The following is a 57,671-nucleotide window of genomic DNA, read 5'->3' on the forward strand; positions in this document are numbered from 1 at the left end:
TACCACCTTCTGTTGGACTCGGCCCTACATGAGCCGGGTGCTCTCCAGGTTTCTGACGATCCAATCGTTGAAGCGGATGACGGGCTTGCGCAGGACCAGCCCCAGCAGCAGAGAAGGCACCAGGAAGAGAGCCAGCGTGGCCATTTCCCGCCAGAACTCCAAGCCATAGGCTCCAGCAACGGCCGACTGCATGGCTCCGATGGCGTGGACGAAGGGCAGGAAGGGATAGACCCCCTGGAAGAAGCCGGGCAGGGTTTCCATGGGGAAGGTGCCGCCCGAGCCGGCCACCTGCATGACCAGGAGGATGACGGCGACGGCCTTGCCGATGTCACCGAAGGAGACGACCAGGGTGTAGATCAGATTCATGAAGACGAAGGAGGCGAAGACCGCCACCAGCACGAACATCAGCGGATGGACGCACTGGACCTTCAGGTAGAAGAGGTCTCCCAGGGCTATCAGGCAACCCTGGAGGATGGCCATCAGGGCGAAGACCGCGAATCTGCCGAAGTACTCCTGGTAGAGCTGAAGGCCGAAGCGGCGGGCGTTGCCTGGTGACTCCGGGCGGAAGGCTCCCCAGGAGCGGCGGCCCTCGGGATCCTCATCCAGGTCGTCGGCCCTCTTCCAGGCATCCTGCAGGGAGTCCAGGTGCAGGACGAAGGCCTTCTTCTTGTCGGACAGGGCCACCTTCATCATGGCCGCCAGAATGGTGGCACCCACCCAGATGGAGAGAATGGTGTAGAAGGGGGTCATGGCCGACCCGTAATTCATGACAGGGAAGACCGCATGTCGATGGATGCCGACCGGCGAGGACAGAAGTGCGGCCAGGGTTTCGGAATCCCCGCTCAGCAGGGATTTGACCTCCTGCGTATCCTTGCCCTGAGAAGCCTGGGTCAGGTGTCCCCCCAGGTCGGTCAGCCGCTTGGAGGCCTGGTCCAAGCGCTGAGAGATCTCCCCTAGTTGGTCCTTGGCCTGGCCGATGTCATTGGTCATGGGGCCTGTCAGCCCGGAGGCGCCCTTGACGGTTCCATCCAGACCCGTCAGCAGCCGGTCGGTCGAGGTGACCACGGTGTCCATGGAGGAGGCCAGGTCGTCCAGGCGGGGCTTCAGATCCTTGCGGTACTGGGTGCGGACCTGGTCCACCGAGGCGCGGGCCTGGGCAATCCTGTTCTTCAGATCCTGGCGCTGACCGCCCAGCTTGTCCTTGCCCTCCTTGGCTGTCTGGGAGGCCTGGCTAATCCGGTCGGCCAGGTCGCGCTGAGAGGCTTGGGCCGCGCGCATTCCAGCCTGGGCCTGATCGATGGCGGTCAGAAGAGCCTGGCGCTGGTCAGCTGTCAGATTGGCATCGGATTCCACAGTGCTGCGCAGATTTTCCAGGCTGGCGATTATCCCGTCGTAGTCGGCTGCCGAGTCTCTGATCCGTTGGCTCAGATCGTTCAACTGGCTACTGACTGCATCGCTCTGCTGGCCCACCTTGTCGAAAGCGTCGTCGATCTTGGAGCCGATGGTGTCATAGGCGCCCGAAGCCTGGTCAAGGGCGGCGTCGACCGCCTGGGCCGACCCGGAGAGGGACTTGCCCAGATCCTTGGACCCCTTGGTTCCCTGATTCAGGGCCTTCCTGGCATCGGCCATGGCGGAATCGGAGCGGCCCAGGATCCTGCCGGTGGAGTCGATCATCTTCCCGGAGGAGTCCAGAAGGCCCGCATAGGCATTCACCTGACTGGAGGCAGTGGTCAATCGCTGTGACATCTGATCGATGTGGCTGGTCGTCCTGGTCAGATAATCCTGGACCTGGGGGCTCTGGGAGTAGGTGAAAACCTGGCTGGCCAGGTCGATCCCCACCTGCCCCACGGTCTTGACGAAGGTCTTGTCGATGGTCGTGGCCACGGTGTCGGCCCCCTGCTCGGTGACATGGGGGGCGATGGCGTTCTTCTTCTCGTTCAGGTAGTACTCGAGGTTGGCGTGCTTCACATCCTGCGAGAAGAGGGTCATCATGTCCGCGCTGAAATCCTTGGGGATGACGATGGCGGCATAGTACTCGCCCGAGCGCACCCCCTCCAGGGCCTGGTCACGGTTGACGAACCTCCAGTCCAGCTGGTCGTTGGCCCGCAGCGTGCTGGTGACCGTCTCCCCCACGTTGATCCTGACCGGAATCAGGTCGGACTTGTACCCCTTGTCGGTGTTGGCCACGGCCACCTTGATGGCCTTGGTGTTCTTGTAGGGGTCCCAGCTGGCGGCGATGTTGAACCAGGCATAGAGGGCCGGGACGATGATCAGGCCCATCAGGACGATGATGGCGATGACGTTGCTGGTGGCATCGGCCAGGTCCTTGCGCAGGATCCTCCAAATGTTCCTCATCAGCGGTCACCGTCCTCGTGAGCGTCTTCCTCATCGTGGTTCATGACTGATTCGCGCACGGCCGTGGTCAGCCTGGTCATGGCCGAGGGACCCTGCCGACGCGGGCGGATCAGGGTGTGAAAGTCCATGCCGGGACGCTCGGCCAGACCCAGCTGCTGAACATAGCTGTCACAGATGTACTCGACGATGATCAGGTAGGCGTCTATCAGGACAATGGAGGCGATGCAGGCGATCAGCATGACGATCTTGGCCTCGGTGCTGAACAGCAGGATAAGGAAGAGCACCGGCAGCAGGACCAGGACCAGACCAGCCCGGATCAGCGTTGGATAGAGGGCCAGGAAGCGATGCGCCCGCCGCCTTATGACGGCACGGTAGTCGCCCTCGCCCAGAATGGAGCGGGCCAGGCTGCCCAGGCTCAGACGACGGTCGGCAGAATGGTTCTGCTCGGTCAGCATCAGGTCGGTGGCGCCCAGCCGACGATCGAAGAGGGCATTCAGGTTGAGCAGGTACCGCCGCACCACCAGTCCGATCAGCAGGGCCACCGGAAGGTACCAGAAGACGTGGAGCATATCCTGCCAGTAGTGGTTGCCATACATACCGCCGATGGTCTCGCGCATGGCATTGATCCCGTAGGTGAAGGGCAGCCAGGGGTTCAGATTGCGGAAGAAGTCAGGCATCATCTCGATGGGATACATGCCCGATGAGCCGGGTATCTGCAGGATGACCAGAACCACGGCCAGGGCCTTGCCGATATGCCTGAAGGAGGCGGCCAGGGCATAGATGATGTTGATGTAGACGAAGGAGGCGAAGACCCCGGCCAGGACGAACAGGGCCGGCTGTTGGCATTGGATGCCCAGCATCAGGTCGCCCACTGTAGCGATCAGCGCCTGGAAGAAGCCGACGAAGACCAGCAGAAGCCAGCGGCCCAGGTAGGCCTGGGTGGCGGTGCACCTGCGGATGCCCTCCTTGTCGACCTCCAGCTTATAGATGGCTATCAGGATGAACCCACCCACCCAGAGGGCCAGATTGGTATAGAAGGGCGCCACGGATGATCCGTAGTTGCTTACCGGGTAGACCGTGTGCGAGGCCAGCTCAACCGGCGAGGCCATGGCCTTCCCGAAGGAGTCCGGGCTCAACCCCAGGGTCTGGGACATCCGGTTCCAGGCGGCCGAGGACCCCAGCGCCGCCACATCGGTGCGAACCCCCTCCAGGTCGGACCTGACCGAAGCCAGGGAGGTCCTGGTGGTGGACAGGGTCGACTGGGCCTGACCGATGGTGGAGTCCAGCTGGTCCAGCAGGGCGTCGGTCTGGGCGGCCGTGGTGGCCAGGCTGCTCAGGGCGCCCTGAAGCGAGCCGTTGGAGGCATTGAGGTTGTCCAGGCCGGTAAGGAGGTTGGGCATGGTGGTCCCCGTCAGGCTCTGGCTGGCCGCAGTCAGGGCCTTGATGCCGGAGTCGCCGGTGTCGGTCATGGCCGAGCTCAGATCCGATGCGGCCCGCTTACCCGAGTCCAGAGCCGTGGAGGAGTTCTTCTTGAAGGCATCCAGGGATGCCTTCTGCTGCTGGTTGGTCTTTTTCAGATTATCGATCTGCCGTTGGATGCTCTCGTAGGCCGGATCCCCGGGATGCAGCCCGGACTGGTCCAGACCCGACTGGAGCCGGTCCACGGCCTTCCCGTTGGCGTCGACCAACTGACCCAGGCCGGAATTGACCCGGTCCACCTTGTCTTGGGTGGCATTCAGATCGGCAGTGATCCCGCCCGCAACTGTATTCACATCAGTGACCGCGCTGGACAGCCGCACCGACCCGTCCGCCAGGGCCTGGTTCAGGGCGGAGGAGAAGCGAAGACTGTCGTCACGGGTCCTGGTCATGTGGTCCTGGGCCTTGCTCAGGGTGGCCTGGGTGGCCGATATCTGACTCTGCAGGTTCTTGATGTCGTTTCTGGAGCCGGCCACGGTCTGCCGGGCCTGGCCCATGGTGGAACCGATTCGTTCAAGCTGGCCGTCCGTCCGATCCAGCTGGCCGATGATGTCCCCCAGGTCGCCCACCACCTGGCTGCGGCTCTGCTCGGCCGCGCCCTGGGCATCGCCGGCGGTCTGCAGGACCTTCCCGGCCAGAGCATCGCTGACGGCCGAGACGAAGACCGTGTTGATCTCCTGGTCGATGGTGGATGCGCCGGTGTCGGTCACCTTGGGGGCGATGGCGTTCTTCTTCTCATTGACGTAATATTTCAGAGCAGGCCTGTTCCCGGTCCCCTCGACGATGCCGACCAGGTCGGCGCTGAACCGTTCAGGGATGATGATGGCCGCATAGCACTGGCCCGAGTGGACCTCGTCGATGGCCCTCTGGTCATCATCCATGAACTTCCAACCCAGGCTTTTGTTGCCGCGCAGCTCCTGGATGACCGATCTGCCGGCGTTGATCCTGCCGGTTTCCGCGGATTGCGCCCCTCGGTCCATGCTGACGACGGCCACAGGAAGGTTCTTGGCGTTGCTGTAGGGGTCCCAGAGGGCCATGATGTTGAACCAGGCATAGAGGGAGGGCAGCACGGCCACGCCGATGGTCACAACCAGGGCCACGGGATTGCGCAGTATCCGCCAGAGATCTCGCCTGAAGATGGCCAACACGGTCTTCACCGCCAGGCACCTCCTTCTTGTCTGTCCGGGGGATCACGGCACTGGCCTGTTCCACGCGGATTGGCTGCATCCTCCCCGGACTTACGTCCGGCCTGAGTATAGCCACCCTTCCTTACTGGCCCGGACCGGTCAGCTGATTGTGAATGCTCATGCAAGGCCGGATGCGGCAGGGCAGACACGCGACCAGTCTTGGTTTCATCGTATATGAGTAAGGACGGAATCTATCGGCATCGCGCAAGGCCGGAGCATCAGGGCAACACGGACTCAGACGACGGTTTATGACTTGGCCACGAACAGACGTGAGACCGCCATCGACAGGGCCACAGCCAGACCCATGGGCATAAAGGCCATGACCGGCAGGTGGCATACCTCCATGAGCATGGCCATGGCCATGAGCGGAGCCTGCTGGGAGGCGGCCAGCAGAGAGGCGGCGCCGATCACGGCACACTGCCAGACCGGCAGTCCGGGCACAAGACAAGCCAACAACAGGCCCAGAACAGCGCCCATGGCGGATCCCAGGGCTATGGAAGGCGTCAGGGTGCCGCCGAAAGCCCCGGCACGGATGGTGGCTGTGGTCAGCAGGGCCTTGGCCAGCGCAAAGAGGGCCAGGAGGGCAAGCGACTGAGCCAACTGGAGCCCGGAGAACCCGGCAGACAGCCGCTGATCCATACCCATCTGTGCTAGAGCCCGGCCGTTGCCCATGACCTGGGGAACGGCCAGGGCCACCAGACCGGTCAACAGAGCAACCCCTGTCAGCTGCCAGATAGCCGCGGGACCGTTGGTCCTATGGGCCTCTGCCCAGGAGGTCATCCGCCGGAATCCGGCCCCCAACAGTCCCATGACCGGTCCGATCAGGAGGACCACTGCCATGAGCCAGGGATGGAAGGGCTCGGAGCCGACCTTGTAGTAAGGGGCGAACCCCTTGATGGATCCGCCGACCAGGGTGGCCAGGGCCGACATGACCAGATTGACCGTCACCACTTCGGCATCCACCCGCCGCAGCAGCACCTCGATGCCGAAAAAAGCCCCGGTCAGAGGCGCAATGTAAATGCCGGCGAATCCCGCTCCTGCCGCCGAAGCCACAAGCAGCGGACCATCCTGATCACGCAGCCCCAGCCGTCGGCCCATCCTGGTCCAGAGACCACCCAGAAGGGCCCCGGCCTCGCGAGGGGCCACCTCCCTGCCTATGGAGCCGCCGGCAGCAACAAAGAAAATCTGGGTGAGCACATGAACCACGGTCCGCCCCGGAGGCATGGGTGCACCCTTGACGGCCTGACCGACCGAGGGAACCAGCCTGGTCCTCGTCCGAAGCCAGGCCCAGACCAGACCGGCCACCAGTCCGGCCAGGGTCACCGAGGCCAGCCTCCTGATCGGGGGCACCGCCTCAGCCGTGGGAGTCCCTGGAGTCTCAGCGAAACCCAACAGGCCGACCTGGGTCAGCTCGAAGAACCTTGCCAGCAGGCCCGAGGAAAGTCCGACCAACAGGCCCAGGCAGAGCACCGAGACCGCCAGGCCCCAGCTGCGGGGAAGCCGGAATCCGCGATTGGACCCTGGAGTCCGGTCAGGCTTTCGTTGGATATGCACAACCCCAATCTAGCGGAAGCAACCGCCAGCAGGGCGTCAGCCCAAGCAGCCCTTCCGTCAGTCCGTCTTGTTCTTGAGGGCCTCCCGCAGGAAGTCCCGCTGCAGAATAAGCAGGTTCTCGGCCACGGTCTCGTCGTTGGTCATGTGGGTTATGCCGGTCAGTGGCAGGACCGTATGGGGACGGCCGGCCGCCATCAGAGCACCGGAGAGCCTCAGGGTGTTGGCCACGGAGACGTTGTCATCCGCAAACCCGTGGATCAGCATCAGCGGACGGCGCAGCGAGGGGGCATCATCGATGATCCCATTGCGGCGGTAGACGGCCGGGTCCAGACCCAGATAGCGCTCGGTGTAGTGAGTGTCGTAAAGAGTCCAGTCCGTGGGCGGGGCGCCAGCGCAGGCCGCATGGATCCGGTCGGGAGCCCGCAAAACCGACAGGGCCGACAGGAAGCCGCCATAGGACCAGCCGATCATGGCCACATGCCCCAGGTCGGCCTCGGGAGCGAAGTCCGGCAGGGCCTCCAGAGCCTCAAGCTGGTCATCCAGAGTCACCTGGGCCATGTCCTCGAAGATGGCCCGATCCCAGGCAGGACCACGACCAGGCGTGCCCCGGCCGTCGGCGGTCAGGACCAGGAAGCCCTGATCAGCCCACCACTGGGACTCCCAGTAGTAGGACTGGTTGAAGACCACCTGCTGGGCACCTGGCCCGCCATAGGGTTTGAGCAGGACGGGCAGGCTGTCGGCGCTGGCGTAGGGGCTGGATTCAGAGGGCCTGACGATGGCTGCGAACAGCTCGTGCTGGCCCATGCGCACGAAGTCCACGTTGGGGGTGAACCCGGGATCGCTGCTGGTGTCGGCCAGGACGGCGCTCATGGCTCCCTGGCTATTGATATGACCGGCGTCCACGGCCCGGCGATCAGGGCGATCCTGATGCTCCGGCCGCACAGGTTCGCCTGTCTGCCTAGCACTGCTGTCGGGGCGGGCTTCGCCCACCAGCCCCAGCCCTTCGGCACCCAGGCGGTCCAGATCCCCGTCAGCCCCCAGGTAGCAGTGGCGCACCTGTCCCTGCGCCGAAGCCATGGTCCGGCCGCTGACCACGATGCCATGGCCGGCTCGCGAGGCGGACCACACTCCAGGCAGACGGTTGAGCACATGGATGGAGCCGTCATAGCTCAGACGCATCAGGTCGAAGCTGCGGGGGTCGGTGGAGACTACCGCCAGCACATCGCGGTCCTCCACGGACAGCACCTGTCGAATCTGGCAGCCGGCTGGGGAGAAGACCTTTGCGTCCAGGCGCAGCCGAGTAGTGTCGGCTTCTGTGTCGATGAAGGCGTCCACCAGCCCGCCCTGGGGCCGGTAGGCCGGCAATCCGGGCACCAGGTCAATCCACTGGTCGTTGCCATGCTCCTGCAACACCCTGGTGGCCACCTTGGGCGCCGCCTCGGGATCAAGCAGGGTCATATTCTGTCCCGACTCCAAGCCCTGACGGGTATCCGGCACCTGCACATCCAGGATCCTGTCCTCGGTCTGTCGACGGTTCTGTACCAGCAGCAGGGGCCGATGCCCGTCCTGCCAGCGGACCGCGGCCAGGTACTCGAAGGCCTGATGGTCCCAATCCACCTCGCCCACCCAGGGATCGTCGTCATCCTGGCCCAGGAGGACCAGACTCAGCCCGACGCGGGCGTTGGCGGTCAGAGCCTGGGGATACCGCCGGGCGCGCGGCCCGACCTGGGGATTGGCCGGATCGCTGATGTACCAGATCGGCTCATCGGAGGAATCAGTGTGCTCGACCAGCAGTGCCTTGGAATCCGGCGACCACCAGAACCCCTGGTAGCGGTCCATCTCCTCGCCGGCCACGAACTCGGCCAGCCCCAGCCGCATCCGATCATCGGTGCCTGGGCGCAGGGCCAGGACAGCCCTTTCTCGATCCTGCCCGGCATCCTGCCCAATGGTGACCACCATCAGGCGGTCGCCAGTCGTATAGGCCACCATGGTGCCGTCCGGACTGATGGCAGGATTGAGCACAGGCGAATCGCTGTCTTCCAAACTCAGGACCCGCGTGGAGGCGGTGAGACCATCAGGGGCAATCAGCGAGAGCCAGAGCCGACCGCCCAAGGCAAAGACCACCCGATCCCCGGCACCATCCACGCTGTAATCGACAATGCCCTCACCGCCCTCTCGCGAGCGCTCCCTGCGGGCCAGCTCGGCGGCCGGCACCTGCTCCTGGTCCGCATCTTCCAGCAGGAACCTGGGGTCGGCCAGGAGCACCTCATGGTGGCGGCCTTCCTGGTCAAAGACGGACAACCAGAGCCCGGTCACCAGATCTTCAGGTCCGTCGGAGCGCAGGAAGACGGCCCGTGAACCGTCCCCCACCGCCAGGGCCGACCGTGGCGCACCCAACGTAAACCGCAGGGTCCGGGCCTTGGCCCGCGGATATGCCTCCATCGCCCGATCCACCTCTTCGGCCATGCTCGCTCCTCGAATATCTCTGACATGATCCCCATGACCATGCGTCTGCCACGATGATAAGCGCCCAGATGCCAAAGGGGAATTCGAATAGCTCAACTGCGATGCGCCGCCCAGCCCGCAGCAGACGTTAATCGTTCTACATGAGAAACTTTTATCTTCAAATAAGACATATTTTCGAACCACGACCAGCCGATGACCATTCCGTGCGCTAGAATTGTAGCGTGTTGTCGCCAAAGATTGGTCGATGATGCCTGTTTCCCAGGGGTAGGAGTGTCAAGGCAGGACACCCCATGAATGTATCTGGGGAGCAACCGACAATAGAGAAAATAGAGGTAACCAATGAATATCATGGTTCGTTTCAAACGCGCATGCGCAGTACTCGCTGCCGGCGCCACCCTGGCTGGCGGCTTAGCACTGCTGCCCACCGTGGCCCAGGCTGTGGAGAGCAAGAATGTCCAGACCAAGGCCGCTAGCTACAAAATCACATTCCACGACCCCTATGGTCCTCGGGGGGATAAGGGGCAGGAGAAGACAACCACTCTGAACACCGACGACAGCGGCAAGCTGGATCCCAGCACGATTCCAGAGCCTATAGTGCCCGATCAGAATACGAAAGCTGATGGCTGGTCTATCAATGGATCTGGTGGCCCAGCTGATGACCCAAATTCACAAAAAATCGACTTCAACACCCATGTTTTCACCCAAGACGAGGATCTCTATCCTAACTTCGCCCAGATAAACCCCATCACTTACAACATCACTTTCGTCACTATGAATCCGGAAGATATCGAAGAATCCACCGCGGACGTGATGCAAACCAATAGTGAGGGAAAGCTATCTGAGGAACCCACGGTTCACAACTTCGATGGTTACACCTTCGACGGTTGGTTTAACGAAAATGGCGGGTCCCGTTACGTCCCCGGTGGCACCTACAACGCAGACACTACTTTCATGGCCAAGTACACCAAGGTGACCACTCCCAACGAGCCTAACAAGCCTGGTCAGACCGCTCCGGTTGACAACAACACCAAGCAGCCTGCCAAGGACAACAACAAGGCTCCAGCCAAGGATCCGGCTAAGAAGGACGCCAAGAACAACAAGAACAACAACAATCTGGCCAAGACCGGCGCCGACGCCACGGCTCCTCTGGCCATCGCCGCTGGCCTCTGCCTGGCTGCCGGCATCACCCTGGGTCTGCGTCGCAAGCTGGCTCTGTGAGTCCGCAGGCTTCGGCCTGACCTATGATGATTGAAGTTCAAAGGCCCCTGGTCCATTGTGGCCATGGGGCCTTATCCATACCCGGCAGTCGCGGTCGTTCGAACCTGTTCATTGAAGAAATTGCAAGCATCCGACCGCCCATTACCCCCTTCCGGCAGGGTCACGTACTATGAAAGGGTTATATGGAAAGGGATGACTATGAGCGTTCTCGATCGTTTCGAGAAGAGCGTGGAAGGCGCCGTTAACGGTGTCTTCTCGAAGTTCGGCTCCAAGGACCTACAGCCCGTCGACCTGTCGAGCGCCCTCGAGCGTGAGATAGACTCACAGGCCATGCCCGTCGGTCGCGACCGTACCGTGGCGCCCAACGAGTATCGATTCAGACTATCCACCCCAGACTTCGACCGCATTGAGCAGTGGGGTTCGGAGGCTCTGGCCAACGAGCTGGCAGACAACCTGACCAAGTACGCCGAAAGCCAGCACTATGCCTTCGTCGGCCCGGTCGTGGTCATCTTCGAGGAGGACCTCAACCTGAACAAGGGCGACTTCCACCTGTCTGCCGAGTCGGTCCAGGGCAACGCGGCACCCGTGACCACACCCGAAGAGTCCAAGGACTGCCCGGTGTTGGAAATCAACGGCCGCCAGTACCTGCTGACCGCCCCCATCACCACCATCGGCCGTGGATCCTCCTGTGACATCGTCATCGACGACGCAGGCATCTCCCGCCGACACCTGCAGATCGAGATCACCGACAAGGGCGTGGTAGCCCGCGATCTGGGGTCCACCAACGGCACCTATGTAGAGGGGCATCAGGTACCCGCAGCCACCCTGCTGGACGGCAATACCATCACCATCGGCCGTACCCGCATCCTCTACTGGGCATCGTCGCAGGAACAGGATTCGTAAGTCGCCCAGACCTTGAAGTAAGGTCGAATCATTATGCTGACTGAACTGACATTCGCCATCCTCAAATACGGATTCCTGGCTCTGTTATGGGTATTCGTATGGCTGGCCATCCGTTCACTCCGCAAAGACATCGAAACCTTCAGCCCCAAGACTTCTCATACCCGCCGACGCAGTGAACGCGCAGCCCAGCGCAAGCTGCCGGCGGCCGCCAGATCCGTGCCTATCGCCCCGGTCAGCAAGACAGAGCCTGCAAGCGATGAACCCTCCCTGCTGGTGGTTATCGACGGACCTCTGGCCGGCTCCTCCACGCCGCTGTCCGGACGACCCATCACCCTGGGCCGCTCCTCCTCGAACACCCTGGTGCTGGACGACGAGTTCGTCTCCGGCCATCATGCGCGGGTCTACCAGGATCCTGCATCGGGCCGATGGGCCATCGAGGATCTGGGGTCCACCAACGGCACCGTCGTCTCGGGACAGAAAATCACGGCGCCGACAATCCTACCGGCGGAGGTTCCCGTGCGCATCGGAGCCACCACCTTCGAGTTGAGGTAGCCGCCCATGACCAGGAACGATGCGAGCCAAAAGCTGTTCCTCTATTCCACGGCGGTTTCAGACGTGGGGTACGTGCGCAGCAACAACCAGGATTCCGCCTTCGCCGGTGAGCGCCTTGTGGCCATGTGCGACGGCATGGGCGGCCACGCAGGCGGGGATACGGCCTCGACCATAGCCATCCGATCCCTGGCCCACATCGAACGCGACGACCGGGAGCAGGACGTGCAGTCCCTGGCCCGGATGATGGAGACCTCGGTCATCGCGGCCCATGACGCCATCGTGGGCAAGGCCAAGCGCGAACATCGCCTGTCAGGCATGGGCACCACGGTCACGGCCCTGGCTCTGGCCGACGACTCCTGGGTATTGGCCCATATCGGCGACTCCCGGGCCTACCTGCTGCGGGAGGGCAAGCTGATCCGGATGACCCAGGACCACTCCTACGTGCAGCATCTGATCGACACCGGCCGCATCTCCCCGGCCGAAGCCCGCAACCACCCTCAGCGCAACGTGGTCATGCGGGTCCTGGGGGACTTCGACATCGACCCCCGCCCGGACATCTCCATCTCCAAGGCCCTGCCCGCAGACCGTTGGATGATCTGCTCGGACGGCCTCTGCGGCGTTCTGGAGGACTCGACCATCGCCGAGGTGCTGTCCTCGGTCTCGGACCAGGCGGAGTGCGCCCAGCAACTGGTCACCTTCGCCCTGAAGGCCGGCAGCACCGACAACGTGACCGTGGTCATCGCCGATGCCACACTGGCCCTGGACGCCGATGCATTCGACCTGCCCCATCAGACCCCTCTGGTCGGCGGGGCAGCCAGCTCCAACCTGGAGGCCCTGGCCGACATCCTGGATGAGCCCGTAGCGGCCGCACCGCGCCTGCGCGACGAGTCCCGGGAGTCCCCCGCCAAACGGGCCGCCGACCTGACCCAGGACCGGGATGCCGACAAGCAGGAGGACGAGGACGACGAAGGCCGCACCGCCCAACCCTCGGCTGCCCGCGAGGAGAGCGGCGAACGGCATGTGCCCGACACCAGCGAGATCCCCATCGTTCACAAGAAGGACGGCTCGGACTCAGCCGACCCCTACGACCCGGACGTGGCCGACGCCATCCACAAGGAGCACCTGGAGCAGCGCAAGCGCCAGCGCTCACGGCACCGGCGGATTCGGCTGATTCTGGCCGGCATCATCACCCTGGTGATCCTTGCCCTGGCCGGAGGCACGGCGGCTGCCTACCACTGGAGCCAGGAACAGTACTACCTGGGCACGGACCAGGGCCGAGTGGCCATCTACCAGGGCGTGCCCACCAAGGCCTTCGCCCTCTCGCTGTCCCACCCGGTGCAGACCACGGACATCGCCGTCAAGGGACTGCCCCAGTCCTGGCGTGACCAGTTGGAAGAGGGCATCACCGTCTCCAGCATGGACGACGCCAAGGAGCATGCCCGTCTGATCCGCAAGGAGGCCGGCGACCTCAAACGCGAGCAAGCCAAGGAGGCCAAGGACGAGTCCGACCAGGCATCGACTTCTCCCTCAGCCTCGCCCTCACCGTCGGAAACCGACCAGAGCGGGCGGCAATAGTCATGATCATCACCCGTCTGCGCCGCATAGGCCTTCTGCTCTTCTCCCTGCTGGTGGGATTCATCGGCTTCTTCCAGATGTTCGCCCGTGCGGCGGGCCGCTTCCCCGGGGATTACGCCGCCCTGCTGGTAGTCACCGCCGCCCTCTTCATCGCCCTCTGGGTCCTGTTGGAGATTTTCCAGCCCTATGGCAGCCAGGCCATCCTGCCCAGCATCGTCATCCTGAGCTCCCTGGGCATCACCCTTATCACCCGCATAGATCTGCGCAACGCCCGGATCGGCCAGCCCACTCGGGTGGGCTTCACCCAGCTGATCTGGCTGTGTCTGGCCCTGGTCCTGTGCGGGCTGCTGGTGGTGCTGCTCCGGGACTACAGGCTGCTGCGTCGCTTCTCCTATGTCAGCATGGTGGTGGGTCTGGTCCTGCTCCTCTCGCCCATGCTGCCCGGCATCGGCCGCGAAATCGGCGGCGCCCGCATCTGGATAGGCGTGGGGTCGCACACCCTGCAGCCCGGCGAATTCGCCAAGCTCTTCCTGGCCTTCTTCTTCGCCGCCTATCTGTTCGACCACCGGGACCAGCTGGCCGTGGGCGGCAAGAAGTTCCTGGGCATGCGGATGCCCCGGATCAAGGACTTTGGCCCCATTATCATCGTCTGGCTTATTTCGCTGGCCGTCCTGGTCATCCAGCACGATCTGGGCACCTCGCTGATGTACTTCGCCATGTTCGTCTCCATGCTCTATGTGGCCACCGGCCGCACCAGCTGGATCGCCATAGGTTCGGTCTTCTTCGTCATCGGAGCCGTGGCCGCATCCATGATCTTCGCCCATGTAGGCGCCCGTGTGGACGCCTGGCTGCACCCCTTCAGCGACGCTGAGTTCGGCAAGGCCTTCGGCGGGTCCGGCCAGCTGGTGCGCGGCATCTTCGGCCTGGCCGCCGGCGGGCTGACAGGCACTGGCCTGGGCCAGGGACGCCCCTGGATCACCCCCCTGGCCAACTCCGACTTCATCTACACGTCGGTGGGTGAAGAGCTGGGGCTGAGCGGTCTGCTGGTGGTTCTGGCCCTCTACCTGGTCATCGTGGCCTCGGGCATGATCACGGCCATGAAGATCAAGGACGGTTTCGGCAAGCTCCTGGCCTCCGGTCTGGTCTTCACCATGGCCTTCCAGGTCTTCACCGTGGTGGGCGGCATCACCCTGGTCATCCCCCTGACCGGCCTGACCATGCCCTACATGGCGGCGGGCGGCTCCAGTCTGGTGGCCAACTGCATCCTGGCCGTCCTGCTGATCATCATCTCCAACGCGGCCAACAAGCCAGCACCGGAGGTCAGCTCGGACACCTTCAAGTACGAGGCCCTGGCCGTGTTGCGTCAGCAAGAGACCAGCAAGCGCAGCGGACAGGACGATTCGGACTCCGGCTCAGGCTCTGACGACCAAGAATCCCACGGTCGTCATGCCGGGCCGACCGAGCCGACCGACCAGGATGAGGAGACCGACCTGCCAGCAACCGGCCGCATTCCCGTCCGCCAGGTACGAGGAGGTGGACAGTGAACAAGGCCCTGCGTCAACTCTTTAACGCCGTCATCGTCCTCTTCGTCATCCTGGGGCTTTCCAGCTCAATCATCATGGTGATCCGGGCGGGCAGCCTTAACTCTGACCCCCGCAATCTGCGCGCCCTCTACCACGAGTATGCGGCGCCCAGAGGGGCCATCCTGACATCGGATGGAGCCGTCATGGCCCAGTCCGACCCCATCAACGACTCCTTCCAGTACCAGCGGCACTACCACAAGGGAGCCGTCTACTCGCCTATCACCGGTTACTACTCCATCACCAGCCCGGCAGACCGGGGAATCGAGGCCTCGCGCGACCGCCTGCTGAGCGGCCAATCGGACAGCCTGTGGATGGACCGGCTCAAGTCCCTCTTCACCGGTACCCAGAACAAGGGCGCCTCCATCGAGACCTCCATCAATCCCAAGATGCAGGAAGCCGCCTACGCCATGCTGGGCAACTTGTCCGGTTCGGTGGTGGCCATCGAGCCCTCCACAGGCCGCATCCTGACCATGGTCAGCACACCGAGCTACAACCCCGAAGACCTGACCGCCCACGACAGCGGCGATGCCTCCCAGGCCTACCAGAAGCTGGCCTCCCGTTCCGACAACCCCATGCTCAACCGGGCCACTTCGCAGCTGTATCCGCCCGGGTCCACCTTCAAGGTGATTGTGGCTGCCGCCGCCCTGGAGTCCGGCCAGTATCACCCTGACAGCCAACTGCCGGCCGGAGCCTCATACACCCTGCCCGGCACCAACTACAAACTGACCAACTCCACTTCTGCGGCCAACGGGTCCAACGGCAAGATCAGCCTGGAGAACGCCCTGGCCTACTCGTCCAACACGGCCTTCTCCCAGCTGGGGGTCGCCTTGGGCGACAAGACACTGGCCGAGCAGGCCCGCAAGTTCGGCTACGGCTCCACCATCACCCTGGACGGGACCAACTCCACAGGACGGCCCATGAAGGCCGTGGCCTCCAAGTTCCCCGAGGACCAGTCCCAGGACCGGCTGGCCTTGGCTTCCATCGGCCAGGGGGACACCCTGTCCACACCTCTGCAGGCTGCCATGACAGCTGCTGCCGTGGCCAACGGCGGCAAGCTCATGCAGCCGACCCTGGTGGACCGGGTGCGCTCCAGCGATCTGAGCGTCATCAGCGAGACAACGCCCTCGGTTTACTCACAGGCCTTCTCTTCGGACACCGCCAAGGCCCTGACCACCATGATGGAGGCAGTGACCACCAAGAGCTACCCGAATCTGGCCATCCCAGGCATGCAGGTGGCCGCCAAGTCCGGCACGGCTCAAATCGGTGCAGGCAATACGGCAAATGACGGGTGGATGATAGGATTCGCTCCGGCCGACAAGCCCAAGGTAGCCGTAGCCGTTGTAGTGCATGGAATCTCCTCCTACGGCATAGATGCCGCCGGGCCGATCATGAAACGCGTCATGCAGGAGGCTGCCAAGTGAAACTAGTACAGGGACAGCTCATCCATCGAAGGTACCGCCTGGACCGCCGCCTGGCCCAAGGGGGCATGGGCGAAGTCTGGAAGGGCTACGACATAGAACTGGGCCGCGTGGTGGCCATCAAGGCCCTGCGCGAGGACCTGACCAACGAGGAGTCCAAGCTGCTGCGGCTACGGGCCGAGGCGCACAATTCCGCCAACTTGGCCCACCCCAACATCGCCGCCCTCTTCGAGTACTACGAGCACGATGGCATCGGATTCCTGATCATGGAGTACGTGCCAAGCCAATCCCTGGCAGACATCTACCGGGAACGGGGCGCCCTGGACCCCATCGAGCTGCTGCCCATCCTGATACAGACGGCCCGGGGGCTCTACGTAGCGCACTCCCACGGGGTCATCCACCGGGACGTCAAGCCGGCCAACATCATGGTCTCCGACACCGGCGAGGTCAAGATCACCGACTTCGGGGTCTCCTACTCAACCAACCAGGGGCAGATCACCCAGGACGGCATGGTGGTGGGTACGGCCCAGTACATCTCGCCCGAGCAGGCCCAGGGCCTCCAGGCCACGCCCCAGTCCGACATCTACTCCCTGGGTGTGGTGGCCTATGAGGGGCTCTGCGGGCACCGACCCTTCACCGGCGCCACCCCTGTGGACATCGCCGCAGCACACGTCAACGACCCTGTGCCACCGTTGCCTAACTCGGTGGACAACCAACTCATGAACTTCGTCATGTCCATGCTGGCCAAGGACCCGCGAGACCGCCCGGCGAATGCCTTGGTGGTCTCGCACACACTGGCCAGAATCGAGCAACGGCTGCTGGACCAGCAGCTGGGCGAGACGGAGGTCATCGACCCGCGCGCACCCATGCCTCGACGCATTATGAGCAGGCCACACGCGGCAAAAGACATCTTCAGGCCCTTCTGGGGGCACTATGGAGAAGGAAGCGCACAGCGCGGCCTTGAAGCGACGAACGGAGGGGATACCCTATGAGCATCACACTGCCGCCGTCCCTAGCGGACGGACGCTACCGTCTGGGACAGCTGATCGGACGCGGTGGCATGGCCGAGGTCCACAAGGCTGTGGACACACGTCTGGGAAGGACGGTCGCGGTCAAGATCATGCGGTCCGATCTGGCCAACGACGAGGTCTTCCTGTCGCGGTTCCGGCGGGAGGCCCACTCGGTCGCGCTGCTCAACAATCCCAACATCGTCTCCATCTACGACTCGGGCGAGGAGATACTGACCGACGACCAGGGCAACCATGAACGGGTGCCCTATCTGGTCATGGAGTACGTCAAGGGCCAGACCCTGCGGTCCATCCTCAAGGAGAACGGGGCCCTGAGCCAACGCGACAGCGAGCAGGTCATGCTGGGCATGCTGAGCGCCCTGGACTACTCCCACCACATGGGCGTCATCCACCGGGACATCAAGCCCGGCAACATCATGATCTCGGAGCAGGGCATCGTCAAGGTCATGGACTTCGGCATCGCCCGGGCCATGGACGATTCGGCCGCCACAATGACCCAGTCCCAGGGCGTGGTGGGCACCGCCCAGTACCTGAGCCCCGAGCAGGCCCGTGGCGAGAGCGTGGACATGCGCTCCGACCTCTACTCGGCCGGCTGCGTCCTCTACGAGATGCTGACCGGACGGCCGCCCTTCAACGGGGATTCGGCTGTGGCCATCGCCTACCAGCACGTCACCGAGGTGGCCACCCCGCCCAGCACCATCGTGCCCGGCCTGCCGAAGATGTGGGATTCCATCTGCGCCAAGGCCATGGCCAAGGACCGCCAGAACAGGTACGCCACGGCGGCTGCCTTCAAGAGCGACATCCTGGCCTTCATGAACGGCGGAACCCCGGTGGCCGCCGCCTTCAACCCGCTGACCGACCTGGCCAACGTCAAGGCCCGCAAGGATGCCGAGCAGGGGACCGAAACGGCCACCATGCCGCTGACCGAAGAGGAGACGGCCGCCACCCAGGCCTTCAACCCTGTTCAGGATCCGCTCAATCCGGCTGCAGCCACCGATGTCGCCACAGCTGAGCGCACGGCCACCAAGGCGGCCCAGAAGAAGTCCAAACGGCGCAAGAAGATCATCATCGGCGCCATCGTGGCGGCTTTGGTCCTATTACTCGTCGGACTGGGCGCGTGGAATGTCCTAGGCCGAAATCGTCATCCGATGGCCGAGGTGCCTACCATCAACGCGCAGATGTCGCGGATTCTGGCACGTGAGAAGATCACCGCCGCAGGCTTCCACTACCAGGAGAAGGAAGACAACGACTCGGCCGAACCCAAGGGGACCTTCACCAAGCAGAGCCCCAAGGGCGGAAGCATGGCTCCCAAGGGCTCCACAGTGACCGTCTGGTTCTCCTCCGGACCCAAGGACACGGCCATCCCCGATGTCAAGGGCATGACCCAGCAGGAGGCCCGCAGTGCCCTGGAGAAGGCCGGATTCAAGGTCTCCCCCGCCGCCTCCGTGGAAGACAGCCAGGACGTGCCCAAGGACCATGTGACCCGCACGGATCCCGCCGCCGGCCAGAGCGTGGCCAAGGGGACCAGCATCCTGATCTACATCTCCTCGGGCATGACCAAGGTGCCCGATTTGTCTGGCAAGACCAAGGATGACGCAACCAAGACCCTACAGAGCCTGCACTTCAACATCACCATCCGCGAGCAGGCCTCCAACACTGTGGCCAAGGACATGGTGATCAGCACAGATCCTGCTGCCGGGTCCTCCATCCAGCAGGGAGCCATGATCACGGTCACCGTCAGCAATGGCATGCAACTGGGCAACTACGTCGGCATGACCCTGGGCGAGGCCAAACGCAACCTGGGCCAGGGGGTCAACATCACGGTCAACGGCCCCAACAACGACAACGCCGTGGTCACCGGCCAGGACCCGACCTCAGGTTCCTCCTTCGACAAGTCCAAGGACACCATCACCCTGACCACGGCCATCAGCATCCCGCCCTTCTCCCAGGGCGAGACCCTGGGCAGCTACCGGCAGAAGCTGACCAACAGCGGCGTCAGCGCCGACAGGATCACTTCCGTCGGCAAGGACACGGACAAGGTGACCGCAGTCAGCCCCGGAGCCGGCAGCAGGGTGGACGACAGCACCCCCATCACGGTGACCACCGTCAGCTCCACCAACTGACTCCTATGGCCCGGCTGCCACAGTCTTGCCGCCGGGCCATATCGTTCTAGGCAGAGCGAATACGGTCTGGGACGGAGTAATGGCTATCATGCCACGCCGTTAGGCTGCGAACCGCGACTTCGCGTCCACAAATCCCGGTCATGACTTCGGCCAAGCTAAACGTCAGGGTCCAGCGACCGGTTCATAACGACCAATGCACAACTTCCAGACTGGACCTTGCCAAGTCGCATCGCCACATCGCGACGAATCCGCCAAGGCCGCCAGACTGGCGTCATCTGTACTGCGACCAAAAATTCATGGCTATCAAACCATGGCCACAGAAGTGTCTTAGATAGACCTTGGACAGTCACTGCTAGCAGTCGGCAAAGTTGTGGCAACAATGAGCGGCGGGGCCACGGATCACATTGAATCCTGCGGCCCCGCCGCTCTTGCATGCCGCCTAGGTCAGAAGGTGGAGTAGTTGGACATCTGTCTGAGCATGGGTACGTTGCTGGCCAGCCACGGGAAGCCCCATTCCATCAGGGCGCAGGCCAGAGCCAACAGGAGCAGAATCAGCAGGAGCCACCGAATCGGAGCTATGCCGGACTGGTGCCGCAGCAGCCAGCCATAGAGGCTGATCATGGGCTGAGGCTTCTCGCCCTTGCGAATCTGCCGCAGCAAGGGGTAACGCCAGGCAGCCAGGGCCGCCAGGTAGATGATCAGATAGGCTGCTGCCAAAACCAGGAAGACCGGCTGCAGAGAACCCAGTCTGGCCATGACCGAGCCCTTGTCGTCTGCAAAGGCCACATCGCTGCCGCGGTCGCCCAGGAGTTCCTTGGGCACTCCGTCGGACACCTTGGCCCAGTAGTCGAATTCGCCCCAGCTGATCCAGCGGTGGGTGGCCGTGGTGTACTTGGGCTCGCAGGTGGTCAGCGTGATCATTCGCCGGTCAGGAGCCTCTTTGGGCGAATAAGGGTTGGGAGCGATAACACTGACCTCGTTGGCAGCGACGATCTTATAGCGGGTGTAGTGGTAGACGTACCAGTAATCCTTGGTGCGCAGGACGATGGCATCGCCCACCCGCAGCTCGTCCACATGTCCCAGCGGCTCACCATAGCCGGCGCGGTGTCCGGCAATGGCCACGTTGCCCATCTCGCCCGGCATCTGCGTATTGGGGTAGTGTCCCAGCCCCGCGTAAGCCAGCTCTCGGGGCGACGTGCCCTGAACCACGTTACGCTCCCAATGCTGTCCAAAACGGGGAATGTAGGCCTGGGCAATCAGTTCACCCTCGGAGGCCTGCTTGGGCTGCACCGGCGGATCCCCCTTCTGAGGCTTGGCCACCTTGCGGGTGTCGCCCGATCCCGGGTTGCTCCAGGAGGTCGAGGCCCGGGCCTCCAACTGCTGATGCTCGGACTGCACGCCGGTCCACCAGAGCTGCCAGACCACGTAGAGTGCGCAGACGACTGCCAGAGTGATCAGCAGCTCCCCTACGATTTCTGCAATGCCCACCAGCCAGGTTCGCCGCTTATCCGCCGGTTTGTCGACCGACGTTTTGTCGTTCTCCGAGTCCTCTGTCGTCATTTACCGTGCCTTCTCATCTAGCGATGCGTACTGGAGTGGCTGCAGGACAGCCGTCGTCTCAGGGAATCTCAGATTATCCGAAGATTCGACATTCCAACCCAGACCTACCGTATTCACATACTCCTTGTAAATCCGGATGGATGGCGAAGCATTCAGGGACTTGGTCATCCTGTCGACTGGTCCTATGGCTGAAATCTTATATGGCGGCGAGTACTTTCGGCCGTGCAACAGCAAAACATTGCCTACGCATCGCACTGCTGTTGTGGGCAGAACCCGCTGATCCTGGATCCGCATGGACTCGGCTCCTCCGGCCCAGAGCGCGTTGACCACGCTCTCCACATCCTGCTGGTGGATGACGTAATCGTTGATGTTGGCCGTCGACCCGTCGGAACCCACCTTCTGCTGCCAGAGCGGGGAATCGTTGAGCGTCACCGTCAGTCCCGGCCCCTGGACGGCCTTGAGCACCGTGCCCGAACCGGGATCCTCGCGGGCCTGGTCCGAGCTGCCCTTGTCGTCGGTCAGGGTCTTCAGCGCGTTGATCTGCGAGCTCATGTCATTGATGTCCTTGCGCAACTCAGCAGCCTTGTTCTCGCGCTCTTCCACCAGCCCGGCCGTGTCCGAGGTGACCGTGACCGTCCTGTTGACGCGGATGTTGGTGGTCAGCATGAACCCGACCAGTGCCAGCACCACAGCCACGGACACTGTGCCGACCAGGGACCTGCGCGCACCGTGCCGTCCCGTCCGTCTGGTCATAGGCATACCCTCATCCTCGTCTGCGATAGTATTACGTTCGAGTCTAACCGCTACTATGGCTTAGTAGATCTACTGAAGGAGAATAACCTCATGGCAGAGCATCAACTCCATGATGACGAGGACCAGGCGGTGGACAAGGCCAAGACCGCCGACACTGGCGAGGATGCCGAGGACGAGGAGTACGGCCTGTCCATGGACAAAGTAGAGGCCGTGCTCAACCAGAGCGTTGACAAAAGGAACATGACACCGCAGATGCGCCGCATCGTGCAGCGTCAGGAAGAGAACTCCCGCCGCGTGGAGGATACCATCAAGAACACCAAGGCCAATCCGCGCTGGTTTGTACCCCTCTTCGTCACGCTGATGCTGGTGGGCCTGATCTGGATCGTGGTTTACTACATCTCCTCCACCATGGGTAAGGTCTTCCCCATCCCCGGCATCGGCAACTGGAACCTTGCCGTCGGCTTCGGCATTCTGCTGATCGGCTTCCTCATGACCATGTGGTGGCACTGATCCAGCTGTATTGTCCTTCGGGAACCCCGCAACCGTCCAGGCACGGCTGTGGGGTTCTTTGCATACCCATCCACCGTTTCCAGCCTCAAGCTAAAGTTATCCACAATCGCCCGGATTCCTCGTGGATGGTCTATGACACTCGTCCACAACCCTACTGCTGATTGGATTCTTCCTTCACTTATCCACTTTTTACAGGTATATATGCACCAGTTCTGAATACTTATTCCCAGGTTATCCACACGATTGTCAACAAATGTGGATAGATGACATCCATGTCATTTATCAATTACCAGACCCGACCCGGGGACGAAATCTGAAGGCCAGGCTGCAGGAAAGGAAATAATTGACAGACAAGAGCAGACCGATACTGATTTTCAGCGCATGGGGTTGACCATGTTGCAGCCCAGAGCCAGCAGAACCAGGGCCGCCAGGAAGATCAGCGTGGGCAGCAGCCAGGAGAGCAGACCATGCACCCGCGAGCCGGGCCGGCCCATGTGCAGCAGGGCCAGCATGAAGAGACCGCCGACGATGAACCCGCCAACGTGGTCCTGCCAGGCGATGCCGGGCACGAACAGGGGCATGCAGAAGTTGATGCCCATCCAGACCACCAAGGAAAGGATGTCAATCCCCAGACGGCGGTAGACCACCAGGATGGCGGCGAAGAGTCCGAAGAGCGCGCCCGAGGCCCCGATGGCCGACGTACCCCATCCATTGGGCGCCAGGACAGCATAGACCATCAGACCCAGGTCTCCGCCCAGCCCGCTGATCATGTAGAGGGCCAGGAAACGCCCATGCCCTATCAGATTTTCCAGCACCGGCCCCACAACCCAGAGGGTGATCATGTTGAAAAGGATGTGCGAGACATTGGTGGCGTGCAGGAATATATTGGTCACAAACATCCAGGGCTCATGAATGGCCGTAATCGGCACGAAGGCCCAGTAGCCCAGCAAAAGCCGCTGGTAGCGAAGCGGAGCCAGCAGGTACAGGGCCATCTGTATGACCCAGGCCACTATGCAGATCAGGGTGATGGCTATGGTCACCACCGGAGCATGGTCACCCCAGTACCGCCGGATCCATCCCAGCGGCCCCCGACCGTTTCCTCCGCCTGTGAAACCGGTGCCCGTGCCATTGACCATGAACCTTACCTTACCTGACCGTCCGGCCGGGGTGTGCGGTTTCCGTGCCGCAATGGCACCGATGCGTCCCACAGTTCGCCGCTTTCTACTAGGATGTTGACTAGGTCGGTCGAAGTGGGCAGGACCGACGAAAGTCGTCGAAAGGAGCCAAACATGGAGAATTCATCTTCAAACGGCTGGAAGTTCTTTGCACTGCTCTTCGGCACGCTGCTGGCCGGCGTTGTCGCTCTGTTCGTATACAAGCAGCAGAACCCGGATTACGATCCCTGGGAGGAGCCCTGGGAGAACAGCTCATCGCCAGTCGACCTGGGCCTGGCCAAGGACGAGGAGGACAAGGGATCCGAGGAGCCCGAGACCCCTCTGCAAGCGGGCGCACAGGCCTGACCGTTCCGGTCGGGAAGGAATCCGACCCAGCGTCAAGGACGTGAGGGCAACGGATTCCTTTTTTCATACCTGATTTAGGCTTGACAGCGGTCTGCTGGACACGCCTGTTGGGGCGGCGCGTCACAATGGAGCCATGAGTGCCATACGGGAAGCAGACATTGAAGAAGGCCGCCGGGATTTTCTGGCCTGGCGCGATGCGGCCAAGGAGGCCGTGAATAATCTGGGCCCAGGGGGCGACCGCCTGTCAGTAGCCCCGCAGACAGATAGACGCAGCAAGGCCATGGCTGTCCGCTATTCCCTGCACATGCTGGAGATCAAGGCCCCCGGCCCCGGCGTAGAGGTCAGGGTGGCACCTTGGGGGGCCGTCAAGATTCTGGATGGGCCGGCATCCGACCCGCATAACCTGACCCCACCCGACGTAATCGAGCTGGACCCGGACGTCTGGCTGCGTCTGGCCGCCGGCATCACCAGCTGGAGTGAAGAAACCGCCGCCGGACACATCAGCGCCGTAGGCGAGCGAGACGATCTGCACGAACTGCTGCCCCTGGTATGAGGCCGGCTACTTGCTCGACGATCCCTTGGCTGCGGTCTTCTGATCCTTGTGGTGTTTGAGCGCACTGGGCACGGGAATGGGTATGCGCTTATGCGGCTTGGGCGTGGTCGGCATCTCCCCAGAGGTGGCCTTGGCAGCGGCCTCAGCGGCCCACCGGGCGTAATCGTCCAGATCATCGTCCGTGGAGTCCTCGGGGTCCTGGCCCCCCGATTTGCGAGAATCCGGCTTGGAGTATTCCTCTTCAACCATTTTGAAGGGATCTTTGCCCCTGGTTCCGGGTTCCTTGCTGCTGAGCTCTTTGGCCAGCTCGTCGTAATCCGTGTCCGTTGTCAGATATTTGAGCTTCCGGGCTATTTTCGTCTGCTTAGCCTTCTGACGTCCGCGGCCCATCCGACCCCCTTCGCCAGGTAACGTGCACTTAGGCAACTTGAATGTGAATTTGCATCATTTATGAGAGTACCACCTACGCATCTTGTCGGCTCGGACTTTTACCATAAAAGCAATTCCCAGAAGGACATTCGGCACGACGACGAGGGTGGGACCATGCAGGAAGAAGTCACAGCGGCAGGCAACGAGATCAGCGATAGCTTCAGAGCCGCCAAGCATCGGTCCGACCAGGTGCTGGCCGAGCTGGACAAGAATCCGAGCCGCTACACCATGCTGACCGGCGACCGCCCGACCGGCAGGCTCCATCTGGGCCATTACTTCGGTTCCATCCGCGAACGCGTCCAGATGCAGAATCGCGGCGTGCACACCAACATCGTCATCGCCGACTACCAGGTCATCACCGACCGGGACACCACGGAGCACATCCGCGACAACGTGCTCAACCTGGTGCTGGACTATCTGGCTGCGGGCATCGACCCCAAGAAGACCATGATCTTCACCCATTCGTCCACCCCTGCAGAGAACCAGCTGCTGCTGCCCTTCCTCTCCCTGGTGACCGAGGCCGAGCTTCACCGCAACCCCACCGTCAAGGCCGAGATGGAAGCCAGCGGCCACGCCCTGACCGGCCTGCTGCTGACCTACCCGGTCCACCAGGCCTGCGACATACTCTTCTGCAAGGCCAACGTGGTGCCCATCGGCAAGGACAACCTGCCGCACGTGGAGCTGACCCGGACCATCGCCCGCCGCTTCGACGAGCGCTACCCCGGCCAGGCCCCGGTCTTCCCCGAACCTGATGCCATCCTGTCTGACACCCCTGAGATTCCCGGTCTGGACGGCCGCAAGATGAGCAAGTCCTACGGCAACTCCATCATGCTGGGTGCCACTGCCGAGGAGACGGCCAAGCTGATCCGCAAGTCCCCCACCGACTCCGAGCGCAAAATCACTTTCGACCCCGTGAACCGCCCCCAGGTCTCGGCCCTGCTGACCACGGCCGGCCTGGTGACCGACCGGAAGCCCGAGGACATCGCCGAGGAGATCGGCAACGCCGGCTCGGGCGCCCTTAAGGCCTATGTGACCAAGTCGGTCAACGAGTTCCTGGCACCACACCGCGAGCGCCGTGCCGAGCTGGCCAAGGACATGGACACCGTGCGCGACATCCTGGTCGAGGGCAACAAGCGTGCCAACCAGATAGCCGAGGAGACCCTCGATCAGGTCCGCTCGGCCATGGGCATGCGCTACTAGACGTCGTACCGCCAGGAGCGGTCGGTCAGCACCCGGGCCGTGACCAAGCCGATGGGCAGGCAGATGATGACCATGAAGGCCCGGAAGGCCCAGTCCATAGCGTTGAGCGTATTGAACTGCCCCAGGTAGAACATGGCCCGGTACATATACAACCCAGGCACCATGATGACGATGGATGGCACGGTCAGGCTGATTCTTGGATAGCCCAGGTGGGGCGGCAGCAGACCGTGACGGACCGAGGAGCGCCAGACCGTGGCCAGCATGCCGGCCAGGAAGGCGCCCAGGAAGGCGGCCATCTCCGGAGGGACGTGGAGCAGGTCCTGCATCTCCAGGCGCATGGTGTCGGTCAGGGCGCCGATGACAGCGGCCACCAGGGCCATGCGCTGGGGTGAGTTGAAGAGGACCGAGAAGCCCCAGACCCCGCAGAATGCTGCAATCATGCGCAGTCCGGCCATCAGCCAGGGGCTCAGATTCATTGGTTCAAAACCCTGCGGGTTGAGCATGACTATCCGCGCCACGGCCCAGCCACCCAGCGTGGCCACCAGGATGATCGAGAAGGCGTAGGTGATGCGCTGTACCCCTGAGGGGAAGTCCAGCTTGGCGATGTCCAGGCCGCCAGTGACCAGGGGGAAGCCGGGAATGACGAAGAGGATGGCGCCGATATAAGCCGTGTCGTGCTTCAGGGCCACCGGGTCGAAGATGCCCACAAGCCTCAGCGTGCCGACGCAGGCCAGGGCGGCGATGATGACTGCAACCCCGGTGGCGAAGAACTGGTTGATCCGCCTGCCCAGCATCTGACGGCGCACCCACTGGCCTATGCCAGCGCCGACGAAGGCTCCGGCCATGTCATAGGGGCCGCCGCCCAGCAGGAAGACGAAGGCTGCGCAGGCCACGGCCGAGGCGAAGCCCGAGAAGAGGGGCGAATAGAGGGGTTTGCGCCGCTCGATCAGGTCCAGGCGTTCGTGCGCCTGCCGGACTGTGATGCCACCCGTTGCCTGCGACTCCGGGGACGAGGACTTGTCGGAGGGGGCAGGCTCTTTGGAGTCTGTGGCCTCTTTGAAAGACGCAGACCTGTCGGGAGACACTGACTGTTCGGGGGACGCGGCGCCCTCGGAAGATCTGGCCTTCTCATGTGCTTCGCCTTGAGTTGACGCAGATTGTCCGGACGCAGCCTTGGAATCCTTGGAATCCTCCGGCCGAGGCGTGGAGCCTACGGTGCCCAGACCGGCGGCCGTCCTGGTGTCCATGGCCGCCGCATCGATCCGGTTCTGGCTGATCTCGTCCTCGTTGTGTACGGCGGTGGCCACCGCATCCTTGAGCGCCTTGGCCGCATCCTGGTCCTGGGCCAGCACCTCCTTGACCGCCTTGCGGGCCGCCGCGTAGACATTCGGCTCGTCCAGGTTGTCCACCAGCTCCCGGGAGACCACCGTCACGGCGTGGTAGGTCCCCGCCTGCCCGCACTTGACGCTGAGCCAGTCCGCGAAGTGCTCCAGCAGCCAGATCCGCTCGGTGTTGACCCCGGTGGTGGGCAGGTCCACCACCTCGGTGATGCGGGACACGCCATCCGTACAGGTGGCCTCGATGTCGGTCAGGTTCACATCGGCCCGCACATGCACACCCATGGGGTAGGCAATCCTGTGCATCATCTCGCGCACGCGGAAGCTTCCCGTGCCGGCCCCCAGCTCCAGCATGCCCACCCGCACAATCAGGCTGGTCTTGGCCGCGATGCAGGCCTCGACGATGGGCTTGTCGTAATCGCGTTCAATATCCTCCATGTCCAGCGGAATGGAGTGGGTGTGGTACTTGCTTACTCGTCTGACCTCGGCTGCGGTCCTGCCGCGATAGCCGTCCTTGGAACTCCTGCTCTTGAATTTCACACCCACATTCATACTCCACCGGGGTCACGTGCCCTTGCACCGGCGCACGGGACCATGAAACGTATTCGACCCGAAAGCGTCCTAGAATGGGCCGCGAGCCATCGAACCGAAGGCTGTGGGCCTGCAACGCCGACCACCAATAACCGCGGAGGAGCCGTGGAATGGTCGAAGACCGGGCAACCTGCGATTCGACAAGGAGGACTGATGACAGATAGTAATCAGCAAATCACGGCTGCCGATGCGACCCTGGTCACATCCGGCACCGGGACCAAGGGGCCGGAGGAACGCAAGCTGCCTCAATCGTTGGATGAGGACATGGCCTTGTGCCTGCGGCTGCTCAGGGATGTGTTGGGGGAATTCGATCAACAGCTGCTCAAGCGGTTCGACTCCCTGCGCGAGGACGTGATGACGGCCAGCGCCGAGCACTTCAACCGCCACCCCTCGGACCCCGTGCCCGACGAGGACGGCCTGTCCAAGGCTGTGGCCCTGATCGACGACACATCCGTCAAGGATTCCCAGCTGCTGGCCCGCGCCCTGACCACCTACTTTCACCTGGCCAACCTCTGCGAGGAGAACTACCGGGTGAAGGTCCTGCATGAGCGCGAGGGCAAGGTGGACCTGAAGGTCAAGGGCACCGACCCCATCAACGAGATGACCAGCGCCTACAGCCAGCTCCTTCAGGAGATGGGCCCGGCCAAGGCCTCGGAGCTGCTTGAGAAGCTGGAGTTCCACCCCGTCTTCACCGCCCACCCCACTGAGGCGCGGCGCAAGGCCGTGGAGGGCAAGATCCGGCGCATCGCCAACCTGCTGGCCGTTCGCCGCGGCCTGGGCGGTTCCGAGCTGGAGGAGAACGAGCGTCTGCTGCACAACGAGATCGACGCCCTCTTCCGCACCTCGCCCATCGCAGCCAAGAAGCCGACGCCCGTCGAAGAGGCCAACACCATTCTGGACATCTTCGACGCCACGCTCTTCGAGACCATTCCCAAGGTCTACCGCCGCTTCGACGACTGGATGCTGGGCAAGAAGGCCGGCATGGTCAAGCCCGTCTGCCCCGCCTTCTTCCACCCGGGCAGCTGGATCGGCTCCGACCGCGACGGCAACCCCAACGTGACCGCCAAGGTCTCGCGCAAGGTGGCGCGCAAGTTCTCCGACCACATGCTCAAGGCCCTGGTCAAGGCCACCACCACCGTGGGCCGCAATATGACCATGGAGGTGACCACCACGCCGCCCAGCCCCGAGCTGAGGAGCCTGTGGAGCCACCAGAAGGAGATGAGCGAGCGCCTGACCGACCGGGCCACCACCATCTCGCACAACGAGCTGCACCGGGCCGTGGTCCTGGTCATCGCCGACCGTCTGCAGGCCACCATCCAGCGTGATGCCGACCTCATGTATGCCGACTGCGACGACTTCATCGCCGACCTGCGCGTGGTCCAGGACTCCCTGGCCAAAGCGGGCGCGGTCCGTCAGGCCTACGGACCCCTGCAGGATCTGATCTGGCAGGCCCAGACCTTCGGCTTCCACATGGTCGAGATGGAGTTCCGCCAGCACTCACTGGTCCACGCCCGCGCCTTGGAGGACATCCGCGAGCACGGCCTGCACGGCGAGCGCGGCGAGCTGCAGCCCATGACCCACGAGGTGCTCGACACCTTCCGGGCCCTGGGAGCCATCCAGAAGCGCAACGGCCAGAAGGCCGCCCGCCGCTACATCATCTCCTTCACCAAGTCGGCGCAGAACGTCAAGGACGTCTACGAACTCAACCGGCTGGCCTTCGAGCATGCCGAGGACGTGCCGGTCATCGACGTGATCCCCCTGTTCGAACAGCTGGAGGACCTGCAGAACTCGGTGGACGTGCTGGAGGAGATCATCAAGATCCCCGAGGTCCAGGCGCGGCTCAAGGAGACCGGCAACAAGATGGAGGTCATGCTGGGCTACTCCGACTCCTCCAAGGACGCTGGCCCCGTCTCGGCGACCCTGGCCCTGCACTCCGCCCAGGAGCGCATCGCCAAGTGGGCCGAGAGCCATGACATCGACCTGACCCTCTTCCACGGACGCGGCGGCGCCGTAGGCCGTGGCGGCGGCCCTGCCAACCGTGCCGTGCTGGCCCAGCCTGTGGGCTCGGTCAACTGCCGGTTCAAGCTGACCGAACAGGGCGAGGTCATCTTCGCCCGCTACGGCAACCCGGTCCTGGCCATCCGCCACATCGAGTCCGTGGCTGCGGCCACCCTGCTCCAGTCCGCGCCCAGCGTGGAGGAGCGCAACACCACCATGACCGAGAAGTACGCGGACATGGCCGACAAGCTGGACCAGGCCGCCCACGAGCGCTTCCTGGACCTGCTGCACACGCCGGACTTCGCCCCCTGGTTCTCCATCGTGACACCCCTGAACGAGATCGGCCTGCTGCCCATCGGCTCCCGGCCCGCCAAGCGCGGCCTGGGCGCCAAGTCCCTGGACGATCTGCGGACCATACCCTGGGTCTTCTCCTGGGCGCAGGCCCGCATCAACCTGGCCGCCTGGTACGGCCTGGGCACCGCCTGCGAGAAGTTCGGCGACCTGGAGACCCTGCGTCAGGCCTACGAGGAATGGCCACTCTTCAGCACCTTCATCGACAACATCGAGATGAGCCTGGCCAAGACCGACGAGCGCATCGCCAAGATGTACCTCTCCCTGGGCGACCGGGACGACCTGAGCCAGAAGGTCCTCTCGGAGATGGAGCTGACCCGCAAGTGGGTTCTGCAGATCGTAGGCGACGAGTGGCCCCTGCAGCACCGCCACGTGCTGGGCCAGGCCATCCGGATCCGCTCTCCCTATGTGGATGCCCTGTCGGTGACCCAGGTGCGCGCCCTGCGGGCCCTGCGTCGTCGCAACGACAAGGAGGAGCTCAGCAAGAGCCAACAGGCCGACTTCATCTACCTGATCCTCTGCACCGTTTCGGGAGTTGCCGCCGGCCTGCAGAACACCGGCTGATTGCCGCTTGGCGGCTTATGGACGAGGCCCCGTTCTCTTGCAGATAGCAGGAGGCGGGGCCTCGCCGTATCCAAGTGCCCCTGATGTGGTCGTGTGTTGTTTTCTGGCTAGGTGGTAGGGTGAAAAGCGGGGGGCGTCGAGAAGACGGCTGGCTTGCGCCATTGGCTCCTGCGATGTGATGCAGGGTTGGCGCTGGCAGGCAGAACTTGAGTAGACAAACGGTGTTGATTCCGTTTGGTGTTTGGTGAAGGGGTTTTGGTTTGATGCATCTGGTTTCCCGTCTGCGCCGCATCCTGGCGACGATGACCGTCCTGCTGGGAATGCTGGCGGGCTTGGGCGTCGCATCCGCCCAGGCGGACGCTCCCATACTCACCGGGGGGGGGGGGTCGTCAGACCCCTCGCGTAGCTGACGGAACCTCCGGCACTCTCCCCAGCAACGCAACCAGCACACCACTATCCACACCATCGCCAATTCAAACCACCACACCATTAAGCTCCGCAACGCCTAGTCCGGACACCCCGTCATCGACAACAAAATCACCCGGCAGCGCAGACTCTACACCGGTTAAATCAGCCGAAAAAACAGATGATAAGGCTTCGCATACAGTGCGTTTCGACCCCGACGACGGCAGCAAGCCCACTCAGTCAACCGTGAAAACCGGCACCCTCGCCACTCCCCCGGAAAAGAACCCGCAGCGTGAAAGCTTCCGCTTCGACGGATGGACATACGACGGCCAGCCCTTCGACTTCCAGATGCCCATCCTCCAGGACACGACCCTGAAAGCACACTGGTCGGAGACCACGGACTGGACGCTGAATCCGGACCACGGGCCCGCCTCCGGCGCACGGCTGACAATCAGCCCTCCCGACAGGCAGGAACCTTACTACGTCAGTGTCCAAGCCGGAGGAGACCAGATTGTGAGCCTGACCGGCGACGGCCGCATCTACACACGGACGCAAAACGGCACCCCCAACCGGGTTCCCTCCCCCGCGCAGGCATCCGACGGGTTCCACTACCTGCAGGCCGCAGCCGGCAGCCGATGGCAGGCCGCGCTCGGATCCGACCAGCAGATATACACCTGGACCAGCCAACAGCCCGCGCCCACCATGCTCGACACCGGCCAGAACACTAAATTCACTAGCATCAGCATGAACGATGATCGGCTTCTAGCAGTGGACCAGCAAGGTCGGATCCACGCCTTCCAAGCCAGCCTGACAGGCAGCCAGAAACTGAACCCGAAGCCCCCCGAACAAGCCACGATCAGGCTGCCCGGGAAAACACAGGCCGTCACCGCCGTCGGCTCCAGCAACCGTACCCTCGTCCTGGACACAGACGGGCAAGCCTGGACTAGGGACACAGCCAGCACAGGAAAAGCCAAGACCACGCGCATCAGTCATGACCCGGACATGCATATCATCCAAGTCCAAGCCCTCAACCAAGGGTTCCTCCTCTTGGACGCGGACGGGCAGGCCTATTACATGGATGACGGCAAGACCGGCATCATAGCCGCTGGGCTTCCGGAAGGCATAAAAGCCAGCAGTATCGCCAGCAACAAGGACCAGGCCATGATTACCGACAAGGATGGCTGCCTCTGGATCTGGAAGCTCGGAGATACACCCGAGCGCGCAGACAACAAGGGACAGGCCTACACGCAGGCCACCGCTGCCGGCAGCAGGATCACCGCCATCAGCAGGCAGGGTAATGTGTTCATGTGGAGCCTGGACGGGCAGGGCCAGCCCGGCAAACCGGCCAGACTCGACACCACCACAGCGCCCACCCTGGAATCAGCCAGCCTGGACAGCCAAGCATTGAAACTCAGTAAGAACAACGGCTCATGGCAGGCGGACATGCCCGCCCGCAAGCCGGGACCAGCAGCCATCACCATCACCGGCAGGCAGGACGGCCAACCCTTCACCAGAAGCCTCACCTACACGGTCGACCAGCCACTGACACGAGCCGTCGAACCAAGATCCACGCTCACAGTCCACTTCGACACGGGCGGGGGGGAACCCGAACCAGCAGACCAGAGTTTCACCACCCCGAACAGCAGGGTGAAGAGGCCCTCCCCCGATCCGTCGCGCCAAGGCTTCCTGTTCGACGGATGGTTCATCAACCAGGTCGCCTACGATTTCAGCAAGCCAGTCACCAAGGACCTGACCCTGACCGCCCACTGGTCGCCGGCAAGCCGGAACAGCGGGTGGAGCATCAGCCCCGACAAGGGCAGCCAGCTGGGCAAGGAATCCACAACCGTCACCCCGCCAGACAGCGCCAGCCGGGGCATCAGGTTCAACCAGGTCAGCGCGTCAACATACGACTATAATGCTGATGGTTTTTCCTTGGCTGTGGGCAGCGACGGGAACGCATACTCCTGGGGAAGCAACAGCGATGGACAGCTCGGCGACGGGACGCAAACCATGCGGACTACGCCGGTCATGGTGAAGAAGCCCACAGGTGCGCCTAAAGATTTCACCTACGTACAGGTCAGCGCCGGAACCGACCATTCACTGGCCCTGGGCAGCGACGGGAACGCATACTCCTGGGGAAGCAACAGCAGTGGACAGCTCGGCAACAACCAGTCGTACGCTACTAGTCTTACGCCGGCCATGGTGAAGAAGCCGGCAGACGCGCCTGCGGATTTCACCTACGTACAGGTCAGCGCCGGAGACTCTTATTCGCTGGCCGTAGGCAGCGACGGATACGCGTACGCCTGGGGATACAACGGCAATGGACAGCTCGGCAACAACACCAGCGGTTCCTATGTGCATTCGACTGTTCCTGTGCGCGTGCGCGACCCCGCCAACCCCACTGACACGAACAAAGGACTGCAAGCCGTACAGGTCAGCGCCGGAGACTCTTATTCGCTAGCCGTGGGCAGCGACGGGAACACCTACGCCTGGGGAAAGAACGCCGATGGCCAGCTCGGCGACGGGACCAGCTTCAGCCGGAATACGCCGGCCATGGTGAAGAAGCCTGAAGGCAAGCCCGCAGATTTCACCTACGTACAGGTCAGCGCCGGATACGCTCATTCGCTGGCCGTAGGCAGCGACGGATACGCATACGCCTGGGGATACAACGGCTATGGCCAGCTCGGCAACAACAGCATCAGCGAGTCATTGGTTCCTGTGCGCGTGCGCGACCCTGCCAACCCCACTGACACGAACAAAGGACTGCAAGCCGTACAGGTCAGCGCCGGATACTTTCATTCGCTAGCCGTGGGCAGCAATGGATACATCTACACCTGGGGATACAACAGCAATGGCCAGCTCGGCAATAAAACAGCGGATCCATCAGTTCCAGTGCTCACGCGCGACCCCGCCAACCCCACTGACACGAACAAAGGACTGCAAGCCGTACAAGTCAGCGGCGGACAATTTCATTCCCTGGCGATCGGCACGGACGGGAGCGCCGAAGCATGGGGAAGCAACGAATTTGGCCAGTTAGGCAACGACAGCATCCCCACTGGGAACTATACCAGCAGAGTTCTGACCCCTGTGCCGGTGGTGTTCAATCTGGCGCCAGTAATCACCGGCGTCAAATTCGACAGCAATACCGCAACAGGATTGACGCGTGGTGATGGAGGTAGCGTGACAGTGCTCACGCCTGCACACCTGCCGGGTATGGTCACGGTCAGCGTGGACTACACGCTGGGCGGCGCACCCCAAGCGCCGGACACCTCCCTCAGGTACACGTACCTGCCCGCAGGCGTGCTCCCACAGGCTGGAGGGGAAGGCATCCTGCTCGCCCTCGCCACGGGCATGACCGGCATGGGCGGGGTCCTGGCATCCCGCCGCCACCGGAGGGAACAACACCGACTGTCACACGCTTCGCACGAGTAAGAGCGGCCGGGCGGCGTATCAATCCCCCCGCCCCCAGCCCACACAGGGGGAGCAGGGAGGAAACGTGTCACGTAAGGCTCAAACCCCAAGAGAGCCGACACTTCCCTCCCGCGCCCCCACCACACTTCTGCAGGCGGAAGCCGAGGGCAGGCATGCACGCCCCCGCCCCTACCTGGGAGAGAGGGAAACACGGCCAAGCTGGCCACGGGCATACAACCCCAGCCAGCCTGGCCGCTGTTTACTCATTCCGCCTGCTTTGAGTTCCGCCAACACTGGATCAGGCTGTCATAGTCATTGCGCGATGATAGGGTTGTATCACTGTACAAAGACGCAGAAACGGATGACATGTACCGTCTGTTGGGGAGACAGTCGGCAGAGTTCTTGGGAGGCTCTGTAAATGGAGTTATCGAACATTCCCCACTGTACTTCGCACGAGTAAGGCCGGGTTCCCATCACTGCAATCCGGCGAACTGGCGGCTGTGCCCATCCCAACCGAGCACGGTCGCCATCTACTTTTAAACGGCGGAAAGATACCCGTCGTGCGCTCGGGCATGTCCGCGAACTCCAGGCCAGCCGGCTGATACCAGGAGTATCGGCGGCAGCCACCGTCGTCAGTCCAGATCTCAGGGCAGTCGTTGACCAGCCAGTCCGACGGAGTGGCATGGGTGCCCCCGGTTGAGGCCAGGGCCAAGGCCTACCTGAACTGGCTTTCCTGGTCGGCGGCCAGGCTCCGGTTGTAGAAGTGCCAGCCGTCCGGGCTGGGCGATGTCCTGGCGGATGTAGTCCAGGTCCTGCGAGCGCCGTCTCCCTGTCGGTTTCGGTGGTCAGTGTAATCCAGTCCAGCCCTTCCAGGCTAAAGCTGGCTGGGTTCATGATTCAGTGCTCTTTCATCCCTGCGGTATGACTGATGGCGGTGGGTCAGACCCGGACCAGGTCAATCAGGCAGACGGTATCGGGCTGGCAGCGAGGTATGCGGATGCCCACGCGCTCCGAATAGGTACCGGTGATCTCGGCGGTGCCCAGCGGATCCGTCGGATCCAAGTGCTCCAGGGATGCCCTGGGCTTGGCGGGGCCGGTCCAGGCCAGCCGATACCGGGCCTTGGGGTCCAGGTCGGGAATACGTAGATAAACACCACGATTATGCAGGGGTTCGTCCAACTGGACGTGGGCCAGGATGGCACGGCTGCGGCCGGGGGACATTACGCCATGAGCCAGGACCGAAAGGAGTGGTCTGGGTCGGAGGATTGGTCAGGATGTAGCAGGATAGAGCGTAATCATTCCATATTGTCGAGCCGATCATGATGACGACGGTCACCGCTTGCACCACGAAGGCGGCGGACTGTGTAGACCGTGGATAGCATCAGCAATTTTCCATCAACGTAATTCAGAGGCTTACACCAGAAAAGGCACCGACATCATCGCCACAAAGGCATTGACGTCAGCGCCTTCTCAGAATCTGTTCAGGCTCAGACCCAGGGTCAGGCTCCGATTAGATCCAGCATTTCAGGAACGGACTTCTTGCCGAACTCCACGGTCTCCTGGCCGTCCTTGCGGATGACGATGCAGGGGACGCTCATGACCTGGTACTGGTCCTTCAGCTCGGGGAAGTGGGCCAGATCGTAGGCCTCGGCGCGCACCTTGCCGTTCTGGGCCGCCACCCGCTGGGCGGACAGGACCGTGGTCGGGCACATGGTGCAGGTCAGGGAGACCAGCATCATCACGTCCACCTGGTCCTTGATGGCATCGATACGGTCCGAGGTGGGCTGATCCACCTGCTGGCCGGGGCCCGCCGCATTGTAGAGGGCCAGGACGAAGGAGTTGAACTCGTGGCCGCTGGGCACGCCGTGGAAGGCCAGCCCGGTCGGCTGGGAGACACCCTGGTCATCCACGCGGCAGATGCGCACGCTGGGCCGGGCATCGGGCAGGTCGCCGGCGGGATCGTAGTCCTTGCCGTCTTCCTCCGTGCGGGAGTCGACCCTGGAGGTCAGCTTGCCATCGGAGAGCCCTACCAGCTCGTCCACGAAGGCTTCCAGCTCCTTGGAGACCTGGCTGCCGTCCAGATCCAGGGCCAACTCCAGCTTTCCGGTCATCTTGCCGAAGACCATGTCCAGCTGCTTGCGGATGTCCGGCCCGAAGAAGCCGGAGGTCTTGGCCGGGGCCTGGTCGTGCTCCTGGGCCACAGGTGCGGGCGAGGTGCCTGAGGCCAGTGCGGAGTTCTCGGCCTGCCGCTCGGAGCGGGCGTAGGGGGAATCCTCGGGCCGCGGCGGCACCAGGCCGGTCTTGTCCGACATGTTGGAGGCGTAGCGCTCCAGCTCCACGGCGGCCACAGCCCCATCGGCGGTGGCGGTGATGACCTGCCGCAGGTTCTTGACCCGCAGATCCCCGGCGGCGTAGATGCCGGGCACCGAGGTCTCCAGGTAGCCGTGGGTCAGCACGTAGCCGTGGTCGTCCAGATCCACCACGCCCTTGAGCATGCCGGTCTGGGGCACGTAGCCAGCGAAGACGAAGACGCCGAAGGTGCCGCCGTCCTGGGGCTTCCAGGTGGTGGTCTGCCCGCTCTTGCGGTCCAAAATGGTGGCCTCGACCAGCCCGCCGGGGCCAGCGGAGACCCCCTTGAGCTCGGTGGAGTAGTGAATCTCAATCTTGTCGTTGTCCCGGGCCTCGTCAGCCACGGCGGCATCGCAGGTGAAGTCCTCCTCGCGCACCAGCAGGGTCACCTTGGTGGCGTACTTGGTCAGGAAGACGGATTCCTCAGCTGCCGCGAACCCGCCGCCGACCACCAGGACCTCACGCCCGGTGAAGAATTCGCCGTCGCAGGTGGCGCAGTAGGCCACACCGCGGCCCGCGTACTCCTGCTCGCCCTGGAAGCCTATCTTGCGGGGGCTGGCGCCGGTGGCGATCAGGATGCCGAAGGTGCGCAGGTCGCCCCGGGAGGTGTGGACCACCTTGATGTCGCCCTGGGCTTCGATACCCGTGGCCTCGGCGCTCATGAACTCGGCTCCGAAGTTCTGGGCCTGCTGGCGCATGGTCTCGGTCAGCTTGCGGCCGTCGGTGCTGGCCACGCCCGGATAGTTGACCACGTCGGCCGTGATGGTGATCTGGCCGCCGAAGTCGTCCTTCTCCAGGATCAAAGTGCGATACCGCGCCCGGGCCAGGTAGAGTCCTGCGCTCAGGCCTGCAGGGCCGCCGCCGATGACGACCACGTCATAAAGATTCTTGTCTTCCGTCATGAATGCCTCTTCCGAAGGAATGCACGGATGTGCTGTTTTGGATGCTGGTCGTGAATACAGAAAAGGGAACCCGCCCTGGTCGCTTCCGATCGGCGAGTTCCCGATGTTGGCAGCTGCGGATCAGAGCTGGCCGACCAGATCCAGGCTGGGCTCGATGGTGTCCTCACCGGGCTCCCACTTGGCAGGGCAGACCTGATCGCCGTGCTCGTAGACGAACTGGGAGGCCTGGACGCGGCGCAGCAGCTCGTCGGCGTTGCGGCCCACGTTGGAGGAGATGACCTCGTAGGCCACAACCTTGCCCTCAGGAGTCAGAATGAAGTCGCCACGCTCGGCCTTGCCCTCGGCCTCGTTGTAGGTCTGCAGGTCCTTGGCCAGGGTTGCGGTCGGATCGGCCAGCATGGGGTACTGGACCTTGGCGATCTTCTCGTTGGCCTCGTGCCAGGCCTTGTGGACGAACTCGGTGTCGCAGGAGACGGAGTAGATCTCGCAGCCGATCTTCTTGAAGTCCTCGTACTTGCTGGCCAGATCCTCCAGCTCGGTGGGGCAGACGAAGCTGAAGTCCGCAGGGTAGAAGAAGAGCAGGGACCAGTGGCCCAGCAGATTCTTCTTGGAGACCGGGAAGGTCTTGTTATCCTGGTAGGCCTGCGTGGTGAACTCAGTCAATTCGTGCTGAAGCTGTGACATGAAAAATCCTTTCGGGAGCGTTGGGAATGTCGGCTTGAAGCCGAACCTGCTTCCGTGTTTCATGCTAGTCAGGTAGCGCTATATGGGGAAGACGGAGGTTCACCGCTGGGGTGTGACATAGGGCACATGGGGCGTCCATACCCTAGCATTGAAGGCATGGCATTATGGCTGAACATCCTGCTCATTCTCTTCTTCCTCCTGCTCGGTTCCGTCTTCTCGGGGACTGAACTGGCGCTGGTCTCCCTGCGAGGCTCGCAGCTGGAGCAGATGGAGCAGCAGGACGCGCGCGGCGCCCGGGTGGCCCGCATCGCCCGCGATCCCAACACCTTTCTTTCCGCCGTGCAGATCGGCGTGACGCTGACCGGCTTCCTCTCGGCCTCCTTCGGCGCATCATCCATCGCCCCCTACGTGGTGCCCGTCCTGACCGGGTGGGGCGTACACGAGGGTCTGGCCAGCACCCTGACCACGGTGATTCTGACTCTGATCATCTCCTACTGCTCCATCGTCATCTCCGAGCTGGTGCCCAAGCGGATCGCCATGCAGCGCACCGAGGCCATCGCCAGGGCCGTCGTTCCGGCCATCGACGTCTTCACCACCTTGTGCAGGCCGCTGATCTGGCTGATCGGCAAGAACACCGACCTCATCGTGCGCATCCTGGGCTTCGACCCCCAGCAGACCGACACCGAGGTCAGCGACGACGAGCTGCGGATGCTGGTCTCCTCCAACACCAACCTGAGCAAGGACGAGCGGATGATCCTGGGCGACGTCTTCGATGCCTCCGAGACCAGCGTGGCCGAGGTCATGCGCCCCAGGGCCGACGTGGTCTTCATCGCCGGGGACATGCCGCTGCAGGAGGCGGTCGAATTCGTGCACGACGAGCCCTACTCGCGCTACCCGGTGACCGGACGCGACTTCGACGACGTGCTGGGCTTCGTCCATGTGCGCGACCTGATGGACGTGCGCAATCCCCAGGCCAAGACCGTGGCCGAAGTGACCAGGCCCGGCATCGCCCTGCCAGGCACCTCCAAGCTCCTGCCCAGCCTGGAGAAGCTGCGCAAGAAGGGCATCCACCTGGCCGTAGTCATCGACGAGTACGGGGGCACCGACGGCATCGTCACCCTGGAGGACATGACCGAGGAGCTGGTGGGCGACATCCGCGACGAGTACGACCTGCCAGAGGAGCAGAACCCGGCCCACCCCCAGGCGACCGCTTTTGTCAATGGGGTTGCCACGGTCGACGGCGGCATGACCATCGAAGACTTCGCCGACCTGACCGGGATCGAGCTGGAGGATGGCCCCTACGAGACCCTGGCCGGCTACTTCCTGGCCCAGACCGGGCGGATGGGGCAGGTGGGCGACGTGGTCCACTCCGACGACGGATATGACATGGTGGTGACCAAGGTGGACGGGCGGCGCATCGAGACCATCGAGGTCAGGCGGCGCCAGGAGGCCGAGGACCAGGCTGGCGATGATGACGACAATGGAGACGACGCTACGACCGGAGCCTAGCTATCGTCCAACCGAATCCCAGCTGGCAGTCGGCCGGGGACCGTCCCACGCCAGTCAAGAAAATATGACTGTCAGCGTAGCAGATGGTCCGTGAATGATTTCACTGGTTGATTCCCGCAAAATCCAAGCGTTTCTTTGCCTTTTCCTCTAGTCTGGAGATACAAGGTCGGGCTGACCCGACCGCAGGCATAATTTCATATTTAAGGAGCGATTATGGCATTGAACTTTACCGTACCGGGACTCGACGAAGCAACCAGCGAGAAGGTCATCGCCATCCTGCAGAGCCGTCTGAGCCAGGAACAGGAGACTGCCCTGATCCTCAAGCACGCCCATTGGAACATGAAGGGCAAGGAATTCATCGGCATCCACGAGATGATGGACCCCGAGGTCGATTCGGTGCTGAACATGGCAGACGAGACCGCTGAGCGCATCGCGACCCTGGGCGGCTCCCCCGCCGGACGGCCCGACGACATCATGAAGAACCGCGACTGGGATGGCATCACCATGACCGGGCGCCAGGATGCCCTGGACTACCTGAAGGCCCTGGACACCTACTACACCACCTTCATCAAGCGCGACCGCGAGGCCATCGAGAAGCTGGACGACCTGGACATCGTCAGCTCCAACATCCTGCAGGACCATGTGCAGGAGCTGGAGCACTTCCAGTGGTTCATGCGCAGCCACCTGTTCTGAGTTACTGAGTTCTCGGTTTCTGAGCTCTAAGAGCTCATCGCCGCCCCCGATAGGCGGTATGCCAGCGGCCCTGCATCGTAAAAGGTGCGGAGCCGCTGGCATTTTCTCTTACCGAGATAGACTGTTGGACTTCAGGATAGAATTGGCACTTGGGAGACGGCCGGGCGCCGCCTCATGCCGGGAAGACTGGTCGGCCATGGAAGACCGAACCCTACCCGCCCGACCAGGAGCATCATGCCACCCACGCCCACATTCCCAGCCTCTCAAATCAATCCACGGTGTCAGAATTGTGACGATTCGAATTCGCAGCAGAATTCCAAACCTTTTGATCCCAGGCAGTCAGACCCCCGACCTACGGATTCCAAGCCATCGAATGCCCAGCCATCAAATCCGCAGCGTGGGCGGGGTGGATCTGACAGGGACCGGCACAACCGACTCCACCCTTCAAACTTCTTCGCCGCCCTGTCATCCTTAGCTGAAAATGATCGGATCACCGGGCTATTCATGATGGCCTGCGCCCTGGCCGGGCTGATCCTGGCCAATCTGCCAGAGAGCGGGCCGGGGCTGAACGCTCTTGCCGCTTGGATTCCTCTGGACCTGCCCGGTGGACTGAACCTGTCCCTGAAGGATTGGATACAGGACGGGCTGCTGACCATATTCTTCCTGACCATGGGCCTTGACCTGCGCCAGGAGGCTGCCACGGGCACTCTGCGCGACCACAGGCAGGTCCTGCTGCCCATGTTGGCCGCTCTGGGCGGTGTGGCCGTTCCGATTCTGATCTACTGCCTGTTCAACCTGGGCTTCCCCGCCGGTTTGCGTGGCTGGGCTGTCCCAACGGCCACCGATGTGGCCTTCTCCCTGGCGGCTCTGCAACTGCTCCTGCCCAAGGCCGGGCCCGCCCTGCAGGCCTTTTTGATGACTCTGGCCATCTTCGACGACCTGATCGGCGTCTTGCTGATCGCCCTGGGTTACTCCAGCTTGGGGCAACCGAGCTGGCTGCTTGTCTGCCTGGCCGGCCTAGTGGTCTGGGCCCTGCTGATCCGAGCGGTGAGCCGTTCCGCTCAGATTTGGCGACCCCTGACACCTCTCTGCTTGTTGGGCGCCCTTGGGGGCGGTCTACTGGCCTGGTACAGCCTCTTCAAGGCCGGAATCCACCCTGTGCTGGCAGGAGTTGCGATGGGGCTATTGACTCCTGTCGCCAGGTCGAAGGCGGCTGAACCGGAAGCAACAGAAGCGGAAGGGTCTTCGGCCAGTGCCGCGCCGAATTTAACTGAGCCGACCGAGCATAGGCCAACCGATACAAAACCATCCGGTACCGAGCCGACCGAGACCCATCCACCAGGGACCAGTCAAGCTAATACCAAACCAGCTGGGTTTGAACCAACTGGGATTGAGCCAAACCGCAACCCGACGCCATCACCGGCTGAACGGCTGGACCACTTCCTGACCCCTTTGAGCGCCCTGGTGGTCCTGCCCGTGTTCGCCTTTTTCTCGCTGTCCATATCCCTGGATCAGCTGGGACCCGGACTGCTGACGGACCGGGTCTTTTGGGGCGCCACGCTAGGACTGGCCTTGGGCAAGCCCTTGGGGATCCTGACCATGCTGGTCCTGGCAGGTCATCTGGGACTGCGACGACCTGCCGGCTCCACGACCGGGAACTTGATCGGCCTCTGCCAGCTCTGCGGGATCGGCTTCACCATGTCCTTCCTGATCGCCAACCTGGCTTTCGCCGGATCCCCACACCTGGAGTCAGCCTTGCTGGGCGTGCTGGCAGGGTCGGTCCTGTCCGTGCTCGTCGTGGCTGTGGGCACCATCCCCGGTCGGCTACAATCCGCCAGGCACACATAGGCTTCGCTGCCAAGACCCAACCTCCGCCAGACCCGGTTCCTGCCAGAATTAACCTGCCGAACTCAGTTTTTGACAGAATCAGTTTTTACCAGGATCGGTCCCTTACCAGACTTAGCTGCGGCGGTAGAGCTTGGTGTATGAGCCTTCGGCACGAGGACGGACCACAATCTGGTCGATGTCCACAGTGTCTGGCTGCTCCAGGGCCCAGGTGACACATCCGGCGATGTCGTCGGCGGTCAGCGGATCAGGCACTCCGGCATAGACCGCATCAGCCCGGTCACTATCGCCGCCAAACCGCTTCAGGGAGAATTCGTCGGTGTGGACCAGGCCCGGGGCAATGTCGACCACGCGCACTGGCTCGCCGATCAGTTCCAGCCGTAGAATGCGGGCCATGACCCGTTCTGCCGCCTTGGAGGCGCAGTATCCGCCGCCGCCCTCGTAGGGCTCAATGCCTGCCGTGGAGGAGATGACCAGAACCGTGCCCTCCGACTCTTTCAGGGCCGGAAGCAGCTTCTGGATGACCCGCAGAGTCCCGATGACGTTCAGCTCGTACATGCCGCGCCAATCGTCCAGGCTGGAGGTAGCCACCGGATCCTTGCCGAAGGCCGCACCGGCACAGTTGACCAGAGCCTTGACCGGTCCACCCTTGAGCACAGCATTAACGGCCGCCTGGGTGGAGTCCTCGTCGGTCACATCGCAGACCTCATAGGTGAAATTCTGACCCAGCTGGACGGCCAGAGCCTTGAGCTTGTCCTCGCGCCGGGCCAGGCCGACCACTTTCCAGCCCTTGTCCACCAAGGCCCGCGCACTCGCCTGCCCGATGCCACTGGAGGCGCCGGTCACCACAGCACGCTTGATTGTCTTCTTGGATTCCGTCATCTCATCTACTCCTTCATGATTGATTGCCCCGGATCGGCTCCACACGCACCTCCGAGTCGCAGGGAGCCTGCCTAACTGCAGCAGGATCGCCCCTCTTCCTCAACGCTAGCGCACCAGCATGGGTTGCGGCAGTCTTCCTTTGGTCTTGAATGACAAATGTGGTGCATTACACCAGACTTGAGTAGGGCCAGAACGAATCAATGGCAGATTAGTTGAGTCTGAATAGGTCAAAGCCAGATCGGGCTGAATCAGACTGCATAGTCAGGTTAGATCATGATAGACAGGACGATCAAAAACCAATCCAGCTTCGTGCCAGATGGCCCAGGAGGGGTTCGGTCACGAAATCTTCAGCACGGATGATGCCGCGGGTTCGTAATTTACAAGCTCCCAGTCCACAAGTGCCGGACTCATGAGGAGTGTACGACTCCAAGAGTCATGAATCTAGAAGTCATGGATCTCGAAGTCATGACTTCAGACGTCTAAGCTTCGTGGGTCACAAAGCCAGATAGCGGTTGAGCCGACGACGGCGCTCAGTCCAGTCAGGCATATAGCGATCCATCCGCGCGCGGAAGCCGGGACCATGACCGTGCTCGTAGAGGTGAGTAAGCTCGTGAACCAGCACATACTCCAGCAGGTCGGGATCCAGCCAAGCCAGGTCGGTGTTGAGCCGGATGCTGGCAGTGGCTGGGGTGCAGGAGCCCCAGCGCGTTTTCATCTTCCGCAGACTGATGCGCTCAGGCCGACGGCCCACCACAGGGACCCACCGATCCAGCAGAGTCGGCAGCCTCTCCCGGAGAATTCTCTTGGCTTCGGCCTCGGACCGGCCCGGCGACAGCCGACCATCGGTTCCGGGTTGGGCGTAGACATCGCGCGAGCGGGCCAGACGTTCTCTAGTGGTTGCGATCCAGCGGCGCTTGCCGTCGATAAAGAGGCGAATCCGGTCATCGCTCAAGGCCAGAGGCGCCGTCACTTCCAGATGGCCGTCAGGCGGTTTGACCCGCAGATAGACGTTGGCGATCCGCTTCCTGATGACCAGAACCGTCTCACCACCGACCTCCAGCTGCTCCGACCGGACTGGTTCCGCACGCCGTTTCCGCCTCATAACCACCATTCTTCCGCCAAGACGCGACGCGACGCCGCCGAGATTGACTTGAGGGGACACTATGGTAAGCTATCCATTTGTGTGATTCTTCGGTCACACTGCATGGGCCTGTAGCTCAGCTGGTTAGAGCGCATCCCTGATAAGGATGAGGTCGGAGGTTCAAGTCCTCCCAGGCCCACGCATTCTTGCGTGGTTGAAGTTCTTTTCATATTTATGGGGCTATGGCGCAGCTGGTAGCGCATCTGCTTTGCAAGCAGAGGGTCGCCGGTTCGAATCCGGCTAGCTCCACAGGTAGAGAGTGTTGGACTAATCTTCTTCAGGAACAAGTTTGAGCTTGTTTATAGATTAAAGAGCGCAATGTAGGCACTCCTTTTCCGTTCTTATGGCCTAGAAGGCCTAAATTTGCCGTTTTAAGCTATTTTCAGCCCTTGGGCGCGAACGTCTCGTCATGCTGCCGCAGTCCGAGGCAACCGTAGGCACAGGGTTAAAGCGCTCCGCCGTCGCCGTGGACGGCCATGGCCAAGCAGCCAGAACTGTACGTGCGATGTGCGCCAAGGCGAGAACACCCGCCGGTCTGCCGTTCGAGCGGGTAAATCTGAAGTAGAACAAGACTGAGATGAGATACTCATTAGCTACTTGTTAGATAATGAGTATCTGATGCAAGGCGGTAAAGAGGAGGCTGCATATGGCCAAGAAGCAGGATATAGCGGCTATGCTCGACCCATTCGAGGCTGATGCCGCCAAGAAGCACAGTTGGGAAGAAGCCGACGCGTTCGCTGGAACCACCGCGTGCGAAACGCGTGCCACATCACTGGTGTCCATGACGAAAAGCAGCAAGGAGCGCCTGACAGCTGCCGCGAAGGCTACGGGCTGAGCCTAAGCGCGTTCTTCAGTCTGGCGGCTGACGAGTACATCACGAACCATGAGTGGTAAGCAGGGAGGGAAACAGACAGATGGCACACGTCTCCGAATACGATGCCGAAAACCTATTCATCGACAGGCTCGAGAAGATCGGTTATGAGTTTGTTCAGATGTATAACTACGACGACGTCGTGGCGAATTTTCGCAAGCAGCTCGCGGCGTTCAATGCCGAGAAGCTGACCGAGGCGAAGGGCAAGGCAACGTTCTCAGATGCTGAGTTCGAACGTGTGATGATTCATGTCAACAACCACAGCGTCTACGAGTCTGCGAAAATCATTCGCGATAAGTACGTGCTAACGCTGGATAACGGGAAGACAGTGTATTTGGCTTTCTTCAGCTCCGACATCGACCGGAACATCTATCAGGTGACGCATCAGGTAACGATGGACAAGGCACACAAGGACGATGTCGTCTATAAGAACCGCTACGATGTGACGATTCTCATCAACGGCCTGCCAACGGTGCAAATCGAGCTGAAGCGCCCCGGTGTCGAAATTAACGAGGCGATCAACCAGATTAACCGCTATCGCAAGTTCTCGTTCAAGGGACTGTTTCATTATTTACAGCTGTTCGTGGTGTCGAATTCCGTGCAGACAAAGTACTTCTGCAACGAGAACGAGATGGACGGCGGCTCCTACAATCCGATTCTGAAGAGCCTCGTGTTCTTCTGGACGGACGACAAAAACACGCGAATCAACAAATTGGACGAATTCACGGCAGAGTTCCTGCGCCGCTCGACGCTTACGGAGATGCTCGACAAGTACATGGTCGTCAAGACCACTGAACCTATCCTGATGGTCATGCGCCCGTATCAGATTTACGCGGTGAAGGCCGCGAAGCGCCGCGTGCTGGATTCCAACAAGAATGGCTATGTCTTCGCGTGCACGGGCTCGGGCAAGACGCTGACTTCGTTTAAGCTAGCCCAGCTTCTGCGTGACGAGCCGAGGGTGGACAAGGTCATCTTCCTAATTGACCGCAAGGATCTGGACGACCAGACCGTGGACGAGTACAACTCGTTTGAGAAAGACTGCGTGGACGGCTCCGATTCCACCGCCGTACTGGTCAGGCAGCTGAAGCAGGACGACCATAAGCTCATTGTGACGACGATTCAGAAGATGGCGAACGCCATCAGGAACAAACGATATGAGTCGCTGATGGATTCGTACCGTGACAAGAAGGTTGTGTTTATCATCGACGAGTGCCATCGCAGCCAGTTTGGCAAGATGCACGGAGACATCGAGCGCCATTTCAACAATGCGAACTATATCGGCTTTACAGGCACGCCCATTTTTGAGGCGAATCGCGGCAGGGATGGCAAGACGACCGCGGATGTGTTCTACGCTGGGCCCAAGCTAGATGCCTGCCTGCATCGCTACATGATTAAAGACGCGATTGCGGACGGAAACGTTTTGCGCTTCTCGGTCGAGTACCAACGTACGATTTTCGCCAAGCATATTGCCGCGAATGGCATCGATCCCGAGCAGCTGGGCGACCCTGATTATTGCCGACGCCACAACCTCGATTTGGAGTCGCTGTATCACAACGATGAGCGTATCCACTTGGTGGCCGAGGACATCTTTGAGCATCACGAGCAGCATGCCCACCCGCAGGGCAAGGACGTATACACGGCGCTGTTCGCGGTGGACACCATCAAGACGCTAGGCAAGTACTACGACGCGTTCAAGGCGCTGAATGAGATGAGAGATGACGACAAACGGTATCGCGTGGCCGCCATCTTCACGTATCAGCCCAACGGCGACATGGACGAGGGCGGCGACGAGCACTCGCAGGAGCTGCTGGAGCGCTGCATGAATGACTACAACGCGATGTTCGGCACGGCATTCGGTCTGGATTCCTTCGATGCATACCGCAAGGACATCACGCGCCGCATGAAGCAGAAGGATCTGCCGCAGGTGGACATCCTGCTGGTGGTCAATATGATGCTGACGGGATTCGACGCGAAGCCGTTGAACACTCTTTATTTGGACAAGAACCTCATCTGGCACACCCTGGTGCAGGCGTACAGCCGTACGAACCGAGTTGACAAGGTGACGAAGCAGTTCGGACAGATTGTTTCCTACCGCAATATCAAGCGTGCGCAGGACGATGCTCTGCGGCTGTTCTCCGGTGACGGCGACCCGAACGAGTATCTGCTCGAAAGCTATGAGTATTACATGAACAAGTGGATGAATCAGGTGCCCGTCCTCCGCAAGATCGCACAGACCGTGGACGACGCGGGGCAGCTTCAAAGCGAGGATGACATCCGCCAGTTCATTCTCGCATTCCGCTCGCTTTCGGGCACACTAGCGACGCTGAAGACATTCGGCAAGTTCGAGTGGGCGGATTTAGCTGTGGCTCTCGGCGAGGAGGAATACGAGGGCTTTAAAAGCTGGTATTTGTATTATTACGACGAGTCAAAGAAACGCAACCCGAAGGTCCCCGTGCCCGTCGACGTGGATTTCGACGTGGAGCTGGTCCGCACCGACCGTATCAACGTGATGTACATCCTGAGCTTGCTGAAGTCGGCGCACAAAGCCCGCAAAAGCGAAGCGAACCTCAATCGCGACATCGACCTTGTTATGCGGGAGATCGAACGTTCGGACAACGACGCCCTACGCGCGAAGAAGGACATCATGGAGTCGTTCATCCGAACGCGCTTCTACGACTTGCCGGAAGACGCCGACGTTCAGCAGGCTTACGAGCAGTTCGAGTGTGAGAGCCTTAAGGCCGAAATCGAGACGTTCGCCCATGAAAACGGTCTTGAGGCGAAGGACGTACAGGACATCTTCTCGGAGTACACCTTCGACGGGAACTTCTCTGAGGAGGCCGTCCGCAAGAAGCTAACCGCATATCATTTAAGACTTCTGGAGATCACGACGATGACAAATATCATCAAGAGGTTCGTCATCGACACCTACAACCGCTATAGAGCGGAGGGAGAGTAAGCGGGATGATTGATTCCACAAAGTATCAGGCGCAGGCGAACGAGCTGTCCCAGAAGCTCTGGGCCATCGCGAACGATTTGCGTGGAAACATGGATTCCACCAAGTTCCGTAACTACATCCTCGGGACGATTTTCTACAGCTACCTGTCGGAGCGCACCGAGGACTATATGCAGGAAATCCTGAAGGAGGACGGCCTGAGCTACGAGCAGGCGTTCGCCAATGCGGACTACCGCCCTATCGTCGAGCAGTGGTCCATCGAGCATCTGGGCTACATCATCAAGCCCGGGAACCTGTTCCGCGAGCTGGTCCGCAAGATCGTCCGTCCCGAGAACGACGCCGACAAGTTCAGCGTCGAGGATTACGAGCGTGCAGTGAACGAGCTGACGGGCTCCACGATGGGCCAGGCGTCCGAGGCGGCATTCTCCGGCCTGTTCAACGATATGAAGCTGCAGGACCCCGATCTGGGCGATACCGTGGCTGACCGCACGGCGCTCATCGCGAAGGTCATCGTGAAGATCAGCGAAATCGATTTCAAGCTGTCCGAATCGCAGTTCGACGTGCTGGGCACGGCATACATGATCCTCATTGGGCTGTTCGCCTCGGACGCCGGCAAAAAGAGCGGCGAGTTCTTCACACCAACGGGACCGTCGAAGCTGGTGGCGACGTTGGCGACCGTCGGCTTGGACGAGGCGAAAACGGTGGGCGACTGCACGTGCGGCTCGGCGTCCATGCTGCTCGAGGTGCAGAAGCACCTCACGACGGGACGCGTTGGGCACTTCTACGGGCAAGAGAACAACGCCACCACGTACAACCTCGCGCGCATGAACATGCTGATGCACGGCGTGGATTACCAGAACTTCGACATCTATAAGGGCGATACGCTGCGCGAGGACAAGTACGGCGATGTGAAGATGACGGTGCAGGTCTGCAACCCGCCGTACTCGCTGAAGTACGACGGCAACCCCGCCTTGCTGGATGATCCAAGGTATTCGGGCGCGGGCAAGCTGCCGCCGAAGTCCCACGCCGACTACGCCTTCGTCGAGCACATGATCTATCACATGGACGATGACGACGGGCGCGTGGCCGTCCTGCTGCCCCATGGCGTACTGTTCCGCGGCGGTGCCGAGGCGATCATCCGCAAGTACATTGTTCGCGACCTGAACCGTCTCGACGCCGTGATCGGCCTCGCGCCGAACCTGTTCCACGGCACGAGTATCCCCGTGTGCCTGCTGGTGCTGAAGTCCAAGCGCAACGGCAACAGCGGCAACGTGCTGTTCATCGACGCGAGCAAAGAATTTACGCCCGGCAAGAACCAGAACACGCTTGAGGACGAGCACATCAAGAAGATCGTGGACGCCTACGTGAAGCGCGAGGACGTCGAGAAGTTCGCCCACGTGGCGGATATGGCCGAGATCGAGGCGAACGACTGGAACCTCAACATCCCGCGTTACGTGGATACGTACGAGGAAGAGGAGCCCGTCGATCTCGAGGCCGTACGAGATGACATCAAGCGTATCGAGGGCGAGAAGAAGGCCGCCGTCGACAAAGCGGAGTCGATGCTGCGCCAGCTGGGGCTGTGAGAGAAGAGGCGTAATTGACCTGTTCGGATTGGATAAGCATAATTTGCGCGTCGATTTCCCTTGTCGTAGCCATTGTGATTGCGGGCCTGCAGTTGTGGCAAAGCGGGCGCATGGCGAAATTCGAGCGGCGTCAGGACGAGCGTGACGAGCGACGTCACGCCGAGGAGGTAAAGTCGCAGGCGGTTTCCTTCATATCGAAGCATTATGCAGACCGTGGCTTGATTCCCTTGTGCGCTATGGCGGCGATGCATAACGACCTGCACTACTATTCGCGCGAGATGTATCGAGAGTTTTGCTGCATGACGCTCGAAGTCCAGAATCGTGTCCTCGAATACTGCGGACTGGATTTGCGCGTTGTGGAAGAAGAGGGACTCTTCGAGCGGTGCGTCGAAGCGGTGGCGGAAATTCTGCGCACACGTTTCCCTGGGGATGAGTCTCCGTTCTATGACAGCGGTAAGTACGTGTTGCGTAGCCTCGAGCATTATGGCGGCGAGAAGATTCCGGCCGAACGAATCAATTATCGCTCGCCATGTGCGGCTAGTCCGCGCGTCGTCAACCTTGATGGCGCATCATCTTACGAAAGCCGTATCACGGACGTTTTGAGCGAATCATTCCGAGGCGAAGGCCCAGAACAGCCCATTTCCGTTCTTGAACGCAAGTACGGCTTCAATACAGTGTCAGAGATAGAGGCGTGCAAGTTTGCAACGGTTCTCGCGCAGTACATCGCGATTTACGGCAGCAAGGATGACGATTCGAGTAAAAAATACGGCGCGCCAGGTAGATATGCTGGAGAAACCATAAGCACAATGGAAGATTTGTTCTTGCAGGCAGTGTTCGAGATATATATCCATCTGGTACTGCAGGAAAGGGAGGCGTGAATATGAGGATGCCTGTTTTGAGATTCAAAGCCGACGACGGAGCGGGCTTTCCGGATTGGAAAGAGAAGACTCTATCTGAGATTGCCAAGCGTGTGACGCGTAAAAACAAGGATAATCAGACGGACATTCCCCTCACTATTTCATCGCTTGACGGCCTTGTTGATCAACGCGATTACTTTAAGAAGACAGTGGCAAGCAAGGACATGTCCGGATATTTCCTGTTGCAAAACGGGGAGTTTGCATATAATAAGAGCTATTCTGTCGGGTTTGACTATGGTTCGATCAAGCGATTGGACAAGTATCCTTGTGGTGCATTGTCTACGCTTTACATCTGTTTTGGTTTGAAGCCAAACGTCGGTATTGATTCGGATTATCTGACTCATTATTTTGACAGCCAGAAATGGAATCCCGAGGTTGCTGCAATTTGTGCGGAGGGTGCACGCAATCACGGACTTCTCAATGTTCCGACCGCAGATTTTTTCGATATTGGGATTGATGTCCCTTCCCTTCCCGAACAGCGCAAGATTGCTGACTTGCTCTCAACCGTCGACACTGTTATCGCTGCCCAGCAAGCCGAGGTGGACGCATGGGAACAGCGCAAGAAGGGTGCGATGCAGAAGCTGTTCAGTCAGAAGATCAGATTTAAGGCTGACGACGGGTCCGATTTTCCTGATTGGGAGAGCAAATCGTTCTCTGACGTTTTTACGGGTTTGAGCAACAATACTTTATCGAGAGACTGTCTAAATAGCAAGCGCGGTCAGGCAAAGAATATTCATTATGGCGACGTGCTCATCAAGTACGGATCTGTGGTCGATATTCAGAATGATGGAGTTCCATTCGTTAATTCCAACATCGACTGTAAGCGTTGGGATTGTCTCCATGACGGGGACATTGTGATAGCTGATACGGCAGAGGACGATACAGTTGGAAAAGTCGTTGAGATAATGAATGTCGGCTCTGATACACTTTTTTCCGGTCTTCATACGATTGCCTGTCGCCCAAGAGATGCCTTCGCGAGCAAATATCTTGGCTATTACATGAATTCCAACGCGTATCACGACCAATTACGTCCGTATATGCAGGGAATTAAAGTTACATCCGTAAGTAAGAGCAATATTTCTTCGACTCACATAGAGATTCCTTCCCTTCCCGAACAGCGCAAAATTGCCGACTGTCTGTCGTCAATTAACAACGTTGTCGTTAAGGCGAAAGCCGAGCTGGCAAAGTGGCGGGAGCTGAAGAAGGGCCTGCTTCAGCAGATGTTCGTATAGATTCAACCAAGCTCGTCGTCATCGTAGCGGCGGGCTTTATCAGGGGGAGGTTGAATAATTTTGGCACGCAAGGAGAAAATCGAGCTGAACGACAACATAATCTCGCCGTAGCGTACTACCCGTTCTCGTCTCTCTCATAAGACGAGGTGAGTATCAAACAGCAGAAGGAGCTTGCACAAGCGTGGGCAGACACCAGCGGGTTAACATCATCAGGGAGTGTGAGAACGCGGCCATATCCGGCACCACGGACGCCTACCCAGTGTTCCAGCTGATGCTGTCAGTAATTGCGCAAATTCGGCCTCATACGCTCATCATGTGGAAGGCAGACAGCGAAATACACCTGCGGCGGAGAACATCCCGACGGATTGTCCCGAGAGTACGCTCATCGAGGGCCCGATAGATACCAATGGCGAAGTACTACAGCTGGCAACTGTTATAACATCCAGAGTGTCATGAACTACAACGCCGAGCGCGCACTGTACAACAGCATAAAAGCTGTTCGGGCATGGGGTAAATAGGGCAACAAAGCAGTACGTCGTGGACACGGCACTCTGCGTGCGGCAGATGTTAGACGAGTAGGCAGCAAGAAGGTCAATGCAGCGATAGCCGACAAACTGAATACCGAAGGGCAGCGTACAACAAGGGTGTTGAGACGCTGAACAAGATGCTCAAGAACCACGTCTACATTTGCGGAGTCAGCAGGAAAAATCCGCCCCAGAATCTTTCATTAAATGTGCTAATACCGGTTTGAATTGTATCGACAAACCATAGCTGTGAGCAGTAATTCGAACCAGCACTATAAACTTGCATCTCATTCTTGATGCGGATGCTCACGCAAAGACTAGTATGCCGTCCTGCAGCGTCAGCAGACGGTCAACCCTGGCAAGGACCGAGGGACGATGGGAGACGATCAGACAGGAACGGTCGCCCTTCCGCTCGATCAGCCTAGTCAGAACCCGGCCTTCGAGGAGGGCATCCATGTTGCTTGTAGGCTCATCCAAAAGCATGAATGGCGCCGAGCTCAAAAAGGCGCGAGCCAGGGCCACTCGTTGCCGCTGCCCCTCGGACAGATCCGAGCCGTTGTCAGCAAGCAGATGATCCAAGCCGTCAGGCAGCTGGTCGATCAAATCATCTAGGCAGGCATCATGAGCTGCCTTCTCAATATCCTCTCTGCTGGCATCGGGCCGGGCCAGAGCGATGTTATCTGCCAAAGTAAGGCTAAATATATAGGTATCTTGACTCACCAGAGTCTGCTGGGCACGCAGGTCGGCGGTGCGGATGGTCTCGATGGGCAGGCCGGAGACGGTCAGGTCCCCGCCGTTACGCTCCTGGAACCGCATCAGCAAATCGATCAAGGTAGACTTGCCAACCCCGTTGGCGCCTTGGATGCCGATCAACTCGCCAGGTTTAATGGAAAGATCCAGACCGTCCAAAACCGAGATTCGGCCGCCATATTCACCAGAGTCAGTCTTGCCCGTGTCAGTCTTGCCAGCGTAGGAGAAGCAGACGGCTTTGGCCTCCTCTCCTGTGAACTCCGTCAGGTGATTCCCATGATCGGACTCCACCTCGCGCACAGGCGGCTCCTTGTCCAGAAGCGAGAAAACCCTTCGAGCGGCAGCCAGCGTGGGCTGCAGGCCGGCGCCTAGCCGGGCCACAGGTATCAGGGGGGCGAAGGAGGAGAGGAAACCGACCAGTCCAATCATCCCCCGGGCAGGATCCACCAACCCCTCAGAGCCAAGCCAACAGGCCATCAGCGTGAAGGCTCCGGCGCAGATCAGAGTGACCACATTGGTGACCATCTCGTTGGCGATGGTCCGCCCAGAGGTGCGCCCGCGGGCATCCAACATCCGGTCGGTGGCGACTCCCACTCGATGGCGGGTATTGCCAAGAGCCCCCAATCCAGCCAGTTCGGTGCGGCCCTGCAGGGTCTCCAGAAGCAGGGAATGCAGGCTGGCCTGGGCCGTCCGCTCCTGCATGGCCACCTTGAAAGTGGGCCTGGCGCTCAGGATGGGGATGAGCAGGCCGACGATCAGGTAGGAGACCAGGGCGGCAAGTCCCATCCAGGGTGAGAGCCAGGTGAGCAGGGCCAAATTGGCCAGAGAGGTCACCAGGGCGATGGCGATGGGCGAAAGCGTATGGGCGTAGAAGATCTCGAGCAGCTCGATGTCGTTGGTGATCACTGTCACCATGTCTCCGCGCGCTTGGTCTCGCAAACCGGCCGGGGCCAGGGACCGCATCTTGTCGAAGACCGTCGTGCGGATGTCCCGGAGCATGCTGAAGGCCATCTCGTGGTTGTAGTACTGCTCCCCATAAGCCATGACCCCACGGCTGAGAGCAGTCAGAACCGCCACCAGGGCCCAGACGACCCACTGGCCATTCAACGGAGGCCAGTCTGTAACCAGGCCAATCAGGGCCGCTGCGGCTGCCATCATGCTCCAGACCGCGAAGAGGTGGCCCAGGCTGCCGCAGAGGATGGCCTTGCCCTCAGTACCGGCCAGAGGCTTCATCAGCCGGGCCATACGGCGCATCATCGTCAGATTGCCGGTCGTCTGCATGTCGTCACTCCCCGTCCTCATACTGGGCCTGCTCCTTCCACTGAGCGGCAAATCCGCCCCCGGCATCCATCAGTTCATGGAAGCCGCCGCTTTCCATCAGACGACCCCCTTGCAAGAAGAGAATGGCATCGGCATTACGAACCCCGGCCAGGCGGTGGGTGATGGTCAGGACCAGGGACTCCTTGCCCAACGCATCCATCAAAGCAGCCAGAGTGGCATCATGCTCGCGATCCACGGCGCTGGTGGCCTCGTCGAAGATATAGAAAGGAGAACGCCGCAAGAGCCCGCGGGCAATGGACAGGCGCTGCCGCTGCCCTCCGGATAGGTTGCCTCCCTCGGGGTCGATAGGAGCGTCCAGTCCGCCCTTGCTCTGGACAAGACTGGTCAGGCCGACCTGGTCCAGCGCATCCTGCAGCTCCCAATCCGAGTAGCCCAGTCCGGCCGGGTCCAGATTCGACCTGATGGTCCCGGTGAAGAGGTGATCGGTTCCCCGAACCACGGTCTGTAGGCCGACCAGATCCTCGCGCGACAGGTCGCTGATCTGGCGCCCGCCAATGGTCAGCTCTCCGGCATACCCCTGAAGGCGCCCGGACAGCAGGCCCGCCAGGGTGCTCTTTCCGGAGCCCGAAGCGCCGACCAGACCCACATGTCCCTTGGCCGGGAGATTGAAGTTCAAATCGGTCAGAGCCTGGAAGCCGTCAGGATAGGTGTAGGTCAGAGCGCGAGCGCGGATGCCCAACGAATCGTCGTCAGACATATCCGCCTGATCTGCATGATCCGAGCCCGATTGCACCGAACCAGCATTTTGTCCCATAGCATCGGCAGAACCTGATACAGGCATTTGGACAGCATCCGAAGCAGGTTTCAAAGCGGATTCCGATGCAGGTGCCAATGTAGATTGCAAAGCAGGCTTCGAAGAAGGTTCCGATTCAGAATCCCGAACTGCTTCCCCAGAAGCCTCAAGACTCGCTTCCGGAGCCGCTTCCTCGGATGCTTCCGGAATCATTGCCGGAACCTCTTCCGGCGCCACTTTCTCGCGTGATTCAAGAGTCGTCCCTGGAGCCGCCGACTCCCCGTCGCCCCTCTGCCGCGCTTGGAGAATATCGTCAATGGCCTTGCCCTGCTTGATGGCGACCATGCCGGAATGCATCATGTAGACCAGCTGGCGCTCAGGTGCAAAGAGCCGGACCCCGGCCAAAGCGACGACCAGGCAGGACAGCATTCGAGAGGGCCCGCCCTGTCCGATCAGGACTGTGGCCGCGACCGCCAGGATGAGGCTGGTGTAGATGACCACGTCGGCCTTGATCAGCGAGCGCAGCTGCCCGCTAAGGACCCCCATGGTTATCCGGCGAAACCCTTCGGACTCCTCGGCCAGGTCATCAGCCTGCCGCTGGTCTGCCCCGAAGATCTTCAAAGTGTTGAGCCCCCTCAGGGCATGCTCGAAGTGGACGCCGACCTTGTCATACTTGCGCAACTGGCCCAGCTGCACCTTGATGTTCTCGCCCATGGTGGGCTTGGAGGCCAGGGGCAGAGCCACCATGCCGATCACGACGATTGCCGCAGCCAGGGGACTGACGGGCAGAAGGACGATCAGAGTCACGACCAGCATCAAGGCGGTTTGGACCAAGGCCGGAATGTAGGCCGTGAAGTAGGAGACGACCGATTTAACCCCCTCGGTCGAAAGCCTGGCCAGGGTCTGCGCCGGAACGCCCAGGTCGTCCTTCTGCGCATTGGGGTCGAACACGGACAGGTAGAGGGCCTGGGAGAGCGCCTTGCCCATCCCATCAGCCAGCCGGGCGCTGACGGACCTGGCGACCGCCTGGGTCAGAAGCCGAACCAGAATCAGCACGCCTATCAGCGCCGCCAAGGGTCCGGGCCGACCGGGCACCCAGGCAAGGGCATGGGGGACAGGCAGGCCAAGGGAACGGCCCACGGCCGCGATGGCCACCGGCAGGAGGAGGACCTCCGCCAACGCGCCGATCGTCTGCAGGAGGGCCAGCAGGAGGCTGGCGCCCATCCTGGCTCCCGGTAGATGAAGTAGTCGCTTGCTGATCATGCCTGTCCTCCGTGCCGCCTTTCTGATACGCCCCTCTCAGTGGACACTAACAAAATCCTCGCGCGGCGGGCAAGAGACATAAAAAAATATCATTTACTTTCCCTCCCGGCCCTCCTAAACTTGACGGCACAACCTGCAATCGGCGGATATGGCCTAGGGCCGAGCGACCGCCACCCAGATGGGAGCGATCCTTTATGAAAGCACTGAAGACAAAAGACCTGGTCAACGTCGGCATTTTCACGGCCCTCTACTTCGTCAGCATGGCGGTGGGCAACTTCATCACCGTCTTCCTGGCTGGCCTGGTCATGCCCGGCCTGTCCTCCCTCTTCATCCCCGCTGTGGTGGGGCTGGTCTCCGGCCCGGTCTACATGCTGATGATCCGCCGGGTGCCCAGGTTCGGGGCCATCACCATCGTCGGCGTCATCATGGGCCTCTTCCTGCTGGTTTTCGGCCACTTCGCCCTGTCCTTCATCCCCTACGCCTTCTGCGGCCTGCTGGCTGATCTGGTTCAGTCCTCGCTCAGGGAGAGCCGTCCCAACCTGGCCCGCTACCTGAGCTATGTCATCCTCACCTTCGGCTGCACCGGCCCCGTCCTGCCCCTCTGGTTCATGAAGGACGCCTACGTGGCCAGCCTGGTCCGCCGCGGCAAGAGCCAGGAGTACATCGACGGAGTCTTCGCGCCCATCACCGGAGCCACCTTCCTGGTCTGCATCCTGGCCACCCTGGTCGGCGCCCTGCTCGGGGCATGGATAGGCGCCCGGATCGTCGACCGGCATTTCAACCGGATACCCGCCAAGCAATGAGGCCCATCTCCATCTACACCAGATTCCTGCTGGTCATCTTCGCCAACGCCCTGATCTTCGTCACCTTGCCCACCCC

General features: G+C 61.4%; 41 protein-coding genes and 2 tRNA genes (1 of these 43 only partly in view). 27 read left to right on the plus strand and 16 right to left on the minus strand.

All coding sequences use genetic code 11. The features are described 5' to 3' along the window. Positions 1-24: 24 nt before the first annotated feature. From GKC41_RS07990 to GKC41_RS08005, 4 genes are all read right to left on the minus strand, one after another. Positions 25-2,355: a YhgE/Pip domain-containing protein gene (locus tag GKC41_RS07990; RefSeq protein WP_154313732.1), complete on the minus strand. Its 2,331-nt coding sequence runs from the start codon at positions 2,353-2,355 to the stop codon at positions 25-27. Continuing rightward, positions 2,355-4,988, minus strand: coding sequence for a YhgE/Pip domain-containing protein (locus GKC41_RS07995; protein ID WP_324612110.1), 2,634 nt, complete (start codon positions 4,986-4,988; stop codon positions 2,355-2,357). The genes GKC41_RS07990 and GKC41_RS07995 overlap by 1 nt, the downstream gene beginning before the upstream one ends. Before the next feature lie 276 nt (positions 4,989-5,264). Further along, entirely contained in the window at positions 5,265-6,572 is a 1,308-nt protein-coding gene (locus tag GKC41_RS08000; protein ID WP_154313734.1) for a chloride channel protein, read from the minus strand. A gap of 57 nt (positions 6,573-6,629) precedes the next feature. Beyond that, positions 6,630-9,038, minus strand: coding sequence for a S9 family peptidase (locus GKC41_RS08005; protein ID WP_154313735.1), 2,409 nt, complete (start codon positions 9,036-9,038; stop codon positions 6,630-6,632). 348 nt (positions 9,039-9,386) lie between these two features. Between GKC41_RS08005 and GKC41_RS08010 the strand changes: the two genes are divergently transcribed. The 8 genes from GKC41_RS08010 (at position 9,387) to pknB (ending at position 19,438) form a co-directional block, all read left to right on the plus strand. Next, positions 9,387-10,256 (plus strand): InlB B-repeat-containing protein, encoded by an 870-nt coding sequence (locus GKC41_RS08010; RefSeq protein WP_029679045.1) that lies wholly within the window; start codon positions 9,387-9,389, stop codon positions 10,254-10,256. Between the two features lie 198 nt (positions 10,257-10,454). Further along, a complete protein-coding gene (locus GKC41_RS08015) occupies positions 10,455-11,159 on the plus strand; it encodes an FhaA domain-containing protein (RefSeq protein ID WP_015021121.1) in 705 nt (234 codons plus the stop codon). Positions 11,160-11,195: 36 nt separating this feature from the next. Next, positions 11,196-11,711: an FHA domain-containing protein FhaB/FipA gene (locus GKC41_RS08020; RefSeq protein ID WP_373564724.1), complete on the plus strand. Its 516-nt coding sequence runs from the start codon at positions 11,196-11,198 to the stop codon at positions 11,709-11,711. A 6-nt stretch (positions 11,712-11,717) separates the two neighbouring features. Further along, a complete protein-coding gene (locus tag GKC41_RS08025; protein WP_154313736.1) occupies positions 11,718-13,286 on the plus strand; it encodes a BofC C-terminal domain-containing protein in 1,569 nt (522 codons plus the stop codon). A 2-nt stretch (positions 13,287-13,288) separates the two neighbouring features. Continuing rightward, positions 13,289-14,830: an FtsW/RodA/SpoVE family cell cycle protein gene (locus GKC41_RS08030; protein WP_154313737.1), complete on the plus strand. Its 1,542-nt coding sequence runs from the start codon at positions 13,289-13,291 to the stop codon at positions 14,828-14,830. Further along, positions 14,827-16,290: a peptidoglycan D,D-transpeptidase FtsI family protein gene (locus GKC41_RS08035; protein ID WP_324612111.1), complete on the plus strand. Its 1,464-nt coding sequence runs from the start codon at positions 14,827-14,829 to the stop codon at positions 16,288-16,290. Before GKC41_RS08030 ends, GKC41_RS08035 begins: the two co-directional genes overlap by 4 nt. Further along, positions 16,287-17,279 (plus strand): serine/threonine-protein kinase, encoded by a 993-nt coding sequence (locus GKC41_RS08040; RefSeq protein WP_198206362.1) that lies wholly within the window; start codon positions 16,287-16,289, stop codon positions 17,277-17,279. The genes GKC41_RS08035 and GKC41_RS08040 overlap by 4 nt, the downstream gene beginning before the upstream one ends. Continuing rightward, on the plus strand, positions 17,276-19,438 hold the full coding sequence (gene pknB / locus GKC41_RS08045) for a Stk1 family PASTA domain-containing Ser/Thr kinase (RefSeq protein WP_082069295.1): 2,163 nt from the start codon (positions 17,276-17,278) through the stop codon (positions 19,436-19,438). The genes GKC41_RS08040 and pknB overlap by 4 nt, the downstream gene beginning before the upstream one ends. 444 nt (positions 19,439-19,882) lie before the next feature. Here pknB and GKC41_RS08050 read toward each other — a convergent pair whose 3' ends face one another. Together GKC41_RS08050 and GKC41_RS08055 are read right to left on the minus strand one after the other, a co-directional pair. Next, on the minus strand, positions 19,883-20,998 hold the full coding sequence (locus tag GKC41_RS08050) for a class E sortase (protein WP_154313738.1): 1,116 nt from the start codon (positions 20,996-20,998) through the stop codon (positions 19,883-19,885). After that, the gene (locus GKC41_RS08055; RefSeq protein ID WP_154313739.1) at positions 20,999-21,751 is read right to left on the minus strand and encodes a DUF881 domain-containing protein; all 753 of its coding nucleotides are present in this window, start codon (positions 21,749-21,751) and stop codon (positions 20,999-21,001) included. It abuts the gene before it with no gap. A 90-nt stretch (positions 21,752-21,841) separates the two neighbouring features. Between GKC41_RS08055 and crgA the strand changes: the two genes are divergently transcribed. Then, positions 21,842-22,261 (plus strand): cell division protein CrgA, encoded by a 420-nt coding sequence (gene crgA / locus GKC41_RS08060; RefSeq protein ID WP_045934835.1) that lies wholly within the window; start codon positions 21,842-21,844, stop codon positions 22,259-22,261. Positions 22,262-22,635: 374 nt separating this feature from the next. Here the strand turns inward: crgA and GKC41_RS08065 are convergent, their stop codons facing one another. Beyond that, positions 22,636-23,397 (minus strand): rhomboid family intramembrane serine protease, encoded by a 762-nt coding sequence (locus tag GKC41_RS08065; protein WP_154313740.1) that lies wholly within the window; start codon positions 23,395-23,397, stop codon positions 22,636-22,638. Between the two features lie 153 nt (positions 23,398-23,550). Between GKC41_RS08065 and GKC41_RS08070 the strand changes: the two genes are divergently transcribed. After that, positions 23,551-23,781 (plus strand): hypothetical protein, encoded by a 231-nt coding sequence (locus tag GKC41_RS08070; RefSeq protein ID WP_045934834.1) that lies wholly within the window; start codon positions 23,551-23,553, stop codon positions 23,779-23,781. 133 nt (positions 23,782-23,914) lie between these two features. Then, the gene (locus GKC41_RS08075; RefSeq protein ID WP_154313741.1) at positions 23,915-24,334 is read left to right on the plus strand and encodes a sterol carrier family protein; all 420 of its coding nucleotides are present in this window, start codon (positions 23,915-23,917) and stop codon (positions 24,332-24,334) included. A gap of 6 nt (positions 24,335-24,340) precedes the next feature. Here GKC41_RS08075 and GKC41_RS08080 read toward each other — a convergent pair whose 3' ends face one another. Next, positions 24,341-24,724 (minus strand): DUF3073 domain-containing protein, encoded by a 384-nt coding sequence (locus tag GKC41_RS08080; protein ID WP_154313743.1) that lies wholly within the window; start codon positions 24,722-24,724, stop codon positions 24,341-24,343. Between the two features lie 153 nt (positions 24,725-24,877). Between GKC41_RS08080 and trpS the strand changes: the two genes are divergently transcribed. Continuing rightward, positions 24,878-25,963 (plus strand): tryptophan--tRNA ligase, encoded by a 1,086-nt coding sequence (gene trpS, locus GKC41_RS08085; protein ID WP_154313744.1) that lies wholly within the window; start codon positions 24,878-24,880, stop codon positions 25,961-25,963. Here the strand turns inward: trpS and GKC41_RS08090 are convergent. Further along, entirely contained in the window at positions 25,960-27,738 is a 1,779-nt protein-coding gene (locus GKC41_RS08090; protein WP_229281733.1) for a threonine/serine exporter family protein, read from the minus strand. The two genes, trpS and GKC41_RS08090, sit on opposite strands and share 4 nt — an antisense overlap. Positions 27,739-28,044: 306 nt before the next feature. On the opposite strand from GKC41_RS08090, the gene GKC41_RS08095 reads away from it, so the two are divergent. The 3 genes from GKC41_RS08095 (at position 28,045) to GKC41_RS08890 (ending at position 34,641) form a co-directional block, all read left to right on the plus strand. Continuing rightward, positions 28,045-30,804, plus strand: coding sequence for a phosphoenolpyruvate carboxylase (locus GKC41_RS08095; protein ID WP_154313748.1), 2,760 nt, complete (start codon positions 28,045-28,047; stop codon positions 30,802-30,804). Between the two features lie 263 nt (positions 30,805-31,067). Further along, positions 31,068-31,214: a hypothetical protein gene (locus tag GKC41_RS08885; RefSeq protein ID WP_229281728.1), complete on the plus strand. Its 147-nt coding sequence runs from the start codon at positions 31,068-31,070 to the stop codon at positions 31,212-31,214. 196 nt (positions 31,215-31,410) lie between these two features. Continuing rightward, on the plus strand, positions 31,411-34,641 hold the full coding sequence (locus tag GKC41_RS08890) for an InlB B-repeat-containing protein (protein WP_324612113.1): 3,231 nt from the start codon (positions 31,411-31,413) through the stop codon (positions 34,639-34,641). Between the two features lie 918 nt (positions 34,642-35,559). Here the strand turns inward: GKC41_RS08890 and GKC41_RS08105 are convergent. The 3 genes from GKC41_RS08105 to GKC41_RS08115 form a co-directional block, all read right to left on the minus strand. Next, positions 35,560-35,841 (minus strand): hypothetical protein, encoded by a 282-nt coding sequence (locus GKC41_RS08105; protein ID WP_195760216.1) that lies wholly within the window; start codon positions 35,839-35,841, stop codon positions 35,560-35,562. 278 nt (positions 35,842-36,119) lie between these two features. After that, positions 36,120-37,871 (minus strand): FAD-dependent oxidoreductase, encoded by a 1,752-nt coding sequence (locus GKC41_RS08110; protein WP_154313750.1) that lies wholly within the window; start codon positions 37,869-37,871, stop codon positions 36,120-36,122. A 120-nt stretch (positions 37,872-37,991) separates the two neighbouring features. Further along, positions 37,992-38,555 carry a redoxin domain-containing protein gene (locus GKC41_RS08115; RefSeq protein WP_154313752.1) on the minus strand — a complete coding sequence of 188 codons (564 nt, stop codon included), beginning with the start codon at positions 38,553-38,555 and terminating at the stop codon, positions 37,992-37,994. Between the two features lie 156 nt (positions 38,556-38,711). Between GKC41_RS08115 and GKC41_RS08120 the strand changes: the two genes are divergently transcribed. The 3 genes from GKC41_RS08120 to GKC41_RS08130 all read left to right on the plus strand — a co-directional run bounded on the left by GKC41_RS08120 (position 38,712) and on the right by GKC41_RS08130 (position 42,605). Further along, entirely contained in the window at positions 38,712-40,064 is a 1,353-nt protein-coding gene (locus GKC41_RS08120; RefSeq protein WP_154313753.1) for a hemolysin family protein, read from the plus strand. A 213-nt stretch (positions 40,065-40,277) separates the two neighbouring features. Continuing rightward, a complete protein-coding gene (locus GKC41_RS08125) occupies positions 40,278-40,757 on the plus strand; it encodes a Dps family protein (protein WP_144178623.1) in 480 nt (159 codons plus the stop codon). Between the two features lie 234 nt (positions 40,758-40,991). Continuing rightward, positions 40,992-42,605: a Na+/H+ antiporter NhaA gene (locus GKC41_RS08130; RefSeq protein ID WP_267872863.1), complete on the plus strand. Its 1,614-nt coding sequence runs from the start codon at positions 40,992-40,994 to the stop codon at positions 42,603-42,605. A gap of 111 nt (positions 42,606-42,716) precedes the next feature. Here GKC41_RS08130 and GKC41_RS08135 read toward each other — a convergent pair whose 3' ends face one another. After that, positions 42,717-43,484: an SDR family oxidoreductase gene (locus tag GKC41_RS08135; RefSeq protein ID WP_154313756.1), complete on the minus strand. Its 768-nt coding sequence runs from the start codon at positions 43,482-43,484 to the stop codon at positions 42,717-42,719. A gap of 493 nt (positions 43,485-43,977) precedes the next feature. After that, positions 43,978-44,586, minus strand: coding sequence for a M48 family metallopeptidase (locus tag GKC41_RS08140; protein WP_195760218.1), 609 nt, complete (start codon positions 44,584-44,586; stop codon positions 43,978-43,980). Positions 44,587-44,690: 104 nt separating this feature from the next. Between GKC41_RS08140 and GKC41_RS08145 the strand changes: the two genes are divergently transcribed. From GKC41_RS08145 to GKC41_RS08725, 7 genes are all read left to right on the plus strand, one after another. Continuing rightward, positions 44,691-44,764: transfer RNA gene (locus GKC41_RS08145), tRNA-Ile, on the plus strand. A gap of 37 nt (positions 44,765-44,801) precedes the next feature. Next, positions 44,802-44,874 (plus strand) — tRNA-Ala (locus GKC41_RS08150). A 397-nt stretch (positions 44,875-45,271) separates the two neighbouring features. After that, positions 45,272-45,460, plus strand: coding sequence for a hypothetical protein (locus GKC41_RS08155; RefSeq protein WP_198206378.1), 189 nt, complete (start codon positions 45,272-45,274; stop codon positions 45,458-45,460). 79 nt (positions 45,461-45,539) lie between these two features. Beyond that, entirely contained in the window at positions 45,540-48,452 is a 2,913-nt protein-coding gene (locus tag GKC41_RS08160; RefSeq protein ID WP_154313758.1) for a type I restriction endonuclease subunit R, read from the plus strand. Positions 48,453-48,457: 5 nt separating this feature from the next. After that, positions 48,458-50,032, plus strand: a complete 1,575-nt coding sequence (locus GKC41_RS08165) for a type I restriction-modification system subunit M (protein WP_154313759.1) — start codon at positions 48,458-48,460, stop codon at positions 50,030-50,032. Between the two features lie 110 nt (positions 50,033-50,142). Beyond that, a complete protein-coding gene (locus tag GKC41_RS08170) occupies positions 50,143-50,910 on the plus strand; it encodes a hypothetical protein (RefSeq protein WP_229281729.1) in 768 nt (255 codons plus the stop codon). Between the two features lie 2 nt (positions 50,911-50,912). Beyond that, positions 50,913-52,181, plus strand: coding sequence for a restriction endonuclease subunit S (locus tag GKC41_RS08725; RefSeq protein WP_195760219.1), 1,269 nt, complete (start codon positions 50,913-50,915; stop codon positions 52,179-52,181). Between the two features lie 830 nt (positions 52,182-53,011). Here GKC41_RS08725 and GKC41_RS08180 read toward each other — a convergent pair. Both GKC41_RS08180 and GKC41_RS08185 read right to left on the minus strand, forming a co-directional pair. Beyond that, the gene (locus GKC41_RS08180) at positions 53,012-54,757 is read right to left on the minus strand and encodes an amino acid ABC transporter ATP-binding/permease protein (protein WP_195760220.1); all 1,746 of its coding nucleotides are present in this window, start codon (positions 54,755-54,757) and stop codon (positions 53,012-53,014) included. Then, positions 54,741-56,792, minus strand: a complete 2,052-nt coding sequence (locus tag GKC41_RS08185; RefSeq protein WP_154313762.1) for an ATP-binding cassette domain-containing protein — start codon at positions 56,790-56,792, stop codon at positions 54,741-54,743. Before GKC41_RS08185 ends, GKC41_RS08180 begins: the two co-directional genes overlap by 17 nt. Before the next feature lie 194 nt (positions 56,793-56,986). On the opposite strand from GKC41_RS08185, the gene GKC41_RS08190 reads away from it, so the two are divergent. Then, on the plus strand, positions 56,987-57,595 hold the full coding sequence (locus GKC41_RS08190) for an MptD family putative ECF transporter S component (protein WP_015021078.1): 609 nt from the start codon (positions 56,987-56,989) through the stop codon (positions 57,593-57,595). Continuing rightward, positions 57,592-57,671, plus strand: the 5' end (the start) of a protein-coding gene (locus GKC41_RS08195; RefSeq protein ID WP_195760221.1) for an energy-coupling factor transporter transmembrane component T. 619 nt of this gene lie beyond the right edge of the window; only the first 80 of its 699 coding nucleotides appear in the window; the start codon lies at positions 57,592-57,594; its stop codon lies off the right edge, out of view. The genes GKC41_RS08190 and GKC41_RS08195 overlap by 4 nt, the downstream gene beginning before the upstream one ends.

It is taken from the genome of Bifidobacterium asteroides, from assembly GCF_009683175.1.
GTDB lineage: Bacteria > Actinomycetota > Actinomycetes > Actinomycetales > Bifidobacteriaceae > Bombiscardovia > Bombiscardovia asteroides_H.

Excerpts from the sequence above, each read along its gene's own strand:
- trpS (WP_154313744.1), top strand. The coding sequence starts at position 24,878 with ATGCAGGAAGAAGTCACAGCGGCAGGCAACGAGATCAGCGATAGCTTC.
- GKC41_RS08050 (WP_154313738.1), bottom strand. The coding sequence starts at position 20,998 with ATGACGACAGAGGACTCGGAGAACGACAAAACGTCGGTCGACAAACCG.
- GKC41_RS08160 (WP_154313758.1), top strand. The coding sequence starts at position 45,540 with ATGGCACACGTCTCCGAATACGATGCCGAAAACCTATTCATCGACAGG.
- GKC41_RS08110 (WP_154313750.1), bottom strand. The coding sequence starts at position 37,871 with ATGACGGAAGACAAGAATCTTTATGACGTGGTCGTCATCGGCGGCGGC.
- GKC41_RS08080 (WP_154313743.1), bottom strand. The coding sequence starts at position 24,724 with ATGGGCCGCGGACGTCAGAAGGCTAAGCAGACGAAAATAGCCCGGAAG.
- GKC41_RS08105 (WP_195760216.1), bottom strand. The coding sequence starts at position 35,841 with ATGTCCCCCGGCCGCAGCCGTGCCATCCTGGCCCACGTCCAGTTGGAC.
- GKC41_RS08180 (WP_195760220.1), bottom strand. The coding sequence starts at position 54,757 with ATGAGGACGGGGAGTGACGACATGCAGACGACCGGCAATCTGACGATG.
- GKC41_RS08120 (WP_154313753.1), top strand. The coding sequence starts at position 38,712 with ATGGCATTATGGCTGAACATCCTGCTCATTCTCTTCTTCCTCCTGCTC.
- GKC41_RS08130 (WP_267872863.1), top strand. The coding sequence starts at position 40,992 with ATGCCACCCACGCCCACATTCCCAGCCTCTCAAATCAATCCACGGTGT.
- GKC41_RS08140 (WP_195760218.1), bottom strand. The coding sequence starts at position 44,586 with ATGAGGCGGAAACGGCGTGCGGAACCAGTCCGGTCGGAGCAGCTGGAG.
- GKC41_RS08005 (WP_154313735.1), bottom strand. The coding sequence starts at position 9,038 with ATGGCCGAAGAGGTGGATCGGGCGATGGAGGCATATCCGCGGGCCAAG.
- GKC41_RS08065 (WP_154313740.1), bottom strand. The coding sequence starts at position 23,397 with ATGGTCAATGGCACGGGCACCGGTTTCACAGGCGGAGGAAACGGTCGG.
- GKC41_RS07990 (WP_154313732.1), bottom strand. The coding sequence starts at position 2,355 with ATGAGGAACATTTGGAGGATCCTGCGCAAGGACCTGGCCGATGCCACC.
- GKC41_RS08885 (WP_229281728.1), top strand. The coding sequence starts at position 31,068 with ATGCATCTGGTTTCCCGTCTGCGCCGCATCCTGGCGACGATGACCGTC.
- GKC41_RS08030 (WP_154313737.1), top strand. The coding sequence starts at position 13,289 with ATGATCATCACCCGTCTGCGCCGCATAGGCCTTCTGCTCTTCTCCCTG.
- GKC41_RS08070 (WP_045934834.1), top strand. The coding sequence starts at position 23,551 with ATGGAGAATTCATCTTCAAACGGCTGGAAGTTCTTTGCACTGCTCTTC.
- GKC41_RS08075 (WP_154313741.1), top strand. The coding sequence starts at position 23,915 with ATGAGTGCCATACGGGAAGCAGACATTGAAGAAGGCCGCCGGGATTTT.
- GKC41_RS08165 (WP_154313759.1), top strand. The coding sequence starts at position 48,458 with ATGATTGATTCCACAAAGTATCAGGCGCAGGCGAACGAGCTGTCCCAG.
- GKC41_RS08025 (WP_154313736.1), top strand. The coding sequence starts at position 11,718 with ATGACCAGGAACGATGCGAGCCAAAAGCTGTTCCTCTATTCCACGGCG.
- GKC41_RS08135 (WP_154313756.1), bottom strand. The coding sequence starts at position 43,484 with ATGACGGAATCCAAGAAGACAATCAAGCGTGCTGTGGTGACCGGCGCC.
- crgA (WP_045934835.1), top strand. The coding sequence starts at position 21,842 with ATGGCAGAGCATCAACTCCATGATGACGAGGACCAGGCGGTGGACAAG.
- GKC41_RS08190 (WP_015021078.1), top strand. The coding sequence starts at position 56,987 with ATGAAAGCACTGAAGACAAAAGACCTGGTCAACGTCGGCATTTTCACG.
- GKC41_RS08095 (WP_154313748.1), top strand. The coding sequence starts at position 28,045 with ATGACAGATAGTAATCAGCAAATCACGGCTGCCGATGCGACCCTGGTC.
- GKC41_RS08185 (WP_154313762.1), bottom strand. The coding sequence starts at position 56,792 with ATGATCAGCAAGCGACTACTTCATCTACCGGGAGCCAGGATGGGCGCC.
- GKC41_RS08015 (WP_015021121.1), top strand. The coding sequence starts at position 10,455 with ATGAGCGTTCTCGATCGTTTCGAGAAGAGCGTGGAAGGCGCCGTTAAC.
- GKC41_RS08090 (WP_229281733.1), bottom strand. The coding sequence starts at position 27,738 with ATGGAGGATATTGAACGCGATTACGACAAGCCCATCGTCGAGGCCTGC.
- GKC41_RS08115 (WP_154313752.1), bottom strand. The coding sequence starts at position 38,555 with ATGTCACAGCTTCAGCACGAATTGACTGAGTTCACCACGCAGGCCTAC.
- GKC41_RS08170 (WP_229281729.1), top strand. The coding sequence starts at position 50,143 with ATGGCGAAATTCGAGCGGCGTCAGGACGAGCGTGACGAGCGACGTCAC.
- GKC41_RS08155 (WP_198206378.1), top strand. The coding sequence starts at position 45,272 with ATGGCCAAGAAGCAGGATATAGCGGCTATGCTCGACCCATTCGAGGCT.
- GKC41_RS08055 (WP_154313739.1), bottom strand. The coding sequence starts at position 21,751 with ATGACCAGACGGACGGGACGGCACGGTGCGCGCAGGTCCCTGGTCGGC.
- GKC41_RS08010 (WP_029679045.1), top strand. The coding sequence starts at position 9,387 with ATGGTTCGTTTCAAACGCGCATGCGCAGTACTCGCTGCCGGCGCCACC.
- GKC41_RS08725 (WP_195760219.1), top strand. The coding sequence starts at position 50,913 with ATGAGGATGCCTGTTTTGAGATTCAAAGCCGACGACGGAGCGGGCTTT.
- GKC41_RS08125 (WP_144178623.1), top strand. The coding sequence starts at position 40,278 with ATGGCATTGAACTTTACCGTACCGGGACTCGACGAAGCAACCAGCGAG.
- pknB (WP_082069295.1), top strand. The coding sequence starts at position 17,276 with ATGAGCATCACACTGCCGCCGTCCCTAGCGGACGGACGCTACCGTCTG.